Source organism: Blastococcus sp. SYSU DS1021 (genome assembly GCF_054050995.1).
The window spans coordinates 1-57,169 of sequence record NZ_JBJHAL010000025.1; the positions used below are offsets into that span (position 1 = coordinate 1).

The 57,169-nt window shown below is 74.2% G+C and carries 50 protein-coding genes and 1 tRNA gene (1 of these 51 cut by a window edge); 29 read left to right on the plus strand and 22 right to left on the minus strand.

What is annotated here, in order from left to right; genetic code table 11:
* Positions 1-263 precede the first annotated feature (263 nt).
* Together ACI8AP_RS16935 and ACI8AP_RS16940 are read left to right on the plus strand one after the other, a co-directional pair.
* Positions 264-1,520, plus strand: coding sequence for an oligosaccharide flippase family protein (locus tag ACI8AP_RS16935; protein WP_456590525.1), 1,257 nt, complete (start codon positions 264-266; stop codon positions 1,518-1,520).
* A gap of 146 nt (positions 1,521-1,666) precedes the next feature.
* Complete coding sequence (locus tag ACI8AP_RS16940; protein WP_456590526.1) at positions 1,667-3,067, plus strand: phenylacetate--CoA ligase family protein; 1,401 nt, start codon at positions 1,667-1,669, stop codon at positions 3,065-3,067.
* A gap of 73 nt (positions 3,068-3,140) precedes the next feature.
* Here the strand turns inward: ACI8AP_RS16940 and ACI8AP_RS16945 are convergent, their stop codons facing one another.
* The 3 genes from ACI8AP_RS16945 to ACI8AP_RS16955 are packed head-to-tail and all read right to left on the minus strand — an operon-like array spanning position 3,141 to position 6,621.
* Entirely contained in the window at positions 3,141-4,190 is a 1,050-nt protein-coding gene (locus ACI8AP_RS16945) for a glycosyltransferase family 4 protein (protein ID WP_456590527.1), read from the minus strand.
* Positions 4,187-5,407: a hypothetical protein gene (locus ACI8AP_RS16950; RefSeq protein ID WP_456590528.1), complete on the minus strand. Its 1,221-nt coding sequence runs from the start codon at positions 5,405-5,407 to the stop codon at positions 4,187-4,189. The genes ACI8AP_RS16945 and ACI8AP_RS16950 overlap by 4 nt, the downstream gene beginning before the upstream one ends.
* Positions 5,404-6,621 carry a YveK family protein gene (locus ACI8AP_RS16955; RefSeq protein WP_456590529.1) on the minus strand — a complete coding sequence of 406 codons (1,218 nt, stop codon included), beginning with the start codon at positions 6,619-6,621 and terminating at the stop codon, positions 5,404-5,406. Before ACI8AP_RS16955 ends, ACI8AP_RS16950 begins: the two co-directional genes overlap by 4 nt.
* 338 nt (positions 6,622-6,959) lie before the next feature.
* Between ACI8AP_RS16955 and ACI8AP_RS16960 the strand changes: the two genes are divergently transcribed.
* The 11 genes from ACI8AP_RS16960 (at position 6,960) to ACI8AP_RS17010 (ending at position 18,969) form a co-directional block, all read left to right on the plus strand.
* A complete protein-coding gene (locus ACI8AP_RS16960; RefSeq protein WP_456590530.1) occupies positions 6,960-7,418 on the plus strand; it encodes an adenylyltransferase/cytidyltransferase family protein in 459 nt (152 codons plus the stop codon).
* Between the two features lie 101 nt (positions 7,419-7,519).
* Positions 7,520-11,059, plus strand: a complete 3,540-nt coding sequence (gene mfd, locus ACI8AP_RS16965) for a transcription-repair coupling factor (RefSeq protein ID WP_456590531.1) — start codon at positions 7,520-7,522, stop codon at positions 11,057-11,059.
* An 89-nt stretch (positions 11,060-11,148) separates the two neighbouring features.
* Positions 11,149-12,132: a SurA N-terminal domain-containing protein gene (locus ACI8AP_RS16970; protein WP_456590532.1), complete on the plus strand. Its 984-nt coding sequence runs from the start codon at positions 11,149-11,151 to the stop codon at positions 12,130-12,132.
* Positions 12,133-12,136: 4 nt separating this feature from the next.
* Positions 12,137-13,063: a MazG family protein gene (locus ACI8AP_RS16975; protein WP_456590533.1), complete on the plus strand. Its 927-nt coding sequence runs from the start codon at positions 12,137-12,139 to the stop codon at positions 13,061-13,063.
* 167 nt (positions 13,064-13,230) lie between these two features.
* Positions 13,231-14,571 carry a mechanosensitive ion channel family protein gene (locus ACI8AP_RS16980; RefSeq protein ID WP_456590534.1) on the plus strand — a complete coding sequence of 447 codons (1,341 nt, stop codon included), beginning with the start codon at positions 13,231-13,233 and terminating at the stop codon, positions 14,569-14,571.
* Positions 14,572-14,631: 60 nt separating this feature from the next.
* Positions 14,632-15,909, plus strand: coding sequence for a phosphopyruvate hydratase (gene eno, locus ACI8AP_RS16985; protein WP_456590535.1), 1,278 nt, complete (start codon positions 14,632-14,634; stop codon positions 15,907-15,909).
* Positions 15,910-15,919: 10 nt separating this feature from the next.
* The gene (locus ACI8AP_RS16990; protein WP_456590536.1) at positions 15,920-16,516 is read left to right on the plus strand and encodes a septum formation initiator family protein; all 597 of its coding nucleotides are present in this window, start codon (positions 15,920-15,922) and stop codon (positions 16,514-16,516) included.
* Entirely contained in the window at positions 16,516-17,076 is a 561-nt protein-coding gene (locus tag ACI8AP_RS16995; RefSeq protein ID WP_456590537.1) for a DUF501 domain-containing protein, read from the plus strand. The genes ACI8AP_RS16990 and ACI8AP_RS16995 overlap by 1 nt, the downstream gene beginning before the upstream one ends.
* Positions 17,073-18,065, plus strand: a complete 993-nt coding sequence (locus ACI8AP_RS17000) for a Ppx/GppA phosphatase family protein (protein WP_456590538.1) — start codon at positions 17,073-17,075, stop codon at positions 18,063-18,065. Before ACI8AP_RS16995 ends, ACI8AP_RS17000 begins: the two co-directional genes overlap by 4 nt.
* 17 nt (positions 18,066-18,082) lie before the next feature.
* Positions 18,083-18,844 (plus strand): uracil-DNA glycosylase, encoded by a 762-nt coding sequence (locus tag ACI8AP_RS17005; RefSeq protein WP_456590539.1) that lies wholly within the window; start codon positions 18,083-18,085, stop codon positions 18,842-18,844.
* Positions 18,845-18,895: 51 nt separating this feature from the next.
* Positions 18,896-18,969, plus strand: a tRNA-Leu gene (locus ACI8AP_RS17010).
* Between the two features lie 15 nt (positions 18,970-18,984).
* Here the strand turns inward: ACI8AP_RS17010 and ACI8AP_RS17015 are convergent.
* The gene (locus ACI8AP_RS17015) at positions 18,985-20,241 is read right to left on the minus strand and encodes a MalY/PatB family protein (RefSeq protein ID WP_456590540.1); all 1,257 of its coding nucleotides are present in this window, start codon (positions 20,239-20,241) and stop codon (positions 18,985-18,987) included.
* 268 nt (positions 20,242-20,509) lie between these two features.
* Here ACI8AP_RS17015 and ACI8AP_RS17020 point away from each other — a divergent pair, with 268 nt between their 5' ends.
* Complete coding sequence (locus ACI8AP_RS17020) at positions 20,510-21,358, plus strand: Bax inhibitor-1/YccA family membrane protein (protein ID WP_456590541.1); 849 nt, start codon at positions 20,510-20,512, stop codon at positions 21,356-21,358.
* A gap of 71 nt (positions 21,359-21,429) precedes the next feature.
* On the opposite strand, the gene ACI8AP_RS17025 is transcribed toward ACI8AP_RS17020, so the two are convergent.
* Positions 21,430-22,650 (minus strand): acetyl-CoA C-acetyltransferase, encoded by a 1,221-nt coding sequence (locus tag ACI8AP_RS17025; protein ID WP_456590542.1) that lies wholly within the window; start codon positions 22,648-22,650, stop codon positions 21,430-21,432.
* 121 nt (positions 22,651-22,771) lie between these two features.
* The gene (locus ACI8AP_RS17030) at positions 22,772-23,803 is read right to left on the minus strand and encodes an SGNH/GDSL hydrolase family protein (RefSeq protein ID WP_456590543.1); all 1,032 of its coding nucleotides are present in this window, start codon (positions 23,801-23,803) and stop codon (positions 22,772-22,774) included.
* A gap of 95 nt (positions 23,804-23,898) precedes the next feature.
* On the opposite strand from ACI8AP_RS17030, the gene ACI8AP_RS17035 reads away from it, so the two are divergent.
* Positions 23,899-25,224, plus strand: a complete 1,326-nt coding sequence (locus ACI8AP_RS17035; RefSeq protein WP_456590544.1) for a DUF2252 domain-containing protein — start codon at positions 23,899-23,901, stop codon at positions 25,222-25,224.
* Positions 25,225-25,278: 54 nt separating this feature from the next.
* Here the strand turns inward: ACI8AP_RS17035 and ACI8AP_RS17040 are convergent, their stop codons facing one another.
* Positions 25,279-27,264, minus strand: coding sequence for a VWA domain-containing protein (locus ACI8AP_RS17040; protein WP_456590545.1), 1,986 nt, complete (start codon positions 27,262-27,264; stop codon positions 25,279-25,281).
* Between the two features lies 1 nt (position 27,265).
* Positions 27,266-28,744: a sigma 54-interacting transcriptional regulator gene (locus tag ACI8AP_RS17045; RefSeq protein WP_456590546.1), complete on the minus strand. Its 1,479-nt coding sequence runs from the start codon at positions 28,742-28,744 to the stop codon at positions 27,266-27,268.
* A gap of 70 nt (positions 28,745-28,814) precedes the next feature.
* Here ACI8AP_RS17045 and ilvA point away from each other — a divergent pair, with 70 nt between their 5' ends.
* From ilvA to ACI8AP_RS17065, 4 genes are all read left to right on the plus strand, one after another.
* On the plus strand, positions 28,815-30,041 hold the full coding sequence (gene ilvA, locus ACI8AP_RS17050; protein ID WP_456590547.1) for a threonine ammonia-lyase: 1,227 nt from the start codon (positions 28,815-28,817) through the stop codon (positions 30,039-30,041).
* Between the two features lie 145 nt (positions 30,042-30,186).
* Positions 30,187-31,185: an ATP-binding cassette domain-containing protein gene (locus tag ACI8AP_RS17055; protein ID WP_456590548.1), complete on the plus strand. Its 999-nt coding sequence runs from the start codon at positions 30,187-30,189 to the stop codon at positions 31,183-31,185.
* On the plus strand, positions 31,182-31,988 hold the full coding sequence (locus ACI8AP_RS17060; RefSeq protein ID WP_456590549.1) for an ABC transporter permease: 807 nt from the start codon (positions 31,182-31,184) through the stop codon (positions 31,986-31,988). The genes ACI8AP_RS17055 and ACI8AP_RS17060 overlap by 4 nt, the downstream gene beginning before the upstream one ends.
* A gap of 214 nt (positions 31,989-32,202) precedes the next feature.
* On the plus strand, positions 32,203-34,260 hold the full coding sequence (locus tag ACI8AP_RS17065) for a M3 family metallopeptidase (RefSeq protein WP_456590550.1): 2,058 nt from the start codon (positions 32,203-32,205) through the stop codon (positions 34,258-34,260).
* A 143-nt stretch (positions 34,261-34,403) separates the two neighbouring features.
* Here ACI8AP_RS17065 and ACI8AP_RS17070 read toward each other — a convergent pair whose 3' ends face one another.
* Together ACI8AP_RS17070 and greA are read right to left on the minus strand one after the other, a co-directional pair.
* Complete coding sequence (locus tag ACI8AP_RS17070) at positions 34,404-34,751, minus strand: RNHCP domain-containing protein (RefSeq protein ID WP_456590551.1); 348 nt, start codon at positions 34,749-34,751, stop codon at positions 34,404-34,406.
* 4 nt (positions 34,752-34,755) lie between these two features.
* Complete coding sequence (gene greA, locus ACI8AP_RS17075) at positions 34,756-35,259, minus strand: transcription elongation factor GreA (protein WP_456590552.1); 504 nt, start codon at positions 35,257-35,259, stop codon at positions 34,756-34,758.
* A gap of 249 nt (positions 35,260-35,508) precedes the next feature.
* On the opposite strand from greA, the gene mca reads away from it, so the two are divergent.
* The 3 genes from mca (at position 35,509) to ACI8AP_RS17090 (ending at position 38,090) form a co-directional block, all read left to right on the plus strand.
* Positions 35,509-36,396, plus strand: coding sequence for a mycothiol conjugate amidase Mca (mca, locus tag ACI8AP_RS17080; protein WP_456590553.1), 888 nt, complete (start codon positions 35,509-35,511; stop codon positions 36,394-36,396).
* The gene (locus ACI8AP_RS17085; protein ID WP_456590554.1) at positions 36,393-36,716 is read left to right on the plus strand and encodes a hypothetical protein; all 324 of its coding nucleotides are present in this window, start codon (positions 36,393-36,395) and stop codon (positions 36,714-36,716) included. Before mca ends, ACI8AP_RS17085 begins: the two co-directional genes overlap by 4 nt.
* 120 nt (positions 36,717-36,836) lie before the next feature.
* Positions 36,837-38,090, plus strand: a complete 1,254-nt coding sequence (locus ACI8AP_RS17090) for a geranylgeranyl reductase family protein (RefSeq protein ID WP_456590555.1) — start codon at positions 36,837-36,839, stop codon at positions 38,088-38,090.
* Positions 38,091-38,297: 207 nt separating this feature from the next.
* Here ACI8AP_RS17090 and trhA read toward each other — a convergent pair whose 3' ends face one another.
* The gene (gene trhA / locus ACI8AP_RS17095; RefSeq protein WP_456590556.1) at positions 38,298-39,110 is read right to left on the minus strand and encodes a PAQR family membrane homeostasis protein TrhA; all 813 of its coding nucleotides are present in this window, start codon (positions 39,108-39,110) and stop codon (positions 38,298-38,300) included.
* 131 nt (positions 39,111-39,241) lie between these two features.
* Here trhA and ACI8AP_RS17100 point away from each other — a divergent pair, with 131 nt between their 5' ends.
* The 7 genes from ACI8AP_RS17100 (at position 39,242) to ACI8AP_RS17130 (ending at position 46,185) form a co-directional block, all read left to right on the plus strand.
* Entirely contained in the window at positions 39,242-40,021 is a 780-nt protein-coding gene (locus ACI8AP_RS17100; protein ID WP_456590557.1) for an isoprenyl transferase, read from the plus strand.
* 23 nt (positions 40,022-40,044) lie between these two features.
* Positions 40,045-41,262 carry a DUF885 domain-containing protein gene (locus tag ACI8AP_RS17105; RefSeq protein WP_456590558.1) on the plus strand — a complete coding sequence of 406 codons (1,218 nt, stop codon included), beginning with the start codon at positions 40,045-40,047 and terminating at the stop codon, positions 41,260-41,262.
* Positions 41,263-41,265: 3 nt separating this feature from the next.
* A complete protein-coding gene (locus ACI8AP_RS17110; RefSeq protein ID WP_456590559.1) occupies positions 41,266-41,697 on the plus strand; it encodes a hypothetical protein in 432 nt (143 codons plus the stop codon).
* A gap of 68 nt (positions 41,698-41,765) precedes the next feature.
* Positions 41,766-42,761: an ATP-binding cassette domain-containing protein gene (locus ACI8AP_RS17115; protein ID WP_456590560.1), complete on the plus strand. Its 996-nt coding sequence runs from the start codon at positions 41,766-41,768 to the stop codon at positions 42,759-42,761.
* The gene (locus tag ACI8AP_RS17120) at positions 42,758-43,516 is read left to right on the plus strand and encodes an ABC transporter permease (protein ID WP_456590561.1); all 759 of its coding nucleotides are present in this window, start codon (positions 42,758-42,760) and stop codon (positions 43,514-43,516) included. The genes ACI8AP_RS17115 and ACI8AP_RS17120 overlap by 4 nt, the downstream gene beginning before the upstream one ends.
* Before the next feature lie 265 nt (positions 43,517-43,781).
* Entirely contained in the window at positions 43,782-45,077 is a 1,296-nt protein-coding gene (locus ACI8AP_RS17125) for a PhoH family protein (RefSeq protein WP_456590562.1), read from the plus strand.
* A 172-nt stretch (positions 45,078-45,249) separates the two neighbouring features.
* Positions 45,250-46,185 carry a type IV toxin-antitoxin system AbiEi family antitoxin domain-containing protein gene (locus ACI8AP_RS17130; RefSeq protein ID WP_456590563.1) on the plus strand — a complete coding sequence of 312 codons (936 nt, stop codon included), beginning with the start codon at positions 45,250-45,252 and terminating at the stop codon, positions 46,183-46,185.
* 73 nt (positions 46,186-46,258) lie between these two features.
* Here ACI8AP_RS17130 and ACI8AP_RS17135 read toward each other — a convergent pair whose 3' ends face one another.
* From ACI8AP_RS17135 to ACI8AP_RS17185, 11 genes are all read right to left on the minus strand, one after another.
* Complete coding sequence (locus ACI8AP_RS17135; protein ID WP_456590564.1) at positions 46,259-46,507, minus strand: hypothetical protein; 249 nt, start codon at positions 46,505-46,507, stop codon at positions 46,259-46,261.
* Positions 46,504-49,575 carry a hypothetical protein gene (locus ACI8AP_RS17140; RefSeq protein ID WP_456590565.1) on the minus strand — a complete coding sequence of 1,024 codons (3,072 nt, stop codon included), beginning with the start codon at positions 49,573-49,575 and terminating at the stop codon, positions 46,504-46,506. The genes ACI8AP_RS17135 and ACI8AP_RS17140 overlap by 4 nt, the downstream gene beginning before the upstream one ends.
* Positions 49,556-51,601, minus strand: a complete 2,046-nt coding sequence (flhA, locus tag ACI8AP_RS17145; RefSeq protein ID WP_456590566.1) for a flagellar biosynthesis protein FlhA — start codon at positions 51,599-51,601, stop codon at positions 49,556-49,558. The genes ACI8AP_RS17140 and flhA overlap by 20 nt, the downstream gene beginning before the upstream one ends.
* Before the next feature lie 174 nt (positions 51,602-51,775).
* Entirely contained in the window at positions 51,776-52,924 is a 1,149-nt protein-coding gene (locus tag ACI8AP_RS17150; protein ID WP_456590567.1) for an EscU/YscU/HrcU family type III secretion system export apparatus switch protein, read from the minus strand.
* Positions 52,925-52,935: 11 nt separating this feature from the next.
* Positions 52,936-53,700: a flagellar biosynthetic protein FliR gene (fliR, locus tag ACI8AP_RS17155; RefSeq protein ID WP_456590568.1), complete on the minus strand. Its 765-nt coding sequence runs from the start codon at positions 53,698-53,700 to the stop codon at positions 52,936-52,938.
* Positions 53,701-53,704: 4 nt separating this feature from the next.
* Positions 53,705-53,980: a flagellar biosynthesis protein FliQ gene (gene fliQ / locus ACI8AP_RS17160; protein ID WP_456590569.1), complete on the minus strand. Its 276-nt coding sequence runs from the start codon at positions 53,978-53,980 to the stop codon at positions 53,705-53,707.
* Positions 53,980-54,825, minus strand: coding sequence for a flagellar type III secretion system pore protein FliP (fliP, locus tag ACI8AP_RS17165; protein WP_456590570.1), 846 nt, complete (start codon positions 54,823-54,825; stop codon positions 53,980-53,982). Before fliP ends, fliQ begins: the two co-directional genes overlap by 1 nt.
* Complete coding sequence (locus ACI8AP_RS17170; protein ID WP_456590571.1) at positions 54,822-55,259, minus strand: FliO/MopB family protein; 438 nt, start codon at positions 55,257-55,259, stop codon at positions 54,822-54,824. Before ACI8AP_RS17170 ends, fliP begins: the two co-directional genes overlap by 4 nt.
* Positions 55,256-55,996, minus strand: coding sequence for a flagellar motor switch protein FliN (gene fliN, locus ACI8AP_RS17175; RefSeq protein ID WP_456590572.1), 741 nt, complete (start codon positions 55,994-55,996; stop codon positions 55,256-55,258). Before fliN ends, ACI8AP_RS17170 begins: the two co-directional genes overlap by 4 nt.
* On the minus strand, positions 55,993-56,970 hold the full coding sequence (locus ACI8AP_RS17180; protein WP_456590573.1) for a flagellar motor switch protein FliM: 978 nt from the start codon (positions 56,968-56,970) through the stop codon (positions 55,993-55,995). The genes fliN and ACI8AP_RS17180 overlap by 4 nt, the downstream gene beginning before the upstream one ends.
* Positions 56,971-57,121: 151 nt before the next feature.
* On the minus strand, positions 57,122-57,169 hold the 3' portion of the coding sequence (locus ACI8AP_RS17185; protein ID WP_456590574.1) for a flagellar basal body-associated FliL family protein. Its footprint extends 426 nt past the window's final position; the window shows 48 of its 474 coding nt (coding positions 427-474); its start codon lies off the right edge, out of view; it ends in the stop codon at positions 57,122-57,124.

Below are 57,169 nucleotides of genomic sequence, written 5' to 3' on the forward strand. Positions count from 1 at the left end.
GCGTGTGGGCGGCGGGGACGGCGGAGCCGGCCGGGCCGGCGATGACCTGGACCGATGACACCGCCGGTCTGCAGGTGGCCGGTTCGGTGGGTCTGACCGCGCACCGGCCGGGCAGCAGCACCGCGGCCACCGCGGTGCGGTTCGGCGGGATCACGGTGACCGCGCTGGACTGACCGCGAGCCCGGAGCCGTCCGTCACCCCGTCCGGGTGACGGACGGCGCCGTCCGCGCCGAGCAGCACACGACCTCGGAGAGGATTCCACCGTGACGGGGGTGCGAGAACTGCTTCGGCGTCCGGTCAGCGGCGCCCTGGCCGGGCAGGCCACCGCAGCGCTCGCGGGGCTGGTGCTCCAGGTCGCCGCCGCCCGTGAGCTCGGTGCCGCCGGGCTGGCGACGTTCTCCCTGAGCTATGGGGGGCTCGTGCTCGCGACGGCGGTCAGCAGCGGCCTGGTGGGTACCGGCCTGACCATCCTGGATCGCCAGGAGCCGCGGGTCAGGGCCGGCCTGCACGTGTGGACCGTCCTGATCGGCCTCGCCGTCGGGGCCGTCGGTGTGCTGGCGGCCGGCTGGAGCCAGGCCGTCCCTCCGTGGGCCGTTCCGGTGGCCGGCGCGGCCTGCGCGGCCTTCATCGCCGAGGACACCCTCCGCCGGCTGCTGATGGCGGCCGGGCGCTTCTGGTCCCTCCCCGCCGTGGATCTGACCAGCCTGGTCCTGTCGGTCGGCGTGCTCGCCCTCGCCGGCCTCACCGGCGACATCTCTCTCGCGGCGTTCGTCGTCGCGGTCCTCATCGGGCAGAGCGGCGGGGCGCTCGTGGCCTGGTGGTGCCTGCCGGCCGGCGAACGCCCGCGCGGGCCGTGGCGGCGTCCGGCGCTGCGTGCCGTCGCCTCCTTCGGCGTGTGGTCGGCCATGACGCAGACCATCCGGCCGGCTTCGCTCACGCTGTTGCGCATCCTGCTCATCGCCGTGGTCGGCGCGGCCGCGTACGGCCCGGTGGAGATCGCCCGGGTCTACACGGCACCGACGCTGCTCGTGGTCGCGGGCCTGGGGTCGTTCCTGCTGCCGCAGTTCGCGCGGTTGCGGCACCGCGGGCTGCCGGTCGGCCTCCGGGTCGCCGACCGGGCCGCCGCCCTCCTCACCCTCGGGACGGCGGTGCTGGGCGGGCTGGGGCTGCTGCTGCTCCCCTGGCTGGGCGACCTGGTGACCGACGGCAGCTACCCGGTCCCCGCAGCGGCTGTGGTGGCCTGGACCGGGTACGCGATGACCGCCGCCGTGGCGCTCCCGTACGGCTGCCTGGCCATGGTGCACGGCGGGCAGCGCCGGGTACTGGCGACGCGGACCTGGGAGCTGGCCTCGCTGGTCATCGCCGCGCTGCTGGTCATCCGTCTCGACGGCGGCGAGGTCTGGGCTCCGCTGGCGCTGGCCGTCGGCCCGGCCCTCGCCGCGGTCGTCCTCCGGCGCTCGCTGCTGGTGCCGACCGCCAGCGAGGAGGCCGCACCCACGCCCGACCCGGCGCGGGCGTGACGACGCGGCCTCGCGGGCCGCGCGGAGGTGGCGCGGGTGGCCCTCACCCTTTCGGGCCGGGAGGTCTGTCGGCGTGCCCGGCCGTGCCGAAGACTTGAGCAGGCGCTCTCTCCGGAGCGTCCCCGTCGCTCAAGGAGAAGGTCGTCGTGCGCACTGACAGGGAACGCGGGAGCCGGCCTCTGGGCTCGGTGCTCGCGGGGCCAGCCTTCCGGGCCAAGTCCGCCACCGTCCGCCGGCGCAGCGGCGCCTTCCTCCACGAGCTGATGGAGCACCAGACCCTGGCACCGGAGGCCCTGCGCGACCTGCAGTGGCAACGCGCGACGCGGCAGCTGCGGTGGGCCACCGAGGCCACCACGTTCTACCCGTCCTTCTACGCCCGCCACGGGGTCGACGTCTCCGCCGTCCGGAGCTGGGACGACTGGGAGGCGCTCCCGATCCTCGACCGGACGACCGTCAAGGAGAACTCCGCCGGCTTCCTGTCCACGGAGGCCCGTCGCGGCACCGTCCGCGAGGCGCTGACCGGCGGCAGCACGGGGCAGCCGCTCCAGACCAAGCACGACGCCCGGGTTCCGTCGCTGGCGCTGGCCTGGCGGATGTACTCCTGGTGGGGCGTCCAGCCGTGGGACAACCTCGCGCGGGTGGCGCGGTGGGGTTTCGGCCGGCTGGACGCACTGAAGAACGACCTCCTGTGGTGGCCCAGCCGTCAGACCTACCTGGACGCCGCGCTCCTGAGCCCCGAATCGATGCACACCTTCCACCGCCGGCTCTGGGCGACGCGCCCGGCGCTCCTCGAGGGGTACGTCGGGTCGATGCTCGAGTTCGCCGACTTCCTCGAGCAATCGGGCCTGCGCGTGCCCCCGCTGACGGCGGTCGCGACGACCGCGGCGCCTCTCACCTCGTCGGCCCGCCGCCGGCTGGAGTCCTCCTTCGATGCCCCCGTGTACGACGAGTACCGCGGATCGGAGTTCGGCTGGATGGCCGGCGAGTGCCGGGAACGCAACGGCCTCCACACCTTCGCCGACGTGCGCCTCATCGAGGTGGTCGACGACGAGGGCCGCCCCCTTCCGCCCGGGGAGGTCGGGCACCTCGTGCTCACCGACCTGACCAACCGGGTGTTCCCGCTCATCCGCTACCGCCTCGGGGACCGTGGGGCGCTGACCGGCGAGCCGTGCGCCTGCGGGGTCACGCTGCCGATGATGCGCCAGCCCGACGGCCGATCCACCGACGTGCTGCGGCTGCCGAGCGGCCGATCGCTGAACCACCGCCTGATGGCCATGTTCAGCAATCACCCGGACAGCGTGCGGCTCTTCCAGATCCACCAGCGTGCCGACTACTCGATCGTCGTCCGGGTCGTCCTCGGTCCGGGCCCCGACAGCGCACGGCACGTCGAGGCGGCCGTCGAGGGGCTCCGCCGGCGCATCGAGGACGAGGTGCAGGTCACCACGGAGTACGTCGACCACCTACCGTTCACCGGCGGAAAGATCAAGTACGTGGTGTCGGATCTCGCGCCCGCCGTCCCCGGGACGGCGGTCACGCCGGCCGGCTGATCAACCGGCCGGCGCGGTCGCCACCGGCTCCCGACGACCTCGGCGGGACGACGGGGCGCGCCCCCGTCGACGGTCAGCGCAGCGCGAGCCGCTGCACCACCGCGGCGCGGATGCGGCCGACGACCTCCGGCCACGTCGGTACGTGCACCATCGGGCCCTGGCTCGGCGGGCCGGTCAGCTCGGTCCGCACCGCGGCCGCCAGCGCCTCGGGGTTGCGAGGGTCGGCGAAGGTCGCGGTCGGCGCCAGCTCACGGAAAGCCGGGATGTCGCTGAGCACCACGGGGGCGCCGGCGAGGGCAGCCTCGACAAGCGGCAAGCCGAACCCCTCGTCGAGAGACGGGAAGACGAAGAGTCGGCAGTTCTCGTAGAGCCAGGCCAGTGCGCCGTCGTCCACACCGCCGACGAAGCGGATCCGGGGATCGTCCGAAAGCACTCCGACGGCCTTCCCGTCGGGTTCGCCGACCACGACCAGCGGTCGCTCGGCGCTGACCAGGCCCTCGCTGAGAACGGCGTGGACGAGCCGGCCCACGTTCTTGCGCACGTTGAGCCGGCCCACGCACAGCAGGAAGCTCCCCGGCGTCAGGCCCAGCCCCGGGTCGGCGGCCCGGCGGCTGCGGAGCGACTCCGGGAAGCTCAGTCCCACCGGCACGACCTTGCCGGCCAGCGCAGGCCGGACGCGGGCGATGCGGTCGGCTTCTGCCCGCGTCGACGTCAGCACGAGGTCGGCGCGCCGGGCCGACCACGGCATCCCGGCGAAGTAGGCCCGCTCGACACGGGTGAAGAACTCGGGGTGGTCGTCGAACATCAGGTCGTGGATGAAGGTGGCGCGCAGCGCCCGGCTCCGCAACGGGGTGAAGTTCTGGGCGAGCACGACATCTGCGTCGGCGGCCGTCCCCAGCTCGGTCAGCACGCTGATCCCGTGAGGTGAGCGGTGCACCGGGACCACCCTGACGGGCGCATCGCCCACGAGTTCGCGCGCCTGTTCCAGGTGTCGGCGCGGCACGGCCACGGTGAGCTCGTCCTCGGGGTAGACCGCCGGCCAGGTGCGGACCAGCGAGTCCACGACCCGTCGTCCCGACGGTTGACCCGCCACCCACCAGTACGCGTCGAGCAGCACTCTCACCGGGCCGCCACCTCCGTCCGTCGCACCGGCACGCCCGCCGGGTCATCCCTCAGCCGGTGCCGGGATCCGCCTTCGACCAGCAGGGACACCGCCATGAAGCAGAGAAAGGCCGGCGTTGCGTCGAACAGGCCGCTCTCGACCGGGCTCCGGCCGAGGAGGAACGCCAGCAGCCCCAGGAACAGCGCCCGGTGCGCCCGCGGGGCCCGCAGGGCACCACGCAGCACCCACAACACCCAACCGGCGGAGAGGGCGACGCCGAGCAGCCCGCCCTGCACGAGCGCCGAGACCCAGCTGCTGTCCAAGGGCTGCTGGTCCCACCACTGGCCCCTCACCTCGATCACCTTCACCGACAGCCCACCGCCGAACAAGCGCTGCCACAGCGTGTCCGCCCACGTGTCCGCTGCATCCCAGGCGATGAAGCGGGACTCGAGGGTGCTGATGCCGGTTCCGTCGCGGGTCGCGAACGCGCCCAGCGCGCCTGTGGCGACCGCCACGACCGTGCCGACCGCGGCCAGCAGCAGCCCGCCCACCACCAGCCCGACCGGTGCCCGCCGGAGGTGCAGCGCCACCACCACGAGGCCGAGCATCAGCATCAGCAGCCCGGTCCGAGAGCCGGTCGCCCAGACCACGGCCAGCGCGGCCGCGGCGGCGACGGCGCTGCCCGGACCAGCCTTCCCGAGGACCACGTGCCACGCGGCCACGAGGGCCACGATGCCGGCCAGCAGGGCCAGCTCGTTGGGGGTCAGCGGTGGGATCCCGCCTGCCAGCCGTCCGGTGGCGGCGGTGGGCAGCCCGGTGACCGTCGCGGCGAGCGCCACGATGCCGCAGGCCTGGCCCAGCGCGGTGATGACCTCCTCGACCGATGCGGAGCGGAGCAGGAAGACGACCGTGAGCCCGAGCATCGCCACCCGGACGGCGACCGTCGCGCCGACCAGGAACGTGCCGGCCGTGAACGCGCCGAAGACCGAGCCGGTGAGGACGGCCGCGAGCACCCACACCGTCCCGGTGCCCAGAGGTCGACGCGGACTGCTCCCCGCCGCGAGCACCGCCAGTGCCAGGGCCACCACGATGACGAGCGCCTTGCCGACGACCACGGGGTCCAGCGAGCCGGCGAAGTACTGGCCCCGCCGCCAGCCCACCGTGCCGGTGAGCAGCAGGAGCGCGATGACCAGGCGGCCGGCCGGACCGGCGAGCGGTAGCGGCCAGAGGTCGCTCACCGCTGCGGCGGGCGCGGGGCCGGTGCCCCGGGCGCCGCGGCGCCGGCGGTGACCGCCGTGACGGTCGCAGCCTCCGTCGGTGAGGCGCCGCGGGGCGGCACGGCGCGGACCTCGGCGGAGGGCGGGCCGTCGGGCGCCGACCGGGTGCGGTGGTCGATGAGGGCGATGGCGAGCGGGTGGAGCCCGACGTGGCCGAGGATGCGCCGCAGCTCACGCAGCTCCGCGCGAGCCACCTGACCGGCCGGGATGACCAGGACGACGTCGTCGGAGCGTTCGGTGGCTTCCCGCCACTCCCGCAGCGGCGCCATCGGGTCGGCCACCTCGAGCCGGACCCGTGCGTCCTCCCCACCCCCGGCGGAGCAGCCGACCGCTACGGACATGCCGCGGCCGCGGAGCACCGCGGCGACGTCCTCGGCGAACTCCAGCGGCGCCAGAGCCTCGGTGGGCGCCGGGCAGAGCAGCAGCACGTGCACCGGTCCTTCCTCGGCGGCGGCTTCCAGGCGGCGGGCGAGGAGCACGGCGGGCCGTCCGGTCAGAGCGCTGCGCCGGGCGCGGCCGGTCAGCGGTGCGAGCACCTCCACCGTGCCGTCCCCCGGCCAGGCGCGTGCGGCGTCCTCGGCCGTGTGCACGGTGTCGTCGAGCCGGTCGCGGACGATCGCGCCGGCCAGCCCGAGGAACAGGCCGACGACCAGTCCGAGCCCGACCAGGTGGGAGGCCACCGGGGCCACCGGGGCGACCGGCGCGTTCGCGGGGTCGGTGACGGTGAGCTCGACGGGCCGGTTGCCGGACGACGGCGTCTCCAGTTCCTCGACCACCTCGGTGAACTGCGCGGCCACGGCGTTGGCGATCGCCGCCGCACGTGCCGGATCACCGCCCCGCACGGCGATCTCGACCTGCGAGGTGTCCCGCGGGTTGGTCGCCGAGATACTGGCCCGCAGCTCGCGGACGCTCTCGGCCAGCTCCAGCTGGTCGGCGACCGGGCCCAGCACGGCCTCGCTGATGACGACGTCGGGATAGCTCTTGATCCGCTGGTTGATGAACGAGGCGCTGTTCGGGATCGAGGGCGAGACCGACGCGAACACCTGGGCCGTGGCCTGGTAGGTCGAGGGCGTCAGGACGAGGACCAACGTGCCCAGCAGGGCGCCCAGCACCGTGGTCCCCACCCAGACCGGCCACCGCCTGCGCAGTGCAGCGAGGTAGTCGTGCAGTTCCACGTCGGTCGCTCCTCACCGTGCCGGCGCCGCACGCCGGTGGCCGGGGGCGGACTCCGGCCGTCCGGGTCGTCTGTCCGGGCCGACGTTAGGTTCGGGCGGCAGGCCGGGACAGGGGACGACCGGTCCGGATCACCCCATGGGGGCACCGGCCGGCCGACGGCCGCCAGGCACGGCGCCCGATGGGGTGAACCCCCCTCCGGAACTCACAATGCGTCACCTCCATCGGGCTAGCGTCGGGGCTCGGCAGCAGCTCACCGCGATATTCGATGAGCTCTCTGTCACGCAATGTGACCGGCAGCCGCCGATGACGCGCGCCGGACGGACGATCGGGGGATCGCATGACGGTGATCGGCTACGCGCCAGGGGCCTACGACCTGTTCCACGTCGGGCACCTCAACATCCTCCGGCACGCCGCACAGCACTGCGACCGGCTGATCGCCGGCGTCGTCTCCGACGAGATGCTGCTGCAGACCAAGGGGCGGGCCCCGGTCATCCCGCTGGCCGAGCGCATGGAGATCGTCGGCAGCCTGCAGTTCGTCGACGCCGTGCACGCCGAGGTGGTCCCCGACAAGATCGACACCTGGCGCGAGGTCGGGTTCGACGTCCTCTTCAAGGGCGACGACTGGCGGGGCACCACCAAGGGCCTGAAGCTCGAGCGCGACTTCGCCGAGGTCGGCGTCCGGGTGCACTACTTCCCGTACACGATGCACACCTCCAGCACGATCCTGCGCAAGGCGCTGGCGGCCATCGAGGCGGAGCAGCCGGTGGGCCGGGTGGCCCGCGCCCGCACCTCCTGAGCGGGGCGGCGCCTGTCGGGGGTGCCGTCTAGCCTGGGGAGCGGCCCCGGCCGCACTCGGCGGTCCGTGCGAGGCCGGACAACCTCAGGAGAAGAAGAAGCGTGACCCTGCGCGGCGTGCTCGACGTCGTCCTCACCGACCCCGGCATGGCCCGCGTGGTCGCCTCCGCCGGGAGCGCCGAGCTCGCCGTCACCGCACCACCGACGGTGCAGCCGCTGGTGGCGGCCGCCCTCGCCGCACCGGCGCCGGGCGCCGGCGTGCCCGTCCTCGTCGTCACCGCGGGGGAGCGCGACGCCGACGCGGCCGCCGACCTGCTGCGCTGCTTCGTCCCGGGCCGCCGGGTGGAGGTCTTCCCGGCCTGGGAGACGCTGCCCCACGAGCGGCTCAGCCCGCGCGCGGACACCGTCGGCCGGCGGCTGGCCGTGCTGCGGGACCTCACGCACCCGGGGGAGAACGGTGCGATCGACGTCCTCGTCGCCCCGGTCCGCAGCGTGCTCCAGCCGCTGGCCCCCGGGCTCGGTGACCTGGTGCCGGTCGAGCTGAAGCCCGGGGACTCGGCCGAGCTGGACGACATCGCCCAGGCGCTCTCCGACGCCGCCTACACGCGCGTGGAGCTGGTCGAGAAGCGCGGCGAGTTCGCCGTCCGCGGTGGCCTCCTCGACGTCTTCCCGCCCACCGAGCCGCATCCGGTGCGCGTGGAGTTCTGGGGCGACGAGGTCGACGAGCTGCGGTACTTCTCCGCCGCCGACCAGCGGTCGCTGGACGAGCGCCCCGAGCGGCTGTGGGCCCCGCCGTGCCGCGAGCTGCTGCTCACCGAGGAGGTGCGCGCCCGTGCCGCCGCGCTGGCGGTCGAGCACCCCGGCCTGATCGAGGTCCTGGGGAAGCTCGCCGAGGGCATCGCCGTGGAGGGCATGGAGTCGCTGACCCCCGCCCTCATCGGCGACGCGGCCATGCAGCTGCTCACCGACCTGGTGCCCGCGGGCACGCACGTCCTGGTCTGCGACCCCGAGCGGGTGCGCAGCCGGGCGGCCGACCTGGTGCGCACCGCGGAGGAGTTCCTCGCCGCCTCGTGGGCGACCGCCGCCGAGGCGGGGGAGGCGCCGCTGGACCTGGGCGCGTCCTCCTTCCGGGACCTCGCCGACGTCGAGGCCGCGGCCCGCGGCCGCGGCCTGCCCTGGTGGACCACCGGCGCCTTCACCCTGCAGGCCGAGGACGACGAGCGGCAGGTGACCCTCGACGCCACACCCGTCGAGCGCTTCCACGGCGACCAGGGCGCCGCCGTCGAGCGCATGCGGGGCTGGCACCGCGACGGGTGGCGGGTCGTCGTCACCTTCGCCGGCCCCGGCCCCGCGCAGCGAGCCGCCGACCAGCTCACCGAGGCCGAGCTCGGCGTCCGGCTGGTGCCCGACCTGGCCACCGCCCCCGACCCCGGGCTGACCCACGTCACCCAGGGCAACCTCGAGGCCGGGTTCGCCTTCCCGGGCGTCGGGCTGGCGCTGGTCACCGAGCACGACCTGACCGGCCAGCGCGGCACGACGATGCGCGACGCGGTGAAGATGCCCGCCCGCCGGCGCAACGCCGTCGACCTGGTGCAGCTGCAGCCGGGCGACCTCGTGGTGCACGAGCAGCACGGCGTCGGCCGCTACATCGAGATGATCAGCCGCACCGTCAACGGCGGCCAGCGCGACTACCTGATCGTCGAGTACGCGCCGTCGCGGCGGAACCAGCCGCCGGACCGGCTGTTCGTGCCCACCGACGCCCTCGACCAGCTGACCCGCTACGTCGGCGGGGAGTCGCCGGCGCTGTCCAAGCTCGGCGGCGCCGACTGGCAGAAGACCAAGAGCCAGGCCCGCAAGGCGGTCAAGCAGATCGCCGGCGAGCTGATCCGGCTGTACTCCGCGCGCATGGCGACCCAGGGCCACGCCTTCGGGCCCGACACGGTCTGGCAGCGCGAGCTGGAGGACGCCTTCCCCTTCCAGGAGACCCCCGACCAGCTGGCCGCGATCGACGAGGTCAAGGCCGACATGCAGCAGACGGTGCCGATGGACCGGATCATCTGCGGCGACGTCGGCTACGGGAAGACCGAGATCGCGATCCGGGCCGCGTTCAAGGCGGTGCAGGACGGCAAGCAGGTCGCCGTCCTGGTGCCGACGACGCTGCTGGCCAACCAGCACTTCAAGACCTTCTCCGAGCGGGTCGCCCAGTTCCCGGTGACGGTGAAGGTGCTCTCCCGGTTCCAGTCCGACCGCGAGACCACCGAGATCCTCCGGCAGCTGGCCGCCGGCGAGATCGACATCCTGGTCGGCACCCACCGGCTGCTGCAGCCGACCACCCGGTGGAAGGACCTCGGGCTGGTCATCGTCGACGAGGAGCAGCGCTTCGGCGTCGAGCACAAGGAGTACCTGAAGACGATGCGGACGGCGGTCGACGTCCTGTCGATGTCGGCCACCCCGATCCCGCGCACCCTGGAGATGAGCCTCACCGGCATCCGCGAGATGTCGACGATCCTCACCCCGCCCGAGGAGCGGCACCCCGTGCTCACCTACGTGGGCGCGTGGAACGACAAGCAGATGGCGGCGGCGATCCGCCGGGAGCTGCTGCGCGACGGCCAGGTCTTCGTGATCCACAACCGGGTGCAGTCGATCGACAAGGCCGCCGCGAAGATCCGCCACCTGGTGCCCGAGGCCCGCATCGCCGTCGGCCACGGGCAGATGAAGGAGCACGAGCTCGAGCGGATCATGGTCGGCTTCTGGGAGAAGGAGTACGACGTCCTGGTCGCGACGACGATCGTCGAGTCCGGCCTGGACATCCCGAACGCCAACACCCTGATCGTCGACCGGGCGGACACGTTCGGGCTCTCCCAGTTGCACCAGATCCGCGGCCGGGTCGGCCGTGGGCGGGAGCGGGCCTACGCCTACTTCACCTACGACCCCACCCGCACGCTCACCGAGACCTCGGTCGACCGGCTGACCACCATCGCGAACAACACCGACCTCGGCGCCGGCATGGCGGTGGCGATGAAGGACCTGGAGATCCGCGGCTCGGGCAACCTGCTCGGCGGCGAGCAGTCCGGGCACATCGCCGGCGTCGGCTTCGACCTGTACGTGCGGCTGGTCGGCGAGGCGGTGGCCGACTACCGGGCGCAGGTGACCGGTGAGGAGGCGCCCGCCGAGCCGGTGGAGGTGCGGGTTGACCTGCCGGTCGACGCACACCTGCCGCACGACTACGTGCCCGGCGAGCGGCTGCGCATGGAGGCCTACCGCAAGGTCGCGTCCATCCAGGACGAGGCGCAGGCGCAGGCGGTGCTCGACGAGCTCACCGACCGGTACGGCGCCCCGCCGGCGCCGGTGCTCAACCTGCTGGCCGTGGCCCGCTTCCGGGTGGCTATGCGGGAACTCGGCATCACCGAGGTCTCGCTGCAGGGCCGCACCATCCGGGTCGGCCCGGTGGACCTGCCGGAGTCCAAGCAGATGCGGCTGGCCCGCCTGGCCGACGGCGCCTCCTACAAGGCGGCCGTGCGGACCATCTCGCTCAAGGTGCCGGTCGGCCCCGACCGCCGCACGCCGCTGCGCGACGTCGCCCTGCTGGAGAACCTGCACGCCACGCTGACCGCCGTCCTCGGGGCCCCGGTCGCGGCGTAGCGGGCGCTGCCACGGCCCTGCTGCAGGGGGCCGCGCCGAGCGTGCGAGGCGTGGGGGCAGCAGGGTCCTTTTCGTGGGAGTCTCCCGGCGTGCTGATCCACCGCGCCGCCCGGTCGTGTGCCGCCGTGTCCCTGGCCGTCCTCGCCCTGGCCGGTTGCCGGTCGGCACCGGACGTCGCCGCCTACGTGGGCGAGGAGCGGATCGGCGTCGCCGAGCTCGAGGCGGAGGTCGCCGACCGGCTCGCCGACGCCGGTGTGGCCGCCACCGCGCAGGGGCGTGAGGAGCAGCTCACCCGCCGGGTGCTGGGCCTGCTCGTCGAGGGCGAGGTGCACGACGCCGCGGCCGGGCGCTACGGGGTGCAGGTCACCGACGCCGAGGTGACCCGCCGGATCGAGGAGCTGCTGGGCGACGACGACCCCGAGGCCGTCTACGCGCGGCTCGCCGAGCAGGGCATCGGCCGGGCGGACGTCCGGGAGAGCGTGCGCCAGCAGCTGGTGCGCCAGGAGATCGCCGCCGCCGAAGGGACGGCGGACCCGCTGGACGAGGCTGCCCTGCGGGCCCGGTACCAGGAGGTCCGCGAGGAGCTGGGCCAGATCGAGTTCGGCTACGTCACCGTGCCGGACCAGGCCACCGCCACCGCCGTCATCGCGGAGCTGACCGCCGACCCGGCCCGCTACGCCGCGGTGGCCGCGCGGTTCGCCGGCCCGTACACGCTGCCGGAGCTCGGACGCCGGGCCGCCGACGAGCTGCCGCCCGCGCTGAGCGCGCCGCTGGTCACCGCCGAACCGGGGACGGCGGTCGCGGTCCCGGTGCCCGAGACGGGCGGGGTCGTCGTCGCCTTCCGCGCCGGCACCGTCTACCCGTCCTTCGAGGAGCTGCGGCCGCAACTGGTCGAGGAGGCCGGCGAGCAGGCGGAGGCCTCGGTCCGGCCGCTGCTCGACGAGGTGCGGGCCGACCTCGACATCGCGGTCAACCCCCGCTACGGGACCTACGAGGAGGGTCGGCTGCTGCCCGCCCAGAGCGGGGTGGTCGACCTCCTCGACGATGCGCCGGCGGCTGCTTCGGCAGACTGAGCCGGTGCCCGTCGCGCTCGCCGTCCCCGTCAGCCCCCGCCTGCCCGGCCTGCTGAGCCCCGCCGGGTGGCGGGCGGTCTCCTCGGGGCGCCCGCTGGCTGCCCTGCCCGGGGCAGCCGGCACCGCTGCGGTGCTGCGCGCCGACGGGCTGGCCGTCGCCGAGGTGCCCGACCTCGCCGCCGCCGGCGCCCTGGCCGGCGACGTCGTCCTGCTGGTCCCCGCCGGGGAACCGGTCCCCGGTGCGGAGCTCGTCGCCGCAGCCCCGGAGCCCGCCGGGGTGCGGCTGCTGGACGTCGTCGCGGTCATGGACCGGCTGCGCTCGCCCGGCGGGTGCCCGTGGGACGCCGAGCAGACGCACGCGTCGCTGCGCGGGTACCTGCTCGAGGAGGCGCACGAGGCCTACGACGCGATCGTCGACGACGACCCGGCCGCCATGCGCGAGGAGCTCGGCGACGTGCTGCTGCAGGTGGTCTTCCACGCCCGCGTCGCCGCCGAGGCGGGGGAGCAGCGGCGCTTCGACGTCGACGACGTCGCCGGTGACCTGGTCGACAAGCTGGTCCGCCGGCACCCGCACGTGTTCGGCGACGCCGGGCCGCGCGATGTCGCCCAGGTGGAGGCCGGCTGGGAGGAGATCAAGAAGGCCGAGAAGCAGCGCCGCTCGCCCACCGAGGGCGTCTCCCGCTCGCAGCCCGCGGCGTCGTGGGGCGCGGCCCTGGTGCGCCGGGCCGGTCGGGCGGGGCTCCCCACGCCCGAGCCGGCCGAGCTGGCCGACGCGAGCCCGGAGGCGCTCGGCGAGCGGCTGCTGGCCGTCGTCGCCGCCGCCGAGGCGCGCGGGTGGGACGTGGAGGACGCGCTGCGGGAGGCGGTGCGCCGCTACGCCGGCGAGCTCGACGCCGCCGCGACCCGACCCGACCGGGGGACGTCGACCTGACGGGCGGTGCGTCGGCTCGCTAGCGTGGAGGACCACCGACGGCGCGTGATGCGCCGGGCCGGGAAGCGAGCAGCGACGACGCGCCACCGGCCCGGGGACCACCGCCTGCCGCCGACGAGGATCCGGCGGCCGTACCCGACCGGAGAGGAGCCGCTCCGCTGTCCGCCGTGCTCTCCGCCCCTGCCGATGACCCGGTCGGCCCCGACGAGGCCGTCGAGGGCGTGTCCGGCCTGATCCCGTCCGAGACCTGGCAGGTGCTCCTCGTCTGCGCCGGCGCCGCCCTGGCGGCCTGGCTGCTCGGCGTCCTCATCGGCGTCGTGGTCCGGCGGGTGGGCCGTGGCTCGCCCGTGACCGCCGACCTCTCCCGGCGGGGCCGCACCCCGCTGCGCGCGCTGCTGGTGCTGGTGGCGCTGACCGTCGTGCTCGAGGCGGCCGACGACCTGGGGGACTGGGCGGAGGTCGTCGTCCACGTACTGGCCCTGAGCGTGATCGCGACCATCGGCTGGCTGGTCGCCGTGGCGGTCTTCGTCGCCGCCGATGCCTGGCTCGCCCGGTACGACGTCGACGTCGCGGACAACCGGCACGCCCGGCGGGTGCGCACGCAGATCTCGCTGCTGCGCCGGCTGGCCGTCGTCGTCGTCGCCGTGCTCACGGTCGCGGGGATGCTCCTGACCTTCCCCGGCGCCCGCGCCGCCGGCGCCAGCATCCTGGCCAGCGCCGGCGTGATCTCGATCGTCGCCGGCCTGGCCGCCCAGACCTCGCTGGCCAACGTCTTCGCGGGCCTGCAGCTGGCCTTCACCGACGCGATCCGCGTCGACGACGTGGTCGTCGTGGAGGAGGAGTGGGGCCGCATCGAGGAGATCACCCTCACCTACGTGGTCGTGCACGTCTGGGACGACCGGCGGCTGGTGCTGCCCTCGACCTACTTCACGACCACGCCGTTCCAGAACTGGACCCGCAAGGAGTCCGCCGTCCTCGGCGCCGTCGAGCTCGACGTGGACTGGACGACGCCGTTCGACCGGATGCGCGAGGAGCTCGACCGGCTGGTCACCGGGAACGAGAACTGGGACCAGCGGGTCAAGGTCCTGCAGGTGACCGACGCCGTCGGCGCTCTCGTACGGGTCCGCGTGCTGGTCAGCGCGCAGGATGCGGGGACCCTGTTCGACCTGCGCTGCGCCGTCCGGGAGGGGCTCGTCGGCTGGCTGCAGCGGGAGGCCCCGCACGCCCTGCCGCGCGTCCGGAACGAGGGCGCCGCCGGGTACGAGACCGCCGGGCGGCGCGGACCGCGGCCGGCTCCCGACCCCCGCACCGCACCCCGGCCGGCGCGCCCGTCCGGCCGCGGGCCCGCGACCAGCGAGGGGCTCTTCACCGGGAGCCTGGAGGCCCGCAAGCGCTCCCAGGCCTTCAGCGGGCCGAGCGAGGAGGACCAGGCCGAGCGCGCCCGCCACGACCGGACGGCCGGGGACGAGGGGACCGCGGAGCAGGAGCGGGGCCCGTCGGCGCCCTGATCCGGCGGGGCGCGGCCGGGGGAGGCCTCGCCGACAGTTCCGGCTGGTTAGGCTGCCCCCGTGCCGAGCATCGATGCCGTAGGCGCGCGGGAGATCCTCGACTCGCGCGGAAACCCCACCGTGGAGGTCGAGGTCGCCCTCGACGACGGGACGATCGCCCGGGCCGCCGTGCCCAGCGGAGCCTCCACGGGCGCCTTCGAGGCGGTCGAGCTGCGGGACGGGGGTGAGCGCTACGGCGGCAAGGGAGTGACCAGGGCCGTCGACGGCGTCCTCGACGTCATCGGCCCCGAGCTCGTCGGCTACGAGGCCAGCGAGCAGCGGCTGATCGACCAGCGCCTGCTCGACCTCGACGGGACGCCGGACAAGTCCCGCCTGGGGGCCAACGCCATCCTCGGCGTCAGCCTCGCCGTCGCGCGGGCCGCCGCGGACTCCACCGGCCTCCCGCTGTTCCGCTACGTCGGCGGCCCGTCGGCGCACCTGCTGCCCGTGCCGATGATGAACATCCTCAACGGCGGCGCCCACGCCGACAGCAACGTCGACGTGCAGGAGTTCATGATCGCCCCCGTCGGGGCGGCCACGTTCGCCGAGGCGCTGGCGATGGGCACGGAGACCTACCACGCGCTGAAGGCGGTGCTCAAGGGCCGCGGCCTGGCCACCGGCCTGGGCGACGAGGGCGGCTTCGCGCCCGACCTGCCGAGCAACCGGGACGCCCTGGACCTCATCGCCGAGGCGGTGGAGAAGGCCGGCTACAGCCTCGGCACCGACATCGCCTTCGCGCTCGACGTCGCCGCCACCGAGTTCCACACCGACGGCGGCTACGACTTCGAGGGCCAGTCCCGGTCGGCGGAGTACCTGGTCGACTACTACCGCGGCCTGGTCGACGCCTACCCGATCGTCTCCATCGAGGACCCGCTCGACGAGGAGGACTGGGACGGCTGGATCGCCATGACCGCCGCCCTGGGTGACCGGGTGCAGATCGTCGGCGACGACCTGTTCGTCACCAACCCGGCGCGCCTGGCCGACGGCATCGCGCGCAAGGCCGCCAACGCGCTGCTGGTCAAGGTCAACCAGATCGGCACGCTCACCGAGACCCTGGACGCGGTGAACCTGGCCCACCGCAACGGCTACCGCTGCATGATGAGCCACCGCTCGGGCGAGACGGAGGACACCACGATCGCCGACCTCGCCGTCGCCACCGACTGCGGGCAGATCAAGACCGGTGCGCCGGCCCGCAGCGAGCGGGTGGCCAAGTACAACCAGCTGCTGCGCATCGAGGAGGAGCTCGACGACGCCGCCCGCTACGCCGGCGCCGCCGCCTTCCCGCGGCTGAACGGCTGAGCGGAGGCCGATGAGCAGCGTGCGCGGCCGGCGGGGCGGAGGCGAGACACGGCGCGCGACCGGCCGGGTGCCGCGGGTGCACCACTCGCGGCCGGTCCGTACCGGGCTGCGCTCGGGGGCGTCCAGCCGGCCGGCGCAGCGGCGTCCGAACCGTCGCCCGGAGCGCCGACCGACCGCCTCGGTCGCGCCCCGTCGCCGCCCGCTGTTCACCGGCCGCGCCGTCGTGCTGGTCGGCCTGGTCCTGCTGCTCGCGCTCACCCTCGCCGGGCCGATCCGGCAGTACCTGGCCGGCCAGGCCGAGCTCGCCCGGCTGGCCGCGGAGGGCCGGCAGCTCGACGCGCGGGTCGGCGAGCTGCAGGGCGAGCTGGCGCGGCAGGCCAACCCCGCCTACGCCCAGCGGCAGGCGCGGGAGCGGCTCTCCTACGTCCTCCCCGGCGACCGGCTGGTGCTCGTCGTCGACGGGGACGCCGTCGAGGGTGACGCCGGGACGCTGGCGGCCGCCGCGGACCCGGGGCCGCTGCCCTGGTACGAGGGGCTGATGCGGTCGGTGGCCGAGGCCGACGGCGGCGTGGTCGACCAGCCGGACCACGAGGAGGTGGCGGAGTGATGGAGGACCCCGCTACCCCCCCGGCCTCGCACGCTCGGCCCGGGCCCCTGCAGCGGGGCCGTTCCAGCCCCGTCAGCGAGGAGGACCGCGAGGTCGTCGCCCGGCAGCTCGGCCGCCCGCCCCGTGCGCTGGCGGGTGTCGCGCACCGGTGCCCCTGCGGCCAGCCGGACGTGGTCGAGACCTCGCCGCGGCTGGAGGACGGCACGCCGTTCCCGACGCTCTACTACCTCACCTGCCCGCGGGCCTCGGCCGCCGCGAGCCGGCTGGAGTCGACCGGCCGGATGCGGGAGTGGCAGGCGGAGCTGGCCACCGATCCCGAGCTCGCCGCCGGCTACCGGGCCGCGCACGAGGCCTACCTCGCCGAGCGCGACGCGAAGGACGTGCTGCCCACCCGCGCCACCGCCGGTGGCATGCCCGACCGGGTCAAGTGCCTGCACGCGCTGGCCGGCCACGCGCTGGCCGCCGGCCCCGGCGTCAACCCGATCGGTGACCGCGCGGTCGCCGAGATGGGGGAGTGGTGGGCGAAGGGCCCCTGCGCCCGGCCGGAGGGCGACGCATGACGCGGGTCGCGGCGATCGACTGCGGCACCAACTCCATCCGCCTGCTCGTGGCTGACGTGCCGGCGCAGGGCGGGCACACCGACCTGCTGCGGCGGATGGAGGTGGTGCGCCTCGGCCAGGGCGTGGACGCGACCGGCCGGCTGGCGCCGGAGGCGATCGAGCGCACCCGCGTGGTGCTCGCCGAGTACGCGGCGGCGGCCCGGGACCTGGGCGCCACCGACGTCCGGATGGTCGCCACCAGCGCCACCCGCGACGCGGCGAACCGCGCCGACTTCGAGGACATGGTGCGGGCCACCCTGGGGCGCACACCCGACGTGGTGACCGGCCGGGAGGAGGCCGAGCTCTCCTTCCTCGGCGCCACCGGCTCGCTCGCCGCCGCGGCCGCCGCGCACGGGCTGGCACCCGCACCGGCTCCCTGGCTCGTCGTCGACATCGGCGGCGGCTCCACCGAGTTCGTGCTCGGGGACGCCGACGGCGTGACCGCGGCCCGCTCGGTCGACATCGGCTGCGTGCGGCTGACCGAGCGGCACCTGCACGACGACCCGCCCACCCCGGAGCAGATCGCGCGGACCGAGCGCGACGTAAGCGCCGCGCTGGTCCAGGTCGGCGCCGAGGTGCCGGTCTCCCGCGCGGCGAGCCTGGTCGGGCTGGCCGGCTCCGTCACCACCGTGGCGGCCCTCGCACTGGGCCTGCCCACCTACGACTCCGCGGCGATCCACGGCTCGCGCATCCCGGTGGCCGACGTCCGCCGGGTCGCCGCCGACCTGCTGGGGGCCACCCGGGCGCGCCGCGCCGCCGAGCCGGTGATGCACCCGGGCCGGGTCGATGTGATCGGCGCCGGCGCGCTCATCCTGCGGGTGCTCATGGAGGAGTTCGGCCTGGCCGAGGTGACCGTCAGCGAGCACGACATCCTCGACGGCATCGCCCTGCGCCTCGCCCGCGACCGGCCCCGTCCAGAGGCTCGCCGCGAGCGTGCGAGCGGGGAGTAGGACGGGGTCCTTCTCCTATGCCTGTAGACGCCGGCGGCTTCCCCGTCACCCGCACCCCCGCCGGGGTGGCGCGCAGTGCCCGTGGTGCGCGTGAGCTGCCGGTCCTCGACGCGCGCATCTCCGGCTGCTACGCCTGCCCGCGGCTGGTGGCGTGGCGCGAGGAGGTCGCCCGGGTCAAGCGGGCGTCCTTCCGCGACCAGGACTACTGGGGCCGTCCGGTGCCGGGCCTGGGACCCGCCGATGCGCGGATCGCCGTCGTCGGCCTCGCGCCGGCCGCGCACGGCGGGAACCGCACCGGCCGGGTCTTCACCGGCGACCGCAGCGGTGACTGGATCTTCGCCGCGCTGTGGCGGGCCGGCCTGGCCAACCAGCCGACGTCGACGCACGCCGGCGACGGGCTGGAGCTCACCGACGTGCGGGTGGCCGCCGCGGTGCGCTGCGCCCCGCCGGCCAACGCGCCCACCCCTGAGGAGCGGGACACCTGCTCGCCGTGGCTGGCCCGCGAGCTGGAGCTGCTGCCCCGGCTGCGGGTGGTCGTCGTCCTCGGCGGCTTCGGCTGGACTGCGCTGTGGCCGGTGCTCGCCGCCGCCGGGTACGCGCTGCCACGCCCGCGGCCGGCGTTCGGGCACGGGGTCGAGGTGGAGCTGACCGGGCCGCGCGGCCCGCTGACCCTGCTGGGCAGCTACCACGTCAGCCAGCAGAACACCTTCACCGGCAGGCTCACCGAGCCGATGCTGGACGCTGTCCTCGCCCGGGCGACCGAGCTGGCCGCCGGCTGACCGGCGGCGGTCCCGCGCGGCCGGGCCCGGTCCGGCTAGCGTGCGCACCGCGCCCCCGTAGCCCAATCGGCAGAGGCAGGCCCCTTAAAAGGGTCCCAGTGTCGGTTCGAACCCGACCGGGGGCACGATCGGTGCGGGGCCTACGAGGTCCGGGCCGCGATCGCCCGGCCCATGCGGGCCAGCGCCTCGCTCAGCACGGCGGGCGAGGTGGCGATGTTGATGCGCACGTGCCCGGCGCCCCCGGTGCCGAAGACGTGGCCGGAGCTCAGGGCCACCCGTGCGTGGTCCAGGAAGAACCGTGCCGGCCCGTCGAGGTCGCTCACCACGGCGCGGCCGCCGCTGGGGGCCTCGGGCGGGAGGTCCAGCGGACGGCAGTCCAGCCAGGCCAGGTAGGTGCCCTCCGGTGCGCGCAGCGTCGTCGTCGGCAGGTGCTCGGCCACCAGCTGCTGCAGCAGCCGCCGGTTCTCGTCGAGGGCCGCGAGCACCGCATCCAGCCAGCCGCCGGCCTCGCGGAAGGCCACGGTGTGCGCGATGACGCCGAGGTGGCTGGCCCCGTGGCCGACCTCCTCGGGGAGACGGGCCAGGTCCGCGGCCGCCTCCGGCCCGGCGACGACCACGGCCGCCTTGAGACCTGCGAGGTTCCACGCTTTCGACGCCGACACCAGCGCGAAGCCGTCGTCGACGACGCTGAGGTAGGGCACGAAGCGGGCGCCGGGGAGGACCAGCGGTGCGTGGATCTCGTCGGAGACGACGCGCACGCCGTGCCGCCGGGCGAGTGCGGCGACGGACTCGAGCTCGACGTGGGTGTGCACGGCGCCGGTGGGGTTGTGCGGGTTGCACAGCAGGAACGCCGGGTGGGCGCTGCGGGCGCCGGCTGCGGCGAAGGCGGCGTCCAGCGTCTCCGGGTCCAGGCGACCGCGTGCGTCCAACGGCGCTTCCACGACGGAGCGCCCGGCGTGCTCGACGAACGCGTAGAAGGGCGCGTACACCGGCGGGGTCACCACCACGACGTCGCCGGGACCGGTGACGAGGCGGAGCACCTCCACGATGCCCGTCATCACGTCCGGCACGACCGCCGTGCGGGCCGGATCGATGCCGGTCCAGCCCCACCGGTCGGCCGCGAAGGCGGCCACCGCCTCCGGGTACTCGTGTCCCGCGGGGTAGCCGGTGTCGCCCGCGTCGACCGCGCGGTGCAGCGCCTCGCGGACGGGGGGTGCGAGGGCGACGTCCATCTCGGCGACCCACAGCGGCAGCACATCCGCCGGGTGGGTGCGCCACTTGACGCTCGTCCGCCGGCGTAGGTCGTCCAGGGGAACCTGCAGGAACGGGTTGGCCGGCCGCGCCCCGGCCTCCGGGCCCGGGGCGGCCGGCGAAGGACCGGAAGGCAGGGCGGTCATGGATGTGCTCCGATCGGGTGCGGTCGCCAGGGCGGGGGGTGGCGAGGACAGCATCGGGCACCCCGCGCCGAGCCCGCCCGGTGAGCGCCGCGCCGCTGGTGGCGTGCCGGACGAGGGAGGGGCTGCGGCCGGTTTCCGACCCGCACCCGCGAGGGTGATCCGGATCTGCGGCAGCTGTGGAACGCTGTGGGCGTGTCGGGCGTTGACCTGACCGAGTGGAGTGCGTGATCAGTCTCCACGACCGACGAGTCACCTCGAGGAGATGACGATGGCCAGTAGGAACCCGGCGTTCAGCCGTGGGTTCGGCAACGCGGGCCCCGGCCAGCAGTACGCCGGTTGGGGCAACCAGCCCCAGTACGGCGCCCCCCAGTACGGGGCCCCGCAGTACGGCGCCCCGGCGCCGCAGCAGGACCAGTACGCCGCGCCGTCCCCGTACGGGACGACCGAGGACACCCGCTACATGACGATGGACGACGTCGTCACCAAGACGGGTCTCTCGTTCCTGGTGACCGTCACCGCCGCGGCGCTCACCTGGGCGATGCCCGGCACCGCCGCCATGGGGCTCGCCCTCCCTGCGGTGCTCGTCGCGCTGGTGCTCGGCCTGGTGATCGCCTTCAAGCAGATCGCCAGCCCGGTCGCGACGCTCTCCTACGGCGCGCTGTACGGCGTCGCGCTGGGTGCGATCAGCGAGGTGTTCAGCCTCCAGTTCGGCTCGGGCATCGTCATGCAGGCGCTGATCGGCACCTTCGGCGTCTTCGCCGGCATGCTGGTCATCTACAAGACCGGCGCCATCCGGGTCACCCCCAAGCTGACCCGCTGGATCGTCGGTGCGCTCATCGGCGTGCTGGTGCTCGTCGTGGTCAACCTGGTCGCCAGCTTCTTCGTCCCTGGTGGGCTGGGGCTGCGTGACGGCGGCCCGCTGGCCATCGTCTTCAGCCTCGTCGTGATCGGCGTCGCGGCGTTCACGCTGCTGCTCGACTTCGACATGGCCGACGAGGCGATCCGCCGCGGCGCCCCGGCCAAGTTCGCCTGGTACATCGCCTTCGGCCTGCTCGTCACGGTCATCTGGCTGTACCTGGAGATCCTGCGGCTGCTCTCCTACTTCCAGGACGAGTGAGCCTCCGCACCACATGACAGTGGCCCGGTCCCCGCGAGGGGGCCGGGCCACTGTCATGTCCGGGGGCTACCTCAGGAGAGGCGCTCCAGCACCATCGCCATGCCCATGCCGCCACCGACGCACATGGTCTCCAGGCCGAACGTCTTGTCCTTGGTCTGGAGACCGTTGATCAGCGTGCCGGTGATGCGGGCGCCGGTGCTGCCGAAGGGGTGGCCGACGGCGATGGCGCCACCGTGCACGTTCAGCTTCTCGATCGGGATGTTCAGGTCGCGGTAGCTGGGGATGACCTGCGCGGCGAACGCCTCGTTGATCTCGACCAGGTCGATGTCGTCGATCGTCATGCCGGCCCGCTGGAGCGCGAGCTTCGACGCGTCGACCGGCCCGTAGCCCATGATCTCCGGCGAGAGCCCGGTGACCGCGGTGGAGACCACGCGGGCGAGCGGGGTCAGGCCGAGCTCGCGGGCCTTGGTGTCGCTCATGACCACCACGGCCGAGGCGCCGTCGTTGAGCGGGCAGGCGTTGCCGGCGGTGACCCGGCCGTCGGGGCGGAAGACCGGCTTGAGGCCGGAGATCCCCTCGAGCGTGGTGCCCGGCCGCGGGCCGTCGTCCTTGGTGACGACGGTGCCGTCGGGGAGCGTGATCGGGACGATCTCCCGCTCCCAGAAGCCGTTGTTGATCGACTCCTCGGCGAGGTTCTGGCTGCGGACGGCGAACTCGTCCATCTCCTGGCGGGTGACGCCCTTGAGCAGCGCCAGGTTCTCCGCCGTCTGCCCCATGGCGATGTAGACGTCGGGGACGTCGCCGTTCTCCCGCGGGTCGGTCCAGGAGTCGGCGCCGCTCTCGGCCACCTTGGCCACCCGGGCCTGGGCGTCGGCGAACACCGGGTTCTGCGTGTCGGGCAGCGAGTCGCTGTTGCCCTTCACGAACCGCGAGACGGTCTCCACGCCGGCGGAGATGAAGACGTCGCCCTCACCGGCCTTGATGGCGTGCATGGCCATGCGGGTCGTCTGCAGGGACGACGAGCAGTAACGGGTGATCGTCGTGCCGGGCAGGTGGTCCATGCCCAGCAGCACGCTGACGACGCGGCCCATGTTGTAGCCCTGCTCCCCACCGGGGAGGCCGCAGCCCAGCATGAGGTCGTCGATGTCGCGCGGGTCGAGGGCGGGCACCTTGTCGAGCGCGGCCCGGATGACCGCGGCGGCGAGGTCGTCGGGCCGCATGTCCTTGAGCGACCCCTTGAACGCGCGGCCGATGGGGGAACGCGCGGTCGAGACGATGACTGCTTCGGGCATGGTTCCTCCACGATGAGGGGGTCCGGACGCGGCGCGCCGGACGTCGGTCACCTCGGAAACTACCCCGGCCCGGCCGCCTGGGGAGGGGCCCCAGGTCAGGAGGACGCCGGTGTGGCCGGGGTCACCTCGTCCGCCCGGCGAGCGGGTCGTTCTCGGCGTGCTCGGCCTGCTCCGGGGTCGGCACCCCCGTCGGCCGGCGGCGGCGCAGCAGCGCCCACGGGCCGCGGGGACCGGTCTCCGAGCCGGCCACCTCTGCGGCCTGGACCTCGGTCCCGGGACGGTTCACCGCCCGGGCCGCGGCGCGGGCGACCGGCTTGACCGTCTGGCGGCGCAGCGAGCGCAGTCCACGGTCGGCGCGCGCCGGCCACACGCCGAGAGCGTCGGCGACCGAGGGCAGCAGCACCGCCGCCGCCGCCGCGTAGCCGGCCGCGCTCGGGTGGAACTCGTCGATGCTGAACATGCTGGAGTCCGACGCGAACGCCGGGCCCAGCAGCGAACCGAGGGAGACGGTGCGGCCTCCGGCCTCGACGACGGCGATGGTCTGCGTCGCGGCCATCTGCCGGCTCCAGCGCCGGGCCAGCGTGCGCAGCGGCTGCGCGATCGGCCGGATGGTCCCCAGGTCGGGGCAGGTGCCGACGACGACCTCGCAGCCGGCCGCGGTGAGCCGCCGGACGGCGTCGGTGAGGTGGCCGACCGAGACCGACGTGGGGGTGCGGGCGGTGACGTCGTTGGCGCCGATCATGATGACCGCGACCGCGGGGCGCTCGGCCAGCGCGCGGTCGACCTGCACCTCGAGGTCGGCGGCGCGGGCGCCGGACTTGGCCAGCCGCACCAGCCGCACGGGGCGCTCGGCGAGCTCGGCCAGCCCCGCGGCGACGAGCACGCCGGGGGTCTCGGCGGCGCGGTGCACGCCCAGCCCGACGGCGCTGGAGTCGCCCAGCACCGCGAGCACGATCGGCTCGCCGCCGCCCCGCCCGTAGATGCCGTCGCCCGACGGGGGGTCCTCCTTGTACGTGCGGGCCTCGACCCTGCGGCGGGCCGCCCGCGCCTCCTCGCGGAGGAGGGCGACCAGGGCAGCTCCGGCCAGCCCGACCCCACCGCCGCCGTAGGCGGCACCGGTGGCCAGTCGTCGGGCCGTCGCGGTACGCGTCATGGTCCCTCCCTCCCTGGTCGGTGCCGACGTCATCGGGGCACCACCGACGTTATCGGCCCCCTACGGTGCAACCTGTGCCCCCATCCCTCCCTGGTATGAGCTCCTCCACCCCGACCGACGAGCGGACGCGGCAGATCGTTCGCGTCCTGGTCGAGGCGTTCGGTGACCTCATGGACGCCGATGCGGACGCCTTCCGCACCAAGTTCCGCAAGATGGCGGCCGATCCGTTCGCCTTCTACCGGGGCAGCGCCCCACTGTTCTACGCGGACATGGCGACGTCCGAGGATCGCTGGTGCGACGAGCGGACGTCCCGGGTGTGGATCCACGGTGACCTGCACGCGGAGAACTTCGGCACGTACATGGACGCCAACGGCCGGATCGTCTTCGACGTCAACGACTTCGACGAGGCGTACGTCGGGCACGTCAGCTGGGACCTGCGCCGCTTCGCCGCCAGCTTCGCGCTCATGGCCTGGCGCAAGGCGTTCTCCGACGAGGTGATCAGCGAGCTGCTCGCCGTCTACCTGCGCGCGTGGCTCGACCAGGTGGCCGCCTTCACCCGGTCGGACGCCGACCGCGAGTTCGCCCTGGTGGCCGGCAACACCCACGGCGCCGTGCACGAGCTGATCCGCCGCACGGCCACCCGCACCCGGCTGGGCCTGCTGCAGCGGATGACCGTGGTCGAGGGCGACGAGCGCCGCTTCGCGGACTCGCCGCGCAACCGCCGGCTGGACGACGCCGAGTACCAGGAGGTGCTCGCGGCGCTGGAGCGGTACAAGGCGACGCTGCCGCCCCGGCCCTGGCGGCGCGAGGTCGCCTACGACGTCAAGGACCTCATCGGCACCGGTGGCTTCGGCATCGGCAGCGCGGGGCTGCCGGCCTACAACGTGCTGCTGGAGGGCTACGACCAGGCGCTGGAGAACGACGTCGTGCTCTCGGTCAAGCAGGGCAACGTGCCCGCCCCCGGGCGGGTCGTCGACGACCCGCGCGTCCGCGGGTACTTCGAGCACGAGGGCCACCGGACGGCGCTGAGCCGGCGCGCGCTGCAGTCGCACGCCTCCCAGTTCCTGGGCTACACCGACATCCGCGGCACGGGCTTCGTCGTCGCGGAGCTGTCGCCCTACGAGCTCGACCTCGAGTGGGAGGACCTCACCGAGCCCGCCGACATCCGCCCGGTCCTGGAGCAGCTCGGGCAGGCGACGGCGAAGCTGCACTGCGTGGGCGACGCCGACAGCGACCACACCCTCGTGCCGTTCCAGACCGAGGAGGCGATCACCGCGATGCTCGGCGACCGGCGGGAGGAGTTCGTCGCCGACCTGGTCGCCTTCGCGCACGACTACGCGCACCGCACGCAGGAGGACCACCGGCTCTTCGTCAACGCCTTCCGGGCGGGGCAGATCCCGGGGATCAGCTCCAGCAGCTGACGCGCCTGGCCCGCCGGTGCCGAGATCCCGTGATCTCGACGGGGAGGTCGGGCGTCAGCGGGGGCGGCGGCCGCGGCGGGTGCGCAGGTAGTCGGCGACGACGTACTCGCCGAGCCGCTCGCTGTCGGGGGTGAACACCCGCCCGCCGGCCCGCTGGGTGAGGTCGTGCACGAAGTGGACCAGCCCGGGATCGGGGTCGAGGGCGAAGACGTTCACCGTGGCGCCGGAGCGGGCGACCCGCTCCACCTCGGCCACCGTGCGGGCGATCGTCTCGGGCATCGGCGGCCAGCAGAAGTACGGGGTCCCGTCGTCCTCCAGGTGGGCGGTCGGCTCCCCGTCGGTGACCACCAGCACCACCGGCTCGGCGTCGCGGTGCCGGGCGAGGAACCGGCGGGCCAGCATCAGGCCGTGCTGCAGGTTGGTGCCCTGCAGGGTGTCCACGCTCAGCTCGGCGAGCGTCTCCGGGCGCAGCACCTGGGCCGTGGAGGAGAAGCCGATGATCTCGATGGCGTCCTGCGGGAACCGCGTCGTCACCAGCGAGTGCAGCGCCATCGCCGTCGACTTCGCCGCGCCCCACGTGCCGCGCAGCGCCATCGAGTAGGAGAGGTCGACCAGCAGGGCGACGGCGGCGCCGGTGCGCCGCTCGGTCTCCACCACCTCGAAGTCCTCGACGGCGATGCGGACCCGCCGCTGCCCCTCCCGGCGCGGCTCGCCCGCCGTCCGCAGCACCGCGTTGCGGACGGTGCGGACGACGTCCAGCGGCTGCTCGTCGCCGAACCGCCACTCCCGTGAGCCACCGGTCAGCTCCCCGGCCGCGCCGGCGTCGGCGACGTCGTGCTCGCCGCGACCGGTGGCGTCCAGCTGCGCGAACACCCGGCGCAGCGCGGTGGCTCCGAGTCGGCGGACCGCCTTGGGCGAGAGCTCCAGCCGCCCCTCGCTGCGGTTGAGGTAGCCCTGCCGCTCGAGCTCGCGTTCCAGCTGCCGGAGCGTGGCGAGGTCGTCGGCGGCCGAGCGGCCCAGCGCGCGCTCGAGCAGCTCCTCGTCGACGTCGGCGAGGGACGCCCCGGCGTAGCCCTGCGACAGCTGGTTGGACAGCGCCTCCAGGTCGGCGAGCTCGGCGACGGCGGTGGTGGCGTCGCCCATGCCCAGCGCCTGCTCGCCGTCGGGCACCTGGCCGCGCTGCCCCCAGGGCAGGTCGGGGCGGGCCTGGCGGAGCGCGTCGGAGAGGTGGGCCATCTCGCTGGCCAGCCCCATGTCCTCCATCGTCTGGGCCATCAGCTCGGCCAGCTCGGCCCGCTGCTCGGGGGAGAGGCCGGCCATCATCCGCTGCTGCGCCGCCGCCCGGCGGGCCAGCGAGTCGATCAGCTCCTCGACGGATTCCGGGTCGTCCGGGAAGAACTGGCCGTGCCGGTCCATGAAGTCGGCGAACTGCTGGTCGGTGTCCTCGCCGCGGTTGTGCGCGTCGACCAGCCGGGAGAGGTCGGCGACCATGTCCTTGACCGCCTGCATGTCGCCCTCGGAGGCGTTCTCCAGCGCCTGCTTCATCGACGCGAAGGAGCTGTCGAGCACCTCCCGGCGCAGCAGGTCCTGGATCTGCTCGTAGGCCTCCCGGCCCTCCGCCGAGCGCCACGACCAGTCCTTGAGCGCGCGGACGGCGCCCGCGGTGTCCTCGGGCAGCGCGTCCAGCTCGGCCTCGGCGAGCCGTGCGGCGTCGTCCGGATCGGGGAACAGCTCCCGACGCTCGGCCTGCACGGCGCGGTCGAGCAGCTCGCGCACCTCCTGCAGGGTGCCGTCCATCCGCCCGGCGGTGCGTGCCGAGCGCAGTCGGTCGCGCACCTGCCGGCGCAGTTCGTCCAGGCCGCGCCGGCCCTGCGTGCCGCGGCGCAGCAGCTCGCGCAACGCCTCCCGGACGCCGCTGCCGTCGAGCACCGAGTCGCCGATCTCGTCCACGGCGTCGCCGAGGTCGTACGGCGGGGCCAGCGGGTCGGGGCCGCCCCGCCAGGCGCCGTACCGGTAGCCGCGCGGGCGGCGCGTGGTCACCTCAGGCTCCGTAGACCGTGCGGCCGCCGTCGGTGTCCTTCGCCAGCCGCCGGGTGAGGTGCAGGCCCTCCAGGGCGAACTCCACGGCGGCCGCGGCCTGCTCGGCGGACTGGTCGCCCTCGGGCACCCCGAGCCGGCCGAGCAGCTCGGCGAGCTTCGGGACGGTGCCCAGCTGGCCCAGGAGGGCCGGGGCCGGGACGAGGTCGCCGGACTCGACGGTCTCCCCGCCGGTGAAGTGCTCCTGCAGGCCGGTGAGGTCCAGGCCCGCGCACCGCGCGCGGAACGTCTGCGCCGTGGCCTGGCGCAGCAGGTGCTCCAGGATCTCCAGCTCGCGGTCGTCGTCGGGGTCGGCACCGGCGTCGGCGAACTCGACCTTGCCGCGGCTGGCCGGGACGATGCTGGGCAGGTCGACCACCCGCGCGACCGGCCGGGTCTCGCCGGCGACCGCGGCCCGGCGGACGGCGGAGGCGGCGACGGTCTCCAGCCCGGCGATGGCGAACCGGGCGCTGACACCGGAGCGCTGGTCGACGTGGCTGGACTCGCGGACGAGCCGGGTGAACCGGGCGACGATCTCGACCAGGTGCGCCGGCACGACGGGCGCGTCGAGGGTGTCCTGCTCGCTCGGTGCCCCGAGCCCGCCGGTCTGCGCCTCCTGCTCCAGCAGGCGGATCTCGTCGGCGAGCTCGATGGGGTAGTGGGTGCGCACCTCGGCGCCGAACCGGTCCTTGAGCGGGGTGATGATCCGCCCGCGGTTCGTGTAGTCCTCCGGGTTCGCGCTCGCGACCAGCAGCAGGTCCAGCGGCAGCCGCACCCGGTAGCCGCGGATCTGGATGTCGCGCTCCTCCAGCACGTTGAGCAGCGCGACCTGGATGCGCTCGGCCAGGTCGGGCAGCTCGTTGACGCTGAAGATGCCGCGGTTGGTGCGCGGGACGAGGCCGTAGTGGACCGTCTCGGGGTCACCGAGCGTGCGGCCCTCGGCGACCTTGATCGGGTCGACGTCGCCGATCAGGTCGCCGACGCTGGTGTCCGGCGTGGCCAGCTTCTCGCCGAAGCGCTCGCTGCGGTGCAGCCAGCCGACGGGGGTGGCGTCACCGTGCTCGGCGATCTGCCGGTGCGCCCAGACGCTGATGGGGCGCAGCGGGTGCTCGTTCAGCTCGCTGCCGACCAGCACCGGGGTCCACTCGTCGAGCAGGCCGACGAGCGTGCGGATCAGGCGGGTCTTGCCCTGGCCGCGCTCGCCGAGCAGGACCAGGTCGTGGCCGGCGATCAGGGCCCGCTCAACCTCGGGCAGGACGGTCTCCTCGAAACCGACCATGCCGGGCAGGGTGGGCTCGCCGGCAGCCAGGCGGGCGAGCAGGTTGGCGCGGATCTCGGCCTTGACCGGACGGGAGGTGGCGCCGGTCGCGCGTAGTTCGCCGAGCGTCGTGGGTGCGGGGGAGGGGGTGGCCGGTGCGGTGGTGGCACCCGGGGTGTCCGTCACCCCCGCCACGGTACGACGGCCGCGCGCGTCCTGGTCGGTCGCGGACGACGGCCCCTGCCAGGATCGACGCATGGCAGGTTCCGGCGGTCCTCCCCTGGTCAGCGGTGCCGACGTCGCGGCGGCGGCGGAGCTCCTCGCCGGCGTCGTCCGACGCACCCCGCTGGAGCACTCCCGGGGGCTGGCCGACCGCGTCGGGGGCCCGGTCTGGCTCAAGTGCGAGAACCTCCAGCGCACCGGCTCGTTCAAGCTCCGCGGCGCCTACACCCGGATCGCGCGGCTGACCGACGAGGAGCGGGCCCGCGGCGTGGTCGCTGCCAGCGCCGGCAACCACGCCCAGGGGGTTGCCCTCGCCGCCCGGCTGCTCGGCGCCGAGGCGACGGTCTACATGCCCGGGAGCGCACCGCTGCCCAAGGTGGCGGCCACCGAGGCGTACGGCGCGCGCGTCGAGATGTTCGGCCAGTCGCTGGCCGAGCCGCTGCTGGCCGCGGCGGAGCACGCCGAGCGCACCGGCGCGGTGTTCATCCACCCCTTCGACCACCCGGACGTGATCGCGGGCCAGGGCACCGTCGGGCTGGAGGTGCTCGAGCAGTGCCCGGAGCTGGCGACGGTACTGGTCTGCGCCGGTGGCGGCGGGCTGGTCTCTGGTATCGCGGCTGCGGTGAAGGAACGCCGTCCCGACGTCCGGGTGGTGGCCGTGCAGGCCGAGGAGGCCGCCGCCTTCCCGGGCTCCTTGGCCGTCGGGCGGCCGGTCGCGCTGGAGTCGATGTCGACGATGGCCGACGGGATCGCGGTCCCGTGTCCCACCGACCTGACCTTCGCCCACGTGCGGGGGCTGGTCGACGAGGTGCGCACGGTCAGCGAGGAGGACCTCTCGCGGGCGCTGCTGTTCTGCCTGGAGCGGGCGAAGCTGGTCGTCGAGCCCGCGGGCGTGGCCGCGGTCGCCGCCGTCCTCGCCGATCCGCGGGCGTTCGAGCCCCCGCTGGTCGCCGTCGTCTCCGGCGGCAACATCGACCCCGTGCTGCTGCTGAAGGTCGTGCAGCACGGCATGGCCGCGGCCGGACGCTACCTCTCGCTGCGGCTGCGCGTCCCCGACCGGCCGGGGTCGCTGGCCGCCGTCCTCGCCGAGCTCGCCGCGGTGGGCGCCAACGTGCTGGAGGTCGAGCACGAGCGGACCTCGACGCGCCTGGGCATCGGCGAGGTGGAGGTCTTCGTCGTCGTCGAGACCCGCGGGCCCGCGCACGCCGGGGAGGTCATCGGGGCGCTGCGCGCGGCCGGGTACGCCGTCACGCCGGAATGACCGCGGCCGGACCGATGAGTTCCCCGGTTCCCGGCGGTCCTGGTTGCGGTCCCGCACCTGCGGGGCGGGACGGAGGAGCCGGCGGATGTACGCGACGGAGAAAAGCGGTGGGGAACTGTCGGTGGGCGGACCTAGCGTCCGCGCCATGACCCACGCGATCGTCGTCGAGGGGTTGGTCAAGCGCTTCGGTGCGACCACCGCGCTCGACGGAGTGGACCTGACCGTGGCCGAGGGCTCGGTGCTCGGGCTGCTCGGCCCGAACGGTGCGGGCAAGACGACGGTGGTGCGCATCCTCACCACGCTGCTGACCGCGGACGAGGGCCGGGCGGAGGTGGTCGGGCTCGACGTGGCCCGGGACGCCGACCGGGTGCGCGCGGCGATCGGGCTCACCGGCCAGTACGCCGCCGTCGACGAGTACCTCACCGGGTTCGAGAACCTGGAGATGGTGGGGCGGCTGTACCGGCTCGGCAAGGCCGAGTCGCGGAAGCGGGCCGGTGAGCTCCTGGAGCGCTTCGACCTGTCCGCCGCGGCCGGTCGGCCGGCGAAGACCTACTCGGGTGGCATGCGCCGGCGGCTGGACATCGCGGCCTCGTTGATCGCCCGCCCGCGCGTGCTCTTCCTCGACGAGCCGACGACGGGGCTGGACCCGCGCAGCCGGCTGGCCATGTGGGAGTTCATCGCCGACCTCGCCGGCGGTGGGACCACGATCCTGCTCACGACCCAGTACCTGGAGGAGGCCGACCGGCTGGCCGACCGGATGGTCGTCATCGACCGCGGCCGGGTGATCGCCCGCGGGACCGCCGACGAGCTCAAGGCCCAGGTGGGCGGGCAGCGGCTGGAGCTGACGGTCACCGACGCCGCCGTGCTGCCCGACGTCGTGGCGCGGCTGCGCCCGCTCGCCGTGGAGGATCCGGTGGTCGACGTGCCGGCCCGTCGGCTGTCGCTGCCGGTGAGCGGCGGCGCGGAGGTGCTCGCCGAGGCGCTGCGCCGGCTCGACGGCCGGATCCCGGAGATCTTCGACGTGGGGCTGCGCCGGCCCGACCTGGACGACGTCTTCCTGGCGCTGACCGGCCGCGCGGCCGAGGAGGTCGCCACCGACGACGGGACGACGGCCGAGCCGGTCGTCACCGGAGGTGCCCGATGAGCAGCATGGCCGCGACGCTGTCCGACAGCGTCGTCATCACCAAGCGGAACCTGATCAAGGTCAAGCGCGTGCCCGACCTGATCGTCTTCGCGACGTTGTCGCCGATCATGTTCGTGCTGCTGTTCCGGTACGTGTTCGGCGGAGCCATCCAGCTGCCCCCGGGGACCAGCTACGGCGAGTTCCTGCTGCCCGGCATCTTCGCCCAGACCATCGTGCTCGGGAGCACCACCACCGGAGCCAGCCTGGCCGAGGACCTGCAGAAGGGCCTGATCGACCGGTTCCGCTCGCTGCCGATGTCCCGCTCGGCGGTCCTGATCGGCCGCACTGTCGCCGACGCCGGGCTGAACATCATCTCGATCACGGTGATGGCGCTGACCGGCCTGGTGGTCGGCTGGCGGATCCACTCCTCGGTCGGGGAGGCGATCGCGGGGTTCCTGGTCCTGCTGCTGTTCGCCTACGCCGTCTCCTGGCTCATGGCGATGGTCGGGTTGCTCGTGCGGACCCCGGAGGTGGTCAACAACGCCAGCTTCATCGTCATCTTCCCGCTGACGTTCGTGGCCAACACGTTCGTCCCGCTGGAGTCCTTCCCGTCGGTGCTGCGCACCTTCGCCGAGTGGAACCCGGTGTCGGCGGTGGTCCAGTCTGCCCGGAACCTCTTCGGCAACACCTCGCCACTGGCGCCGACGCCGGACGCCTGGTCGCTGCAGAACCCGGTGCTCTACACGCTGATCTGGGTGGTGCTCATCCTGGCGATCTTCGTGCCGCTGTCGGTGCGCACCTACCGGCACGCCGCCGGCCGCTGAGACAGAGGCCTGCTGCCCCCGATCTGCACCTGTCCGGTCGCGCCGAGTGGGGCCCGGAGGGCCCCGCGCAGGCGCGACGAATCGGCTCAGCGCAGGTCGGGGACGGCAACTGGCCGCGGTGCGATCCGGAGGATCGCGATGTGCTGGCGGTGCGATCCGGAGGATCGCGATGTGCTGGCGGTGCGATCCGGAGGATCGCGATGTAATGGCGGTGATGAGCACTCCCGAGGCACTCGCCGCCGACAACCCCCTCGCCGCCCCGTCCGAGCTGCCGTTCCGGCTGCCACCGTTCGCCGACATCACCCTCGAGCACTGCCGGGAGGCGCTGCTCGCCGGGATGGTCGAGCAGCGCCGGGAGGTGGCGGCCATCGTCGGGTCGGACGAGCAGCCGACGTTCGAGAACACGGTCGTGGCGCTGGAGCGGTCCGGCGCGCTGCTCGACCGGGCCTGGTCGGTGTTCGGCAACCTCTCCTCCTCGGTGGCGACGCCGCGGCTGCGGGAGATCGAGCGCGAGATCGCCCCGCTCGCCGCGGCCCACGACGACGCCCTGCGGCTGGACCCGGCGCTGTTCGCCCGCATCGACGCCGTGCACGCCGCCCGGGACACCGCCGGCCTGGACGCCGAGTCGGTGCGGCTGGTGGAGCGGTACCACCTCGACTTCGTGCTCGCCGGCGCCCGGCTCGACGACGGCGGCCGGGCCCGGCTCGGCGAGCTGAACCAGGAGCTCTCAGAGCTCTCGACGACGTTCGGGCAGAACCTGCAGCTGGCCACGGAGGCAGCGGCGGTGCGGGTCGAGGATGCCCGGGAGCTCGACGGGCTGAGCGAGGAGGAGGTGGCGGCCGCGGCGCGCGCGGCCACCGACCGCGGGCTCGACGGCTACCTGCTCACCCTGGTGCTGCCCACCGGTCAGCCGGTGCTGGCCAAGCTCCGCGACCGAGGGCTGCGACGCCGGGTGTTCGAGGCGTCGGTGAGCCGGGCGTCGGCGGGGGAGCACGACAACCGACCGGTCGCCGAGCGCATCGCCCGGCTGCGGGCCGAGCGGGCGCGGCTGCTGGGCTTCGAGACCCACGCCGACCTGGTGCTCGCCGACTCGACCGCGCGGACCACCGCCGCGGTCGACGCGATGCTGCGCTCGATGGTGCCGGCGTCGGTGGCGAACGCCGAGGCCGAGGCCGAGGTGCTGCGCGAGCTGGCCACCCGCGACGGTGTCGAGCTCGCGGCCTGGGACTGGGCTTACTACAGCGAGCGGGTGCGGGCCGAGCGCTACGCGGTCGACACCACGGCGTTGCGGCCGTGGTTCGAGCTCGACCGGGTGCTGGTCGACGGCGTCTTCCGGGCCGCCGAGCTGCTCTACGGCCTCCGGTTCACCTCCCGGCCCGACCTCGTCGGCTACCACCCCGACGTCCGGGTCTGGGAGGTCACCGACGCCGACGGGACGGAGGTCGGGCTGTACCTGGGCGACTTCTTCGCCCGGGAGGGCAAGCGCGGCGGGGCGTGGATGAGCTCGTTCGTCCGCCAGTCCGGGCTGCTGGGGACCCGCCCGGTCGTCGTCAACAACCTCAACGTCACCCGCGCCCCGGACGGCCGGCCGACGCTGCTGACCCTGGACGAGGTGAACACGCTCTTCCACGAGTTCGGCCACGCGCTGCACGGGCTGAGCTCCTCGGTGACCTACCCGCGGTTCGCGGGCACCGCCGTGCCGCGGGACTTCGTGGAGTTCCCCAGCCAGGTCAACGAGATGTGGGCGCTCTGGCCCGAGGTCCTGGCGCACTACGCCCGGCACGTGGAGACCGACGAGCCGCTGCCGGCATCGGTGGTGGAGGCGATCGACGCCGCGCAGCTGTGGGGTGAGGGCTTCGGCACGCTGGAGTACCTGGCCGCCACCCTGCTGGACCAGGCCTGGCACCGCCTCACGCCCGACAGCGAGATCGGGGACCCGGTGGAGTTCGAGCGGGCGGCCCTCGCGGCTGCGGGCGTGGCCTCGGAGCTGGTGCTGCCGCGCTACCGGACGACGTACTTCCAGCACGTCTTCGCCGGCGGCTACTCGGCCGGTTACTACTCCTACATCTGGTCGGAGGTGCTCGACGCCGACACCGTGGAGTGGTTCAAGGAGAACGGCGGCCTGCGCCGGGAGAACGGGGACCTCTTCCGGGAACGGCTGCTCGCGGTGGGCGGTTCGGTGGACCCGCTGGCTGCCTTCCGCGCGGTCCGCGGCCGGGAGGCCGACCCCGCACCGCTGCTGCGCAGGCGCGGGCTGGCCCCGGTCGCCTGAGCGCACTGGGGGGGTGTTCCCTCGGCTCCGGGGGTCGTGCAGGACCCCCGGGGCGTGGGTTCGACTCCGACAGCGGCGCACGGGCGGGGGGCGTCCCGCGGGTGGCGCAGGGCCCGGGGCGCCGGCGCGGTGGGGGCCGTCGCTCAGAGCCAGGGCAGCGAGAGGACCAGGTCCAGGTCGTCCGGGGCGTCCCCGTCGCGTACCAGCCGGTTGGGCTGGCGGTGGCCGCACGCCGTGCAGCGGTGGACCACCTGCCAGCCCTTGCCCGACTTCTCCACCAGCCCGATCGGCTCCATCGGCTGCCGGCACTCGCTCGCCCGGTCACCCGGCAGGTCGTCGACGTGCAGCGACCACAGGCAGTACGGGCAGTGGTTGCGGTAGTGCCCGTCGGTGTTGGCCGGCACCGGCGTCGTGCAGTGCACGCACGGGAAACCGGTGTTCTCCGCCCGCCGGGAGCGAGCGCGAGGCGCTACCACGTCTTCCTCGCCCACCCCGTCAGGGGACGAACGGCTCGACCGCGACGACCTCGACGGTGATGTCCTTGCCGTTCGGCGTCTGGTAGGTCACCGAGGTGCCGGGCTCCGCGCCCATGATCGCCGAGCCGAGCGCCGACTCCGGGGAGTAGACGGTGAGGTCGGTGGTGCCGGCGATCTCGCGCGAGCCGAGCAGGAACTTCTCGGTCTCGTCGTCCCCGGCGAACTTGATCGTGATCACCGTGCCGAGGGCGGCGTTCGTGGCGGTCTTCGGGGCGTCACCGACCCGCGCCTTGCGGAGCAGGTCGGTGAGCTGGCGGATCCGGCCCTCCTGCTTGCCCTGCTCCTCCTTGGCAGCGTGGTAGCCGCCGTTCTCCTTGAGGTCGCCCTCCTCGCGGCGGGCGTTGATCTCGGCGGCCATGGCCGGGCGGTTCGCCACCAGCTGGTCGAGCTCGGCCTTCAGCCGGTCGTGGGCCTCCTGGGTGAGCCAGATGCCCTGGTCCTGCTCGTCAGTGGGGGTGGACACGGGGGAGAACTCCTGGGAAATCGGGTGCGTCGTCCTGGTGTGGGACGACCGTGGTCGATCCGGCCAAGCTAACACCGCGGCGCGGGCAGATGCACCGCTGCGCCGGGTCCCGGACGGATGCGGAACCGTAGCGCATCGTTGCGTGACCGACGACACGTTCCGCCCGGACGGGTGGCTGACCTGCGAGTCGTCGGCCACACCCGGGTGAGTGTCCGCCACTCCCGTCGCCCGGCGAGGGACACTGTGCCCGTGACCCAACCCGACCAGTTGCGCCTGCTCGCGGTGCACGCCCATCCGGACGACGAGTCGAGCAAGGGCGCCGCCACGATGGCGAAGTACGTCGCCGAGGGCGTTCGCGTGATGGTGGCCACCGCCACCGGCGGTGAACGCGGCTCGGTGCTCAACCCGGCGATGGACCGTCCCGAGGTGTGGGAGCGGCTCCCGCAGATCCGGGTGGAGGAGATGGCGCGGGCGCGCGAGATCCTCGGGATCGAGCAGGAGTTCCTCGGTTTCGTCGACTCGGGGCTGCCCGAGGGCGACCCGCTGCCGCCGTTGCCCGAGGGGTGCTTCGCGCTGGTGCCGGTGGAAGAGGCCGCGGCGCCCCTCGTCGAGCTCATCAGGCGGTTCAAGCCGCAGGTGATGACCACCTACGACGAGCGTGGCGGCTACCCGCACCCCGACCACATCAAGACGCACGAGATCTCGGTGCACGCCTTCGAGGCGGCCGGCGACCCCGACCGGTACCCCGACCTGGGTGAGCCGTGGCAGGTGAGCAAGCTCTACTACCACATGAGCTTCACGCTGCCGCGCACGAAGGCGCTGCACGAGGCGATCCTCGCGACCGGTGCGGAGTCGCCCTACGCCGAGTGGCTGGAGAAGTGGGATCCGGCGCACGACATCTCCCACCGCGTCACCACCCGGGTGCCGTGCGCCGAGTACTTCCCGGTGCGCGACGCCGCGCTGATCGCGCATGCCACCCAGATCGATCCGCTGGGCCGCTGGTTCGCGTGCCCGGTGGAGACCCAGCAGCAGGTGTGGCCCACCGAGGACTACGAGCTGGCCCGCTCGCTGGTCGACACCCCCACGCCGGAGGACGACCTGTTCGCCGGCATCCGCAGCGAGGTGACCGCCCGATGACCGGAACCACGACCCTGAGCCTGCTGGCCGCCGCCCAGCAGCAGGCCCCCGAGGACGTCGGCAAGGCCGGCCCGCTCGGCCTGTTCCTGATCGTGGTGCTCCTGATCGCCGCGGCCCTGCTGGTCAAGTCGATGAGCGGCCACCTCAACCGGCTGCCGCGCAGCTTCGACCCGGCCGACCGCGAGCCGCCGGTCGTCGTCCCCGACTCCCCGGCCGGGCTGGTCGAGGAGCGCGAGCCCGGCCAGGAACTGCTCGACACGCTGCGGCGCGCGCCGCTGGCCATCGAGGCCCCCCGGCGCGAGGGCGACGACCGGCGCTGACCCCACCGGCGAGGGCGCCTCCGGCGCAGACCGCACTTCCTGCCACGCGTCGCTCGTTCGGCGCATGCTCCTGGAGGGCGGCCGCTCCGGCAGCTCACCTGCTCGGGGACACTGGGCGGCGTGCCAGCCAGTGCCGCCGCTCCCGCCGCCACCGACGTCCTCGTGGTGGGCGCCGGCCCGGCGGGCTCCGCTGCCGCTGCGTGGGCGGCCCGTGCCGGCCACGACGTGGTGCTGGCCGACGCCGCGGTGTTCCCCCGGGACAAGACTTGCGGCGACGGCCTGACCCCGCGCGCGGTCGCCGAGCTGGACCAGCTGGGGCTGGGGGACTGGGCGCGGTCGAAGGCCCGCAACCGCGGCCTGCGCGCCGCCGGGTTCGGCCGCGAGTGGCAGCTGCCCTGGCCGGGCGGTGCGCTCCCGGACCACGGCAGCGCCGTGCCCCGGACCGAACTGGACGCGCGCATCCGGCAGGTCGCGCTCGACGCCGGTGCGACGCCGGTCGACGGAGCCCGGGCCGTCGACGTCGGGCGCGACGGGGACCGGGTGCGCGCGGTCGTCTTCGAGGACGCCGACGGCGGGACGACGACGATCGCCTGCCGGCGGCTGGTCGTCGCCGACGGCGTCCGCTCACCCCTGGGCCGGGTGCTGGGCCGGGAGTGGCACCGCGACACCGCGTACGGGGTGGCCGCACGCAGCTACGTGCGCTCCGGTCGCAGCGACGACGAGTGGATCAGCTCGCACCTGGAGCTGCGCGGCACCGAGGGGGAGCTGCTCTCGGGCTACGGCTGGGTGTTCCCACTGGGCCGGGAGGCCGGCGAGGTCAACCTGGGGGTGGGCACGCTGGCGACCGCGCGCCGGCCGGCCGGGGTGCAGCTGAAGTCCTTGCTGGAGTTCTACGCAGAGACCCGGCGCGGGGAGTGGCAGCTGGACGGGAAGGTCCGGGACGTGACCTCCGCGCTGCTGCCCATGGGGGGTGCGGTGTCCGGCGTGGCCGGCCGCAACTGGGCGCTCGTGGGCGACGCGGCGGGCTGCGTGAACCCGCTCAACGGGGAGGGCATCGACTACGGCCTGGAGACCGGCCGGACCCTGGCCGGGCTGCTCGGCGAGGACGACTGGACGGCGGCGTGGCCGGCGACCCTGCGGCGGCACTACGGCGAGGCCTTCTCCATCGCCCGGCGGCTGGCCGGGCTGCTCACCGTCCCCCGGTTCCTGCCCCTGGCCGGCCCGGTCGGCATGCGCTCACGGCCGCTGATGACGGTGGCGCTGCGCGTCATGGGCAACCTGGTCACCGACGAGGACCGCGACGCGGTCGCCCGCGCCTGGCGCACGGCCGGGAAGCTCTCGGTCCGGCTGGACGACCGTCCGCCCTTCTCCTGACCACGGGTCGCGGCGCAGCCGCGGTCCACCTGAGCGGGGTCCCGGAGGGATCCCGAAGGTGGACGTGACCTGAGCGGAGGAGGGAACCGCGGCAACGCCGCGTCGTGCCGAGAGGGGCCCGGAGGGTCCCCGAGAAGCGACGGGCAGGGCTCAGCGCGAGCCGGGACGGCACTTGGCCGCGGTGTCGTCCGGAGGACGACAGATCACTCAGACGAAAGGGGAATTGAACACCGCGAAGTAGACGGCGATGTAGTGGCAGAGCGCCGCGACGACCGTCATCGCGTGGAAGACCTCGTGGTAGCCGAACGTCCCCGGCCACGGGTTGGGGCGCTTCACGGCGTAGGCGACGCCGCCCACGGTGTAGAGCACCCCGCCGACGGCGAGCAGGACCATCGAGGCGACCCCGGCGATGTGCAGGATGTCGGTGAGGACGAAGATCGCGACCCAGCCCAGGCCGATGTAGAGCGGTACGCCCACCCAGCGCGGCGCCGTCGGCCAGCTCATCTTGAGCGTGACGCCGGCCAGCGCGCCGGCCCACACCCCGCCGAGCACCCAGAAGCCGGTGGGCTGGTCGACGGCGAGCAGCGCGAACGGCGTGTAGGTGCCGGCGATGAACAGGAAGATCATGGAGTGGTCGAGCCGCTTCATGATCTTCCAGCCGCGCGGTGACCAGCGACGGCGGTGGTAGAGCGCGCTGATACCGAACAGCCCGCAGATGGTGAGGCAGTAGACCGTCACCGACCACCCGGCGCGGGCGCCCTGGACCGAGGCCAGCGGGATGAGCACCGCACCGGCGACGATCGCGCCGAAGAACGAGAAGAGGTGGATCCAGCCGCGGGCGCGCGGCCGGGTGTCGGGGTGCTCCCAGTCGTCGTCGGCGAAGTCCTCGGCGGTCCACGCCTGCTCGACCTGCTGGCCCTCCGAGGCGACGGCGGCGACCGCCTGCTCGGCCGGGGCCTCCAGCTCCGCCCCGTCGGCCTCCACCCGTACGGACGTGCGATCGCTGGGAGGGACGCTCATGCTCTGAGGTTACGGAGGGGCCGGTGCGGCGTCATCCGGGGCGGCTGTGACGTGCGCGGCCGTGACCCGTGGCTCGCCGCGTGCCTGCGAGTGGCGAGTAGGGCGGGGTCCTTGTCACTAGGGTGACCGTCGTGGGGGTGCGCCGGCGGGTCCGTGACGCACTCATCCAGGTCTACGAGCGGCGCCTGGCGCGGGCGCTGGAAGGCGCGGACGTGCCGAGGCACGTGGGCGTGATCATGGACGGCAACCGGCGGTGGGCGCGCGCCATCGGGCTGGAGGACGTCGCGCACGGGCACCGCCGGGGCGCGGCGAAGATCGCCGACCTGCTCGGCTGGTGCGACGACGCCGGCGTGCAGGTGGTCACCCTGTTCATGCTCTCCACCGACAACCTGCGCCGGCCCGAGTCCGAGCTCAACGCGCTGCTGGCCATCATCGAGGACGTCGCCGTCGACCTGTCCCGGCCGGGGCGGCGCTGGCGGGTGCGCAGCATGGGGGCGCCGGAGGTGCTGCCGGCGCGCACGGTCGCCGTGCTCGAGCAGGCCGAGCGGGACACCTGTGACCGCCCCGGGGCGACGGTCAACCTGGCGGTCGGGTACGGCGGGCGGCGGGAGATCGCCGATGCGGTGCGCTCGCTGCTGGCCGAGCACGCCACCCGCGGCACCTCGCTGGAGGAGCTGGTGGAGGTGCTCGACGTCGAGCACATCGCCGAGCACCTGTACACGCGTGGTCAGCCCGACCCGGACCTGGTCATCCGCACCAGCGGCGAGCAGCGCATGTCGGGGTTCCTGCTGTGGCAGACGGCCAACGCCGAGTTCCACTTCACCGACGTCTACTGGCCCGACTTCCGCCGCGTCGACTTCCTGCGGGCGCTGCGGGACTACTCGGCCCGGCACCGCCGCTTCGGCGGGTGACGGTGGCTGGGAGACTGGCCGCCATGACCGCGGGAGCTCTCGACGTCGCCCTGGAGTACGTGCGGCTGGGGCTGCGCTTCGACCGCCTGGAGGCCGGCTTCGTCGACGCCTACACCGGCGATCCCCGGATCCGCGCGCAGGTGCAGGACGAGCCGGCGCCCACGCCGCGGCAGCTGCGCGACCGCGCGCGGGAGCTGCAGCGCGAGCTGGACGCCGCCGGGCTCCCCGAGGAGCGCACGTCCTTCCTGCGCGGGCAGCTGACCGGTCTGGAGTGCAGCGCGCGGAAGATGAGCGGCGAGCCGGTCGGCTTCGTCGAGGAGGTGCGCGCCTACTTCCAGGTCGACGTCGAGCTGGGGGACGAGGCCGCCTACGCCGCCGCTCACACCGAGCTGGACGCCCTGCTGCCCGGCGACGGGTCGCTCGCGGAGCGGTACGCGGCGCACCGGCGTCGGGAGGAGTGCCCGCCGGACCGGCTGGAGAGCGCGGTGCAGGCGCTGTCCAGCGCGCTGCGCGACCGGGTGCGTGGCCGGTACGGCCTCCCGGAGGTCGAGACGGTCCGCTACGAGGTGGTCACCGACAAGCCGTGGTCGGGGTTCAACTACTACGAGGGCGGCTACCGCTCCCGCGTCGCGATCAACGCCGATCTGCCGCACCGGCTCTCCCAGCTCGCGCACCTGGTGGCGCACGAGTCCTATCCCGGGCACCACACCGAGCACTGCCGCAAGGAGCAGGGGCTCGTCGAGCGGGCCGGCCGGATCGAGCACACGGTCTTCCTGGTCAACACCCCCGAGTGCCTCATGGCCGAGGGGCTCGCCGACCTCGGCGTCCCGGCGGCGATCGGGGAGGGCTGGGGGAGCTGGTCGGCGGAGATCCTCGGCGACCTCGGTCTGCGGTTCGACGGCGACCTGGCCGAGCGGATCGCGGTGGCGGCCGCGCCGCTCAACCGGGTCCGTCAGGACGCCGCGGTGCTGCTGCACGACCGGGGCGCCGGGGCCGACGAGGTGGCGGCCTACCTGCAGCGGTGGGCGCTGGTGAGCCCCGAGCGTGCGCGGCAGCAGATCCGCTTCCTCACCGACCCGCTGTGGCGGGCATACATCTCCACCTACGTCGAGGGGTTCGACCTCCTGACGCGGTGGCTGGCCGCCCGCCCGGCGGACCAGCCGGTCGCCGACCGCTTCCTCCGTCTGCTCGACGAGCCGCTGACCCCGCAGCGGATCGCCGCCGAGATCCCGGCCGCCTGACCCGTGGCAGCCCGCTCCCCGGCGCAGGCGCGGTTCCTGGGGCTGTGGACCGCGGGCTGGCTGGCCCTGCTGCTGGTGGCCGGCATGCTCCGGTTCGGCGACCCCGCGGTGCAGTGGCCGGTGCTGGTGGTCCCGGCCCTGTGGGCGCTGGTCGCCCTGCGGCCCCGGCGGGCGTCGCGGGCCGGCGGTGCGGGTTCCCGGCGCCCCGGTCGATCGGCCGAAGAGTGGGCCGAGGACAGGTGGGCCCACGACGAGGAGGCCGAGGACCGGTGGGTCGACGACAGGTGGGCGGAGGACGGTCGGGCCGACGACCCGTGGGCCGAGGACGGTCGACCGCGGGACGCGGGACGGTGGCCCCCGCCGGGCGAGCGCACCGACACCGTGGAGCGTCCCGCGCTGCGCCGCCGGTCCGACGGCACAGACCGGTGGCGGTGAGGGGTCGGCGCTGACGCCGTCGGCGAAACCGGTGGAAGCTGTCGGCGGGCGGAGGGATGCTTTCGCGCGTGATCCACGCCCGCGGCCTCGCCCGCACGTTCCGCAAGCGCAAGCAGGAGGTCCACGCCGTCGTCGGGGTCGACCTGGACGTCGCCCCCGGTGAGATCGTCGGCTTCCTCGGCCCGAACGGGGCCGGGAAGACGACGACGCTGCGCATGCTGACGACGCTCCTAGAGCCCACCGCGGGCACCGCCACCGTGGCCGGCTGCGACCTGCGGGCCGACCCGGTCGGGGTCCGCCGCCGCATCGGGTACGTCTCGCAGAGCGGCTCGACCGCCCCGGAGGCGCGGGCCGGGGAGGAGGTCGTCGACCACGCCCGCCTCTACGGCATGAGCACCGCCGAGGCGACCGAGCGCGGGCAGCGGCTCTTCGCCGAACTCGACCTCGACGGGCTCTGGGAGCGCCAGCCCAAGGCCATGTCGGGCGGCCAGCGCCGCCGCCTCGACATCGCGGTCGGGTTGATCCACGTGCCGGAGCTCGTCTTCCTCGACGAGCCGACGACCGGGCTGGACCCGCAGGCGCGGGCCAACCTGTGGCAGCACATCCGCGGGCTGCGCGAGGAGCGCGGGACGACGGTCTTCCTGACCACCCACTACCTGGACGAGGCCGACGCGCTCTGCGACCGGATCCTCGTCATCGACCACGGGGCGATCGTCGCCGAGGGCACTCCCGACCAGCTGAAGTCGCAGGTGGGCGGCGACGTGCTCACCGTGATGGTGGAGCGCCCGGAGCAGGCCGCGGAGGTCGCCCGCCTGGTCGAGGCACTGCCGGGGGCCGAGCAGCCGCAGCTGCTCGCCGACCGGGTCGTGGGCCGGGTGCCGCACGGAGGTCGTGCGCTGGTCGAGCTGGTGCGGGCCCTGGACGCCGCGGACGTCCCCGTCAGCGGCATCGAGAGCCGCCGGCCCAGCCTCGACGACGTCTTCCTCGGCCTGACCGGCCGGTCCCTGCGCGAGTCCGGCGCCGCGCCGGCGTCACCCCCCGCTCCGGCGGTGGCCGGGCGATGAACACCCTCCTGCGCGACACCGGAACCGTGTTCGCCCGCGCCATGCGGATGTCGCTGCGCAACCCCGCCTGGCTGGTGATCAGCCTGATGCAGCCGATCCTCTACATCCTGCTGTTCGGGCCGCTGCTCGAGCCGCTGGCCGGTCAGCTGGGTCCGGGCGACGCCTACCAGATCTTCGTGCCCGGCATCCTCGTGCAGCTGGGCATGTTCGGGGCGCTGTTCGTGGGCTTCGGGCTGATCGCCGAGTGGCGGGCGGGGGTGATCGAGAGCCAGCGGGTCACCCCGGCCAGCCGCACCGCCCTCCTCCTCGGCCGGGTGCTGCGCGACGTCGTCGTCCTGCTGACGCAGGGAGCGCTGCTGGTGCTGGTGTCCATCCCGCTCGGGTTGCGGGCGCCGGTGCTCGGCGTCGTCCTCACCCTGCTGGTCGTCGCCCTGCTCGGTGCGGCGCTGGCGGCGGTCTCCTACGCCCTGGCGCTCACGCTGAAGAGCGAGGACGCGTTCGCACCGCTGCTCAACGCTGTCGTCTTCCCGCTCGTGCTGCTGTCGGGCATCCTGCTGCCGATGAGCCTGGCGCCCGGGTGGCTGCAGGCGGTCAGCGACGTGAACCCGTTCAAGCACGTGGTCGAGGCGGCCCGTGAGTTCTTCGTGGGCGGGTACGGCACCTCGACCGCGTGGTGGGGGGTCGCGATGACGGTGTTGCTCGCGGTCCTCGGCTGGGCGTTCGGGGTCCGCAGGTTCCGTCGCGAGTCGAGCTGACGGTCCGTGCGGGACGGCTGCGACGGATGAGGCCTCCGGGTGACATCCACTCCTTCTCGTGGGGTGCACGTCACGTGGATGTCACCCCCCGGGCATAGCGTCCGCAGTGGACGGCGAGCTCCCCTCGCCGTCCACGGGAGGCCCGGTTGGTGCGACTGCGTTCGTCGTCCAGAGGGGCCGGTCCCCGGCTCCTGCGCCGGGGCCCGGCCACCTTCGAGCAGGGGTGCGCCTCGTCACCGGGGCGTCGCCTCACGGGAGCCGACTCGTGACCACTCGCCGTACGTTCGTCCTCGACACCTCCGTCCTGCTGTCCGACCCGGGCGCGCTGCTGCGCTTCGGCGACGCCGACGTGGTGCTGCCCCTCGTCGTCATCGGGGAGCTGGAGGACAAGCGCAACCACCCCGAGCTCGGCTGGTTCGCCCGCCAGGCGCTGCGCATCCTCGACGACCTGCGGGTCACCCACGGCAGGCTCGACGCGCCGGTGCCGGTGGGGGAGAGCTGCGGCACGCTGCACGTCGAGCTGAACCACAGCGACCCCGCGGTGCTCCCGGCCGGTTTCCGGAACGACAGCAACGACAGCCGGATCATGGTGGTCGCGCTGAACCTGCGGGCGGAGGGCCGGGACGTCTGCCTGGTCACCAAGGACGTGCCGCTGCGCGTCAAGGCCGCGGCCGTCGGGCTGGACGCCGACGAGTACCGCGTGCTCGACGCGGTGGATGCCGGCTGGACCGGGATGGCCGAGGTGTCGGTGGAGGACGCCGAGCTCGACGTGCTGTACGAGGACGGCGAGGTCTTCCTGCCGGCCGCGGCCGAGCTGCCCACCCACACCGGTCTGGTCCTGCTCTCCTCGCGCGGCTCGGCCCTCGGCCGGGTCACGCCGGACAAGCAGGTGCGGCTGGTGCGGGGCGACCGGGAGGCCTTCGGGCTGCACGGGCGCTCGGCCGAGCAGCGGGTCGCGCTGGACCTGCTGCTGGATCCGGCGATCGGCATCGTGTCCCTCGGTGGTCGGGCCGGCACCGGCAAGTCGGCGCTGGCCCTGTGCGCGGGGCTGGAGTCGGTGCTGGAGCGGCGGGCGCACAAGAAGGTGGTCATCTTCCGGCCGCTGTACGCCGTCGGCGGTCAGGAGCTGGGGTACCTGCCGGGCGGCGAGGGCGAGAAGATGTCGCCCTGGGCCCAGGCCGTCTACGACACCCTGGGCGCGCTGGTGTCCCGCGAGGTGCTCGAGGAGATTGCCGCGCGGGAGCTGATCGAGGTGCTGCCCCTCACCCACATCCGCGGCCGCTCGCTGCACGACTCCTTCGTGATCGTCGACGAGGCGCAGTCGCTGGAGCGGGGCGTGCTGCTCACCGTGCTGTCGCGCCTGGGCAGCAACTCCCGCGTGGTGCTCACCCATGACGTCGCCCAGCGGGACAACCTTCGGGTGGGCCGGCACGACGGCGTCACGGCGGTCATCGAGAAGCTGAAGGGGCACGTGCTGTTCGCGCACGTGACGCTCACCCGTTCCGAGCGCTCGCCCATCGCGGCGCTGGTGACCGAGATGCTGGAGGACCTGCCGCTCTGACCTGAGCAGCCGCGTCGGCCGCTCTGGGGGTGGTTCTCCCGCCGCACGGGGCCTGCAACGGCCCGGGAGCAGCGGGAACACCCCCGGAGCGGGGCGTCCACAGGCGCCGCCGTCGTCCACCGGACCGGCGCGGGCCTGGTCACCCGGGCGGGCCGCGTCGGACGGTCGGAGGATGACCGACCCGCACTTCCACCTGCCCGTCCGTCTCCGCCGGGACGCCCTGACCGAGGGCTGGTCCGACGGCGAGCTGGCCCGGGCCGTCCGCTCCGGGGAGCTGAGCCGGCTGCGCCGAGGGGCCTACGTGGACGCCGTTCTCCCCGCCGGTCCGGCCGCGCAGCACGCGCTCCTGGTCGAGGCCACCGTGGCGCTGCTCCGCCGCCCGGCGGTCGTGAGCCACCAGTCGGCGGCCGTGCTGCACGGGCTCCCGCTGTGGGACGTCGCGCTCGACCGGGTGCACATCACCCGGCCGCCGGGCTCGTGGACCGACCGCAGCCGGGTGTTGTGCTGTCACGTGGCGCGCATCCGCGACGACGAGGTGGTCCGGGTCGGCGGCGTGCCGGTCACCGATCGCGTCCGCACCCTGCTCGACCTCGCCCGCTCCCTGCGGTACGAGGCGGCCGTGGTCGCCCTCGACGCCGCGCTGCACCGGGGGCTCGTGACCCACGACGAGCTCCGCGCGCGGCTGTTCGACATAGTCGGAGCTCCCGGGACGCGGAGCGCGGCGCGAGCCGTCGCCGCGGCGGACGCCCGCAGCGAGAGCGTCGGGGAGAGCCGCAGCCGGGTGATCCTCCAGCGCTGGCAGCCGGCTCCCTCGGCGCTGCAGTTCGAGGTCCTCTCCGCCGGCGGGGACCTGATCGCCCGCACCGATTTCGCCTGGGAGGGGGCCCTCCTGGTGGGAGAGTTCGACGGGCGGGTGAAGTACGGCCGGTTGCTGCGGCCGGGGCAGGACCCCGGCGACGCCGTCTTCGCCGAGAAGCGCCGCGAGGACGCTATCCGGGACGAGGGCTGGCACGTCGTCCGCTGGGTGTGGGCAGAGCTGTCCGTGCCGCACCGCCTCGCCGCGAAGGTGCGCCGGGCGGTGGAGCGGGCCCAGCGGCGAGCCGGGTGACCGCTCCGCTGGTGCGGCACCCGCTGTGGGCTCCGGCACGGCTCGCACAGCGGGAGTTCGACCCCGGAGCCGGTCAGGCGGCGTCGGCCGGCTCCTCCGTCGGCGTCGCCCGGGCGGGGGGCCGTCGCCGGCCCTCGGGCGCGGGCTTGGGTGGTGTGACGACGGCGCGGACCAGCGCGACGACGACCCAGCCGGCGGCCAGGCACCACGGCAGCCGGTTCACCATGTCCTCGGTCGTGAAGTCCCCGCGCAGGCCGAGCGCGAGCACGGGGACGGCCAGCACGAGCCCGACGAGCAGGACGTCCCAGCGGAACGGGCTCATGCCTGCGGGCTGTCCAGGCGCTCGCAGAGCAGCGAGGCCCAGCGGTGCGGGGTCGCGCGGGCGCCGTCGAGGAGGGCCACGGGGACGGTCAGCCGCTGCAGCACGGCCGCCGGGTCGGCGCTGAGGTCGGTGTCCTGCACGACGAGGGCGTCGACGCGGGGCAGCCCGCCGAGCCACACCTCGAGGTCCTCGGGCTTGCGGGTCGCCTCGGCGACGGCCCAGACCGACGCCGGCGACCAGATCGCCAGCATCTGCGACATCCAGTAGAAGTCGCTGCGGAGCGGCGCGTCCACGGCGACGATCGTCAGCATGCCGACGTCGGTCGCCTCGTGCTGACGGTCGATGGCCGCGTCGACCGTGGTCACCCGGCTGCCCTTGGGGGCGAGTCCGGCGAGGTCGCCGCGGGTCGCCCACTGCACGCGGTCGGGGTCCAGCCGCAGGGAGACGGCGAGCGCGCGCGCGGCGCGGAGCGCCTCGACACCGGGCCCCACGACGAACAGCACCTCACCGGCTCCGGTGGGGAGCTCCGGCGCCTCGGGCAGCCGCGCGGCCAGCACGCGGGTCAGCGCCGCGTAGGTGCCCTCCGCCTCGATGCGGCCGGCGAAGTCCGCCGCCAGCAGGTCCTGGGGCAGGCCCAGCTCGCTCAGCCGGGCGACGATCTCGCGCGGGCCGGCGGGGCTGAGCCCGGTCCGCCGCGACGGCGCCGGGGCGGCGGGGACGTCGGCGGCCCGCGCGGCGGGAACCGGCCGGTGGACAACGGCGTCGTCGTCGATACCGGCCAGCTCCGGGTGGTCGTCGCCCATGAGAGGACCCACCGGGAGGCGCGTGACGGTCGCCAGGGTGCGGGGTGCGGCCTGGGTCCCCTCGGCCTCCCGGGCAGCGGCGTCGCGCGGGCCGGCTGCGGCGGGGCGTGACGGGGGGACCGCCGGGCGGCCCGACGCCGGCGGCACGGGGGGCAGCCCACGACCCCGCGCGCCGGGCAGCGGCGGCAGCAGGGACACCCGCGGCATGACCGTCGTGGCGTCCGACGACAGGGTGAACGGGGCGGGGTCGCTGGCGGTCCGGGCGAGCAGTGGCTCCTCGGCGACGGCGTCCGCGGCGATGGCCTCCTCGGCGACGACCTCCTCGGCGACCGCGTCCGCGGCGATGGCCTCCTCGGCGACCGCATCCTCGGCGACCGCATCCGCGGCGATGGCCTCGTCGGCGACGACCTCCTCGGCGACCGTGTCCGCGGCGATGGCTTCCTCGCCGAGAGCTTCCGCGGCGATGGCGTCCGCGGCGAGGGCGTCCTCGGCGACCGCGTCCGCGGCGACGACCTCCTCGGCCACGGTCGCCTCGGCGGGCGAGGCCTCGGCGACGACCTCCGCGGCGGTCTCCGCGGGCAGCTCCACGGCGTCCTCGGCCACGGCGAACGGGACCCAGTCGTCCTCGACGGCCGGCACCGGTGACTCGTCGACGACCGCGGCACCGCCGTCCTCGACGACGAGCGCGGCCTCCCCGGCGACCGTGGCCACCTCGAGCGGAGCCGGCGACGTGGGAGCCCCGCCCAGCACGTCGGCCCAGATGGGCGAGTCGGTGCCGACGGGACGAGCGAGGACCGGCTCACCCCACAGCGCGGTGTCGGCGGCGGAGCTGCCCCAGCCGAGGTCGGCGGAGGTCGGTGCGGGCGCCGCCGGCGGGAGGGGGTCGTCGAAGAGGGGGAACGACGACACGGCGCCGACGGGCTCCGGCACGACGAGTGCCGGCGCGGGCGGCGACGAGGTGACCGGCTGCTCGCCGACCGAGGCGAACAGCGGGGTGTCGAGGGGGTCGGGCTCGACGACGGGGAGCTCGCTGCGGACCGGCTCGTGGTCGACCAGCTCGGGCGTGGTGGTGACCGGCTCCGGCAGGAGGGCGTCACCGGCACCCGGGAGGTCGAGCGCAGGCAGCACGGGCTCGGCCTGGACCGGCTCGGTCAACGCCTCCCGCGGGGAGTCCCCGGCCAGCATCTTGCGCAGGATCCCGGCGAGGGCCTCGTCCGAGTGGCCCTGGGCCAGGGCGTCCCGCAGCGCCTCCGCGATCTCCTCCTGCCGCGCGGACGGCGCCGGCGCGGCGGGCTCCGGCGAAGGGGCCGCCCAGGTGGGCAGGCCGTCGGCTCCGGTCGTGGACGTGGAGGGCGGCGCGGTGGCCTGATCTCTCACCGTGAACTCCTCCTGGTGCACGGCCTGGGACCGCGTCGACGGGTCTGCTGAACGAATGGCCGCGGCCAGGGACGAGCGGGGCGCCGGCGTGCCGGGGGCTTCGGCGGTGAACGGAACCGGATCCTGTGCGGCCGGGTGGAGCTCCGCCGGCTGCGCCAGCGCTTCCTCGACGGCCTGGCGCACGTCGCGGTCCCCGGAGACCATGCGGGCCAGTGCCGCCGTGAACGGGGAGGGCGCGGCCGCCGCGTCGTCGCGGGCGGCGGTCGGCTGCTTCGCCGGCGACGGAGCCGTCTGCGTGCGCGGGGTGGACGCGGCTCCGCGCGTCGCCTTCGGGAAGGTGGCCCGGGACGCCGACGACCGCCCGTACCCGGTGGAGGGGGCTGCGGGGGTGGCGGGAGTGCCGGTACCGGCGGGCGAACCGCCCAGCAGGCCGGCCAGCTCGTCGATCCGCTCGTCGTCCGCGGGCGCAGCGGGCGCGGCGGCCGCAGCAGGCGCGGCGGGCGCAGCGGGCGTGGTGGACCAGGAGGAGGCCCCGGACGTCACCGGCTCCACCGGTGCCTGGCGCGTGGCCTCCGCGGCCCAGGCGGCGGCGCCGTTGCGGGCAGGGGCTGTCGTGCGGGCGCGGGCCGGAGCAGCCGAGGCCAGCGGGGAGTCGTACGCGGCGACGGGGGTGGCCTGCGTGGGGCCCGTCGACGGCGAGGGGGCGCCGGGGCGGACGAACTGGTCGGGCGCCACCTCGGCGACGTACCGCTCGGTGGCGAAGAAGCCCAGCACCCCGCCGGAGCGGACCCGCCGGACCCCGACGACCCGGACGTGCGGCCCGAACTGCTCGCGCGCGGCCGCGATCGCGTCGTCGCGCGTGGCGGCCTCAACGGATCGCAACGGCACCGCTCACCACTCCCAGCGACTCGATCTGGGCCGTCCGGGACACCTCCGCGTAGGAGATGACCGGCAGCCGGGGCAGGATCTGGCGCATCAGCCGCGCGAGCGCCGCGCGGACCTGAGGCGAGCAGACGAGGACGGGGGACAGGCCCTGCCGCTCGGCCTCCTCGAGCATGCCGCTGCAGCCGTGGACGAGGGCGTCCACCGCGCCGGCGTCGAGGGCGAGGACGGCGCCCATCTCGGTCTGGCGGACCGCCTCGAGCAGCCGCTGCTCGAACCCGGGCTCCAGCGTGAGCACGTGCAGCCGCTCGTCCGGCGTGACGTAGGGCTGGCTGATCGCCGAGCCCAGTGCCGACCGGGTGGCCTCGACCAGTCCGTCGAGTTCGGTCGAGTGCTTGGCACGTACAGAGAGTGCCTCGAAGATGCGCACCAGGTCGCGGATCGACACACCCTCGGCGAGCAACGCATGCAACACGCGTTGCACCTCTCCCAGGGTGAGCAGCGCCGGGGTCAGCTCCTCCACGACGACCGGGTGGGAGCGGCGCACCATCTCCACGAGGAGACGGACGTCCTCCCGCCCCAGCAGGTCCGCAGCGTTCTGCCGGACGACCTCGGCCAGGTGGGTGGTGATGACCGATGAGCGGTCGACCACGGTCGCCCCGGCCATCTCGGCGGCCCGCTGCAGCTCCGCGGGCACCCACTTGGCGGCGAGCCCGAACACCGGCTCGCGGGTCGGCTTGCCGGGGAGCCCGTCCAGCGCGTCGCCGATGGCGAGCACCGTCCCGGCGGGGGAGCTGCCCTTGGCGACCGGCACGCCGTTGAGCCAGATAACGTACTGCGAGGAGGGCAGGTCGAGGTTGTCCCGGGTGCGCACCAGCGGGATGACCAGACCGGTCTCCATGGCGACCTTCCGGCGCAGGGCCTTCACCCGGTCCAGCAGGTCGCCGCCGCGCGCGGTGTCGACCAGGTCGACCAGGTCGAAGGCCACCTCGAGCTCCAGCGGGTCGACCCGCATCCGCTCGGCGATCGCCTCGGGGGAGTCCGGGGCGGGTTCCAGCTCGGCGGCCGCCGCGGCTGCCTCGGCGTCCTCGTCGACCTCCGGCTCGTCGGTCAGGCGGGTGGCCAGGAAGAGGAACAGCGCACCGACGAGCAGGAACGGCAGCTTGGGCAGTCCCGGGATCAGGCACAGGGCCAGGGCGGCGCCGCCGGCGATGCGCACCGGCTGCTGGAACCGGCCGAGCTGGGCGATCAGGTCGGTGCCCATGTCGCCCTCGCTGGCCGACCGGGTCACGATGATGCCGGTGGCGGTCGACATCAGGAGCGCCGGGATCATCGAGACGAGCCCGTCGCCGACGGTCAGCAGCGAGTAGGTGCTGACCGACTCGGCCGGGGTGAGGCCGCGCTGCATCATGCCGATGGCGAAGCCGCCGATGAGGTTGACCAGCGTCACCACGATGCCGGCGATGGCGTCGCCCTTGACGAACTTCGACGCGCCGTCCATGGAGCCGTAGAAGTCGGCCTCGGCGGTGACCTCGTGGCGGCGCTTGCGTGCCTGGGCCTCGTTGATCAGCCCGGCGTTGAGGTCCGCGTCGATCGCCATCTGCTTGCCCGGCATGGCGTCGAGGGTGAAGCGGGCGCCGACCTCGGCGACGCGACCGGCACCGTTCGTGATCACCACGAACTGCACGATCGTGAGGATCAGGAAGATCACCAGACCGACGACCAGCGAGCCGCCGATGACGATGTGGCCGAACGCCTCGATCACCTTCCCGGCGTAGCCGTCGGTGAGCACCAGCCGGGTGGAGGAGACGTTGAGGGCCAGCCGGAACAGCGTCGCGATGAGCAGCAGCGACGGGAAGACGGCGAAGTCCAGCGGCTTCCTGATCTGCATCGCGACGAGGAGGACGAGCAGCGAGATCGCGAGGTTCAGCCCGATCAGCATGTCCATCATCGCGGCGGGCAGCGGCACCACCAGCATGAGCACGATCGAGACGACGCCGATCGGGACGGCGGCCTTGCCCAGGCCCTTCACTCGCCCGCTCCGGGGGCGGGGGACAGACGCTGGCTCACCCCTCCCTCATCGGCAGGCCGGCACGCAGCCGGTACCTCCCCATGGCCACTGCTCCTGGCTCACCGCTGGGGGTCCTGGCTCACGGTCGACGCTGAGCCAGGACCCGGAATGATCAGGTGACCTGATCACCATCGTTCAGGCGGCGACGGTGGGGCGGCGCCGGCCGGCCTTGGGCAGATCCGTCGTGTCCGGTGCCTCGAACCCGGGACGGTGGAACCCGCCGCGCACGCCGCGTGCACCCAGGTGCATGACGAAGGCCAGCACGCGGGCGACGGCGGTGAACAGCTGCGGGGGGACCTCCTGCCCCAGCTCGCAGGAGGCGTGCAGCGCCCGCGCCAGCGGGACGTCCTGGACCATCGGCACGCGCGCCTCGGTGGCCCGTTCGCGCAGCTTCGCCGCCACCTCGCCGGCGCCCTTCGCCACCACGCGGGGTGCGCCCTTGGCGGCGTCGTACTTGAGCGCGACGGCGACGTGGGTGGGGTTGACCAGGAGGACGTCGGCGTCGGCCACCTCGGCCATCATCCGGTTGCGGGACATCGACATCTGCACCCCGCGGCGGTGCGCCTTCATGTACGGGTCGCCCTCGGCCTGCTTGTGCTCCTGGGTGATCTCGTACTTGCTCATCTTGAGCTGCTTCAGCATCTTGGTCCGGACGACGACGAAGTCGGCGACGGCGATGACCAGGCCGGTGACGGCGACGACCCGGAACATCAGGACGGCCGAGTCGGTGAAGGTGGCCGCGACCGCCGAGAGCGGCAGCGCTCCCGCGGAGGACACCAGCGTCTGGGCCCGCTCGCTGGTGACGATCACGACCGTGCCCAGGGCCGCGGTCTTGATCAGCGCCTTGGACACCTCCCACAGCCCCTGGGTGCCGAACATGCGCTTGAACGCCGGGAGGGGGTTGAACTTTTTCAGCGTCGGCTTCATCGGTTTGCCGGCGAAACGCACCCCGCCCTGGGCCGCCGAGGAGGCGACGCCGACGAGCATGAGGGCGATCGCGGTCGGCACCAGCGTCGTCAGGAAGGCCACCAGCGCCGTACCCAGCAGCGCGGTGACCGTGGTGATCTCGGGGTTCCTGGCCACCGCGCCGACGTGCACGAACAACTGCCGCACCGTGTCGAAGGCGTTGCCCACGAGCATCGGCAGCAGGAAGCTCGCCGCCGCCACTCCCAGCCAGGTGCCCAGCTCCTGGGTCCGGGGGATCTGCCCCTCCTTGCGCGCCTTCTTCAGGCGCTGGGGAGTGGGCTTCTCGGTCTTCTCACCACCCGGTCCGTCCTTGGCCATGCGTCACCTCCTCAGCCGCCGCGCAGCGAGGTCATCGCCCGCACACCGTGCTCGAGCAGCGAGTCCAGGGCCGGTGGCAGCAAGGGGAACGTCAGCCCCAGCATCGCCAGGGTGAGCATGATCTTCACCGGGAAGCCGAGCGAGAAGACGTTGAGCGCCGGGGCGGCGCGGCTCAGCAGCGCGAGCGCGACGTCGGCGAGCAGCAGCACGGCGACCATGGGGCCGGCGATCTGCAGGGCGGCGAGGAACATCATCGAGAACGCGGTGACGAGGACGGCCGCGAGCTGGTCGGTCGGCACGTCCCCGCCCACGGGGAGCCCCTCGTAGGAGGTGGCGAAGCCCTTGACCATCAGCAGGTGGCCGCCGCTGGTGAACAGCAGCGTGGTGGCCAGCAGGTAGTGCAGCTTGCCCAGCGAGCCGTTCTGCGACATCGACAGCGGGTCGTAGCCCGGCTGCAGCGCGAAGCCTCCGGTGAGGTCGAGCATGTCGCCGGCCATCTGCACCGCCGTGAACAGCACCTGGACGACGAACCCGAGCGCCGCGCCGATGACCACCTCGGTCACGGCGGTGACCACCAGGAAGCCGGCCGTGGGCTCGGGCAGGGTGGGGGCGATCTGGGTCGACAGCAGCACCGCGAGCGCCAGGGCCAGGGCGCCCTTGACCGGACCGGGGATCACCCGGGAGTTGAACGGCGGGGCGAGCAGGATGAAGCCGGCGGCCCGCGCCGTGCCGAGGAGCAGGGCCGCGAGCGTGACCGCCGGGACCGAGAGGTCCACGGCGCTACGTCCGGTCGAGCAGCGCCGGCAGCTGGTCGAACAGGGTGTGCGTGAAGGTGACCAGCTCGGAGAGCACCCAGTTCCCGGTGACCAGCAGGGCGATCGAGACGGCGATCATCTTCGGGACGAAGGAGAGCGTCGCCTCCTGGATCTGCGTGGCCGCCTGGAACAGCGAGATCAGGAAGCCGACCAGCAGGGCGGTGATCAGGATGGGTGCGGCGACCTTGGCGGCGACCATCATGGTCTGCGCCGCGATCTCCGTGACGTCGGCGTCCGACATCAGCCTGCCCCCCCGTAGGAACCCACCAGCGCGGTGGTGATCAGCGCCCAGCCGTCGACGACGACGAAGAGCAGCAGTTTGAACGGCAGGGAGACGATGGTCGGCGGGACCATCATCATGCCGAGCGACATGAGCGCGGCGCTGACGAGCATGTCGAGCACCAGGAACGGGATGAAGATGACCAGCCCGATGATGAAGGCGCTCTTCAGCTCCGAGAGGACGAACGCGGGGATGAGCGTGGTCATGCTGACCGCTGCCGCGTCCGCCGGGGCCTCCTCGCCGGAGAGCCCGATCATCAGTCTCAGCTCGTCCTCGCGGGTGTTGGCCAGCAGGAACTCGCGCAGCGGCCCCTCGCCCGCGTCGTAGGCCTGGGAGACCGACATCGTCCCGTCCATGTAGGGCTGGACGGCGAGCTCGTTGATGTCGGAGAACACCGGGCCCATCACGAACAGCGTCAGGAACAGCGCGATACCGGTCAGCACCTGGTTCGGCGGCGACGTGGCCATGCCGAGCGCGTTCCGGGTGAGCCCCAGCACCACGACGATCTTGGTGAACGAGGTGGCGAGCAGGAGCACCGACGGGGCGACCGACAGGACCGTGATCGCCAGGATCAGCGTGATCGAGCTGCTGGGGGAGCCGTTGCCGATCGAGATGTCCACGGCACCACCGACCTCGGGCGCCACCGGCGCCGTCGGCTCCGTGGGTGCCGTCGGGACGGCCGCGGCCGGGCCCGCCAGCAGGACCGCCGCCACCGTGGCGACCAGCAGGGACAGCAGGACCACGAGGGCGCGGCGTCGTGCCCGCCGGCTGCCCGGCGAGGGCAGCGCGCACACCGTGGTCGTCATGTCCGCCGGACCGTCCGCTCGCGCAGTTCGTCGACCAGCGTGCCCCAGCCGTTGCGGTCCAGGACGGAGCCGGCGAGGACGCCGTCCCCGGAGCGGGCCGCCTGGACCGGGATCGCGGGCGTGCCCTCGCCCGGGCCGTCCGCGGTCCGGGGTCCGCCCGGGGCCCGGCGCTCGCGCAGCGCTGCGTCGACGGCCTCGGCGTCGACCTCGGCGAGCAGGGTGACGTGCTCCTCGGTGGCCCCGACGACCAGGACGACGTCGGCGATGCGCACCACGTTGACGGTGCTGGTGCGGCCCATCCGCTGCCGGGCGAGCACCTCGATGAGGCCGTTGCCCTGGCCCAGGCCCTTCTTCTTCGCCAGCCGGGCGGCGAACCAGAGCACGCCGCCGATCAGGGCGAGGGACAGGAACAGCCGGATGATCATCCACGTCATGAGGCCTGGGCCCCCAGCTCGGCGGCGTCGGTGACGATCTCGCTGATCCGGAGGCCGAAGTCCTCGTCGACGACGACCACCTCGCCGCGGGCGATCAGCGTGCCGTTGACCAGCAGGTCGGCCGGCGCGCTGGCGGCGCGGTCGAGCTCGACGACCTCGCCCGGGTGTAGGGACAGCAGCTCCTGCACCGTCATCCGGGTACGGCCGATCTCGACGGTGACCTCCATGGCCACGTGCCGCAGGAGCTCGAGGCTGCCGCGCTGCTCGCGGGCGGCGGGCAGCGTGACCTGCAGCGCGAGGGTGGCCTGGTGCTCGCCGTCGGCCAGCAGCGGGACGGCGACGAACATGCCCTTGTCGCGCAACCCGTCGAGGGCGGCGACGGGCTCCTCGGTGCGCTCGGAGGCCACGCGCACGCGGCCGAGGGTGGCCGCGGCGGCCTCGAGGGCCGGGCGCAGGGCCGCGGAGACGTCCATCTGACCCACGGGGGAGTTCTGCAGGGCGTCGACGACGTCGCTGGAGAGCACCAGCACGACGTCGCCGGAGACCTCGCCGGAGAGGCCGGCGGTGACCGCGACCGCGGCCGCCGGGGGCAGCGGGACGGTGTCGGGATCGCTCACGGGGGCGCCGGCGGTCAGCACCGAGGACGAGGGGATCAGGTCGGCGGCGGCACGGGCGGCCGCGGCGACGACCGCCGTGACGGTCTGGGAGTCCTGCGAGTCGGTGCGGGGCGCGGTCATGCGGAGTCCTTCGCGGCGTGCGGGGTGGGGACGATCGAGGCAGCCAGTCGTCGCCGGTGGTTGCTGGCAATCGCGTAGGCGAACGTCACGTCGTTGGTGGTGACCTCCAGCGGGCTGTCCCGGGGATGGCGGAGCAGCAGCACGTCGTCGACGGCGAGGGAGAGCAGGTCGGAGGAGGAGACGGTGAGCGGGGCGAACCGGACGCTGACGTCGACCGGGACCAGGTTCAGCCGGTCGATCAGCGCCTCGCGGGCTCGCTGGCGCTTGCGCAGCGCGGACTCCGACAGCTGCGGGGAGGCCGCGTTGTTCAGGGCCTGGGCGAAGGAGGAGAAGGGCAGCATGACGGTGGCCTCGCCCTCGCGGCTGCCGACCTGCAGCGAGTAGCTGGCCACCATGACGGTGTCCGAGCCGGCGGCGGCCTGGGCGAGCTGCGGGTTGTACTCCCGGCCGACCAGCACCGGCTGGAGCTCGGTGACGGACGCCAGCGAGGTCGCGAACTCGTCGAGCAGCCGGTCGAGCAGGTGGTTGGTGATGGTGGTCTCCATCGCCGTCATCGGCCGGTTGGGCTGATCGGCGCTGCCGGAGCCGCCCAGCATGTGGTCGACCATCGCCATGGCGATGTCGAGGGGGAAGGCCAGCAGGCCCTTCCCGGCGAGCGGCTCCAGGGTGAACGTCGACATGAAGGTGGGGTTGGGCAGCGTCCCGACGTAGTCGTCGTAGGAGAACTGCTCGATGCCACCGAGCTCCATGCGCGCACCGGCCCGGAGGAACGTGGTGAGGATGGTCGTCGCCTGCCGGGCGAAGGCCTCCTGCGCGATCTGCATGACCCGCACGTGCTCGCGGGAGAGCTTCGTCGGGCGGCGGAAATCGTAGGTGCGCGGCGCCCCGCGGCGGCTGCGGCCGCTCGATGCGGCGGAGGTCGGAGCCGGGGCCGGCGCGGCGGCCGGGGCCGGTCCGGTCTCGGGGGTGGTCACGCAACCCCTCATCGGCGGGGACCGGCAGCACCCTGACCGGGTGCCACCGGGAGCCCGTGGCGGCCGGGGAGCGCGTGACGGGTGGTGCGGCTGATGCACGACAGGGGTGCCCTCCGTGATCGGAGGGCACCCCTGCGTGGTCGCGCGGGCGCTACTGGGTCACGTACTCCGTGTAGTAGATGCCCATGACCATCGGTAC

Coding starts and splice junctions, on each gene's coding strand:
- ACI8AP_RS17035 (WP_456590544.1), top strand. CDS start 23,899: ATGAGCTCCTCCACCCCGACCGACGAGCGGACGCGGCAGATCGTTCGC.
- ACI8AP_RS17055 (WP_456590548.1), top strand. CDS start 30,187: ATGACCCACGCGATCGTCGTCGAGGGGTTGGTCAAGCGCTTCGGTGCG.
- ACI8AP_RS17005 (WP_456590539.1), top strand. CDS start 18,083: ATGCCTGTAGACGCCGGCGGCTTCCCCGTCACCCGCACCCCCGCCGGG.
- ACI8AP_RS17170 (WP_456590571.1), bottom strand. CDS start 55,259: ATGACGTGGATGATCATCCGGCTGTTCCTGTCCCTCGCCCTGATCGGC.
- trhA (WP_456590556.1), bottom strand. CDS start 39,110: ATGAGCGTCCCTCCCAGCGATCGCACGTCCGTACGGGTGGAGGCCGAC.
- ACI8AP_RS16990 (WP_456590536.1), top strand. CDS start 15,920: ATGAGCAGCGTGCGCGGCCGGCGGGGCGGAGGCGAGACACGGCGCGCG.
- ACI8AP_RS16960 (WP_456590530.1), top strand. CDS start 6,960: ATGACGGTGATCGGCTACGCGCCAGGGGCCTACGACCTGTTCCACGTC.
- ACI8AP_RS17135 (WP_456590564.1), bottom strand. CDS start 46,507: ATGAGCCCGTTCCGCTGGGACGTCCTGCTCGTCGGGCTCGTGCTGGCC.
- ACI8AP_RS17105 (WP_456590558.1), top strand. CDS start 40,045: ATGACCGCGGGAGCTCTCGACGTCGCCCTGGAGTACGTGCGGCTGGGG.
- fliN (WP_456590572.1), bottom strand. CDS start 55,996: ATGACCGCGCCCCGCACCGACTCGCAGGACTCCCAGACCGTCACGGCG.
- ACI8AP_RS17015 (WP_456590540.1), bottom strand. CDS start 20,241: ATGACCGCCCTGCCTTCCGGTCCTTCGCCGGCCGCCCCGGGCCCGGAG.
- ACI8AP_RS17020 (WP_456590541.1), top strand. CDS start 20,510: ATGGCCAGTAGGAACCCGGCGTTCAGCCGTGGGTTCGGCAACGCGGGC.
- ACI8AP_RS17085 (WP_456590554.1), top strand. CDS start 36,393: ATGACCGGAACCACGACCCTGAGCCTGCTGGCCGCCGCCCAGCAGCAG.
- ACI8AP_RS17060 (WP_456590549.1), top strand. CDS start 31,182: ATGAGCAGCATGGCCGCGACGCTGTCCGACAGCGTCGTCATCACCAAG.
- fliP (WP_456590570.1), bottom strand. CDS start 54,825: ATGACGACCACGGTGTGCGCGCTGCCCTCGCCGGGCAGCCGGCGGGCA.
- ACI8AP_RS17000 (WP_456590538.1), top strand. CDS start 17,073: ATGACGCGGGTCGCGGCGATCGACTGCGGCACCAACTCCATCCGCCTG.
- ACI8AP_RS17150 (WP_456590567.1), bottom strand. CDS start 52,924: ATGGCCAAGGACGGACCGGGTGGTGAGAAGACCGAGAAGCCCACTCCC.
- ACI8AP_RS17120 (WP_456590561.1), top strand. CDS start 42,758: ATGAACACCCTCCTGCGCGACACCGGAACCGTGTTCGCCCGCGCCATG.
- ilvA (WP_456590547.1), top strand. CDS start 28,815: ATGGCAGGTTCCGGCGGTCCTCCCCTGGTCAGCGGTGCCGACGTCGCG.
- ACI8AP_RS17025 (WP_456590542.1), bottom strand. CDS start 22,650: ATGCCCGAAGCAGTCATCGTCTCGACCGCGCGTTCCCCCATCGGCCGC.
- fliQ (WP_456590569.1), bottom strand. CDS start 53,980: ATGTCGGACGCCGACGTCACGGAGATCGCGGCGCAGACCATGATGGTC.
- ACI8AP_RS17065 (WP_456590550.1), top strand. CDS start 32,203: ATGAGCACTCCCGAGGCACTCGCCGCCGACAACCCCCTCGCCGCCCCG.
- ACI8AP_RS17130 (WP_456590563.1), top strand. CDS start 45,250: ATGACCGACCCGCACTTCCACCTGCCCGTCCGTCTCCGCCGGGACGCC.
- ACI8AP_RS17030 (WP_456590543.1), bottom strand. CDS start 23,803: ATGACGCGTACCGCGACGGCCCGACGACTGGCCACCGGTGCCGCCTAC.
- ACI8AP_RS16995 (WP_456590537.1), top strand. CDS start 16,516: ATGGAGGACCCCGCTACCCCCCCGGCCTCGCACGCTCGGCCCGGGCCC.